The 50,843-nt window shown below is 74.2% G+C and carries 41 protein-coding genes, 1 tRNA gene and 1 pseudogene; 23 read left to right on the plus strand and 20 right to left on the minus strand.

What is annotated here, in order from left to right; genetic code table 11:
- Nucleotides 1-112: 112 nt before the first annotated feature.
- Complete coding sequence (locus AB0E96_RS03680) at nucleotides 113-1,423, minus strand: hypothetical protein (protein WP_359817981.1); 1,311 nt, start codon at nucleotides 1,421-1,423, stop codon at nucleotides 113-115.
- Nucleotides 1,424-2,052: 629 nt separating this feature from the next.
- Between AB0E96_RS03680 and AB0E96_RS03685 the strand changes: the two genes are divergently transcribed.
- Entirely contained in the window at nucleotides 2,053-2,628 is a 576-nt protein-coding gene (locus AB0E96_RS03685; RefSeq protein WP_359817983.1) for a nucleosidase, read from the plus strand.
- Nucleotides 2,629-2,659: 31 nt separating this feature from the next.
- Entirely contained in the window at nucleotides 2,660-3,181 is a 522-nt protein-coding gene (locus AB0E96_RS03690) for a DinB family protein (protein WP_359817985.1), read from the plus strand.
- An 82-nt stretch (nucleotides 3,182-3,263) separates the two neighbouring features.
- Here the strand turns inward: AB0E96_RS03690 and AB0E96_RS03695 are convergent, their stop codons facing one another.
- Nucleotides 3,264-4,196, minus strand: a complete 933-nt coding sequence (locus AB0E96_RS03695; protein ID WP_359818068.1) for a sigma-70 family RNA polymerase sigma factor — start codon at nucleotides 4,194-4,196, stop codon at nucleotides 3,264-3,266.
- Nucleotides 4,197-4,329: 133 nt separating this feature from the next.
- Between AB0E96_RS03695 and AB0E96_RS03700 the strand changes: the two genes are divergently transcribed.
- Complete coding sequence (locus AB0E96_RS03700; protein ID WP_359817986.1) at nucleotides 4,330-5,112, plus strand: NAD(P)H-binding protein; 783 nt, start codon at nucleotides 4,330-4,332, stop codon at nucleotides 5,110-5,112.
- Between the two features lie 41 nt (nucleotides 5,113-5,153).
- Nucleotides 5,154-5,690, plus strand: a complete 537-nt coding sequence (locus AB0E96_RS03705) for a hypothetical protein (protein WP_359817988.1) — start codon at nucleotides 5,154-5,156, stop codon at nucleotides 5,688-5,690.
- Here AB0E96_RS03705 and AB0E96_RS03710 read toward each other — a convergent pair.
- Nucleotides 5,668-6,261 (minus strand): isochorismatase family protein, encoded by a 594-nt coding sequence (locus AB0E96_RS03710; RefSeq protein WP_359817990.1) that lies wholly within the window; start codon nucleotides 6,259-6,261, stop codon nucleotides 5,668-5,670. The genes AB0E96_RS03705 and AB0E96_RS03710 overlap by 23 nt on opposite strands.
- 71 nt (nucleotides 6,262-6,332) lie before the next feature.
- On the opposite strand from AB0E96_RS03710, the gene AB0E96_RS03715 reads away from it, so the two are divergent.
- Nucleotides 6,333-7,334 (plus strand): helix-turn-helix domain-containing protein, encoded by a 1,002-nt coding sequence (locus tag AB0E96_RS03715; protein ID WP_359817992.1) that lies wholly within the window; start codon nucleotides 6,333-6,335, stop codon nucleotides 7,332-7,334.
- 195 nt (nucleotides 7,335-7,529) lie between these two features.
- On the opposite strand, the gene AB0E96_RS03720 is transcribed toward AB0E96_RS03715, so the two are convergent.
- Nucleotides 7,530-9,143 carry an AMP-binding protein gene (locus AB0E96_RS03720; RefSeq protein ID WP_359817993.1) on the minus strand — a complete coding sequence of 538 codons (1,614 nt, stop codon included), beginning with the start codon at nucleotides 9,141-9,143 and terminating at the stop codon, nucleotides 7,530-7,532.
- Between the two features lie 169 nt (nucleotides 9,144-9,312).
- Nucleotides 9,313-9,828 carry a hypothetical protein gene (locus AB0E96_RS03725; protein WP_359817995.1) on the minus strand — a complete coding sequence of 172 codons (516 nt, stop codon included), beginning with the start codon at nucleotides 9,826-9,828 and terminating at the stop codon, nucleotides 9,313-9,315.
- Between the two features lie 134 nt (nucleotides 9,829-9,962).
- Here AB0E96_RS03725 and AB0E96_RS03730 point away from each other — a divergent pair, with 134 nt between their 5' ends.
- Entirely contained in the window at nucleotides 9,963-10,667 is a 705-nt protein-coding gene (locus tag AB0E96_RS03730; protein ID WP_359817997.1) for an alpha/beta hydrolase, read from the plus strand.
- 121 nt (nucleotides 10,668-10,788) lie between these two features.
- Here AB0E96_RS03730 and AB0E96_RS03735 read toward each other — a convergent pair whose 3' ends face one another.
- Nucleotides 10,789-12,012: a pentapeptide repeat-containing protein gene (locus AB0E96_RS03735; protein WP_359817999.1), complete on the minus strand. Its 1,224-nt coding sequence runs from the start codon at nucleotides 12,010-12,012 to the stop codon at nucleotides 10,789-10,791.
- Nucleotides 12,013-12,225: 213 nt separating this feature from the next.
- Here AB0E96_RS03735 and AB0E96_RS03740 point away from each other — a divergent pair, with 213 nt between their 5' ends.
- Nucleotides 12,226-12,396 (plus strand): hypothetical protein, encoded by a 171-nt coding sequence (locus AB0E96_RS03740; protein WP_359818001.1) that lies wholly within the window; start codon nucleotides 12,226-12,228, stop codon nucleotides 12,394-12,396.
- Nucleotides 12,397-12,508: 112 nt separating this feature from the next.
- Here AB0E96_RS03740 and AB0E96_RS03745 read toward each other — a convergent pair whose 3' ends face one another.
- The 4 genes from AB0E96_RS03745 to AB0E96_RS03760 form a co-directional block, all read right to left on the minus strand.
- On the minus strand, nucleotides 12,509-13,372 hold the full coding sequence (locus AB0E96_RS03745) for a ribosome-inactivating family protein (RefSeq protein WP_359818003.1): 864 nt from the start codon (nucleotides 13,370-13,372) through the stop codon (nucleotides 12,509-12,511).
- Between the two features lie 677 nt (nucleotides 13,373-14,049).
- Entirely contained in the window at nucleotides 14,050-14,355 is a 306-nt protein-coding gene (locus AB0E96_RS03750) for a hypothetical protein (protein WP_359818005.1), read from the minus strand.
- Nucleotides 14,356-14,491: 136 nt separating this feature from the next.
- A complete protein-coding gene (locus AB0E96_RS03755) occupies nucleotides 14,492-15,058 on the minus strand; it encodes a hypothetical protein (RefSeq protein WP_359818007.1) in 567 nt (188 codons plus the stop codon).
- A gap of 14 nt (nucleotides 15,059-15,072) precedes the next feature.
- Nucleotides 15,073-15,507, minus strand: a complete 435-nt coding sequence (locus AB0E96_RS03760; RefSeq protein ID WP_359818009.1) for an ATP-binding protein — start codon at nucleotides 15,505-15,507, stop codon at nucleotides 15,073-15,075.
- A 109-nt stretch (nucleotides 15,508-15,616) separates the two neighbouring features.
- Between AB0E96_RS03760 and AB0E96_RS03765 the strand changes: the two genes are divergently transcribed.
- The 5 genes from AB0E96_RS03765 (at nucleotide 15,617) to AB0E96_RS03785 (ending at nucleotide 17,847) form a co-directional block, all read left to right on the plus strand.
- A complete protein-coding gene (locus AB0E96_RS03765) occupies nucleotides 15,617-16,621 on the plus strand; it encodes a helix-turn-helix transcriptional regulator (RefSeq protein WP_359818011.1) in 1,005 nt (334 codons plus the stop codon).
- The gene (locus AB0E96_RS03770; RefSeq protein WP_359818071.1) at nucleotides 16,575-16,721 is read left to right on the plus strand and encodes a DUF397 domain-containing protein; all 147 of its coding nucleotides are present in this window, start codon (nucleotides 16,575-16,577) and stop codon (nucleotides 16,719-16,721) included. Before AB0E96_RS03765 ends, AB0E96_RS03770 begins: the two co-directional genes overlap by 47 nt.
- Nucleotides 16,722-16,945: 224 nt before the next feature.
- A complete protein-coding gene (locus tag AB0E96_RS03775; RefSeq protein WP_359818012.1) occupies nucleotides 16,946-17,365 on the plus strand; it encodes a hypothetical protein in 420 nt (139 codons plus the stop codon).
- A 159-nt stretch (nucleotides 17,366-17,524) separates the two neighbouring features.
- Nucleotides 17,525-17,656, plus strand: coding sequence for a hypothetical protein (locus tag AB0E96_RS03780; protein WP_359818014.1), 132 nt, complete (start codon nucleotides 17,525-17,527; stop codon nucleotides 17,654-17,656).
- Nucleotides 17,657-17,763: 107 nt separating this feature from the next.
- A tRNA-Leu gene (locus AB0E96_RS03785) sits at nucleotides 17,764-17,847 on the plus strand.
- Between the two features lie 92 nt (nucleotides 17,848-17,939).
- Here AB0E96_RS03785 and AB0E96_RS03790 read toward each other — a convergent pair.
- Entirely contained in the window at nucleotides 17,940-21,410 is a 3,471-nt protein-coding gene (locus AB0E96_RS03790) for a hypothetical protein (protein ID WP_359818016.1), read from the minus strand.
- Between the two features lie 392 nt (nucleotides 21,411-21,802).
- Between AB0E96_RS03790 and AB0E96_RS03795 the strand changes: the two genes are divergently transcribed.
- Nucleotides 21,803-22,159 carry a peptidase inhibitor family I36 protein gene (locus AB0E96_RS03795; protein WP_359818019.1) on the plus strand — a complete coding sequence of 119 codons (357 nt, stop codon included), beginning with the start codon at nucleotides 21,803-21,805 and terminating at the stop codon, nucleotides 22,157-22,159.
- Between the two features lie 167 nt (nucleotides 22,160-22,326).
- On the opposite strand, the gene AB0E96_RS03800 is transcribed toward AB0E96_RS03795, so the two are convergent.
- The 3 genes from AB0E96_RS03800 to AB0E96_RS03810 form a co-directional block, all read right to left on the minus strand.
- Entirely contained in the window at nucleotides 22,327-22,596 is a 270-nt protein-coding gene (locus AB0E96_RS03800) for a hypothetical protein (protein WP_359818021.1), read from the minus strand.
- Between the two features lie 275 nt (nucleotides 22,597-22,871).
- Nucleotides 22,872-26,588 (minus strand): endonuclease/exonuclease/phosphatase family protein, encoded by a 3,717-nt coding sequence (locus AB0E96_RS03805; RefSeq protein ID WP_359818024.1) that lies wholly within the window; start codon nucleotides 26,586-26,588, stop codon nucleotides 22,872-22,874.
- A 140-nt stretch (nucleotides 26,589-26,728) separates the two neighbouring features.
- The gene (locus tag AB0E96_RS03810) at nucleotides 26,729-27,178 is read right to left on the minus strand and encodes a peptidase inhibitor family I36 protein (RefSeq protein WP_359818027.1); all 450 of its coding nucleotides are present in this window, start codon (nucleotides 27,176-27,178) and stop codon (nucleotides 26,729-26,731) included.
- Nucleotides 27,179-27,526: 348 nt separating this feature from the next.
- Here AB0E96_RS03810 and AB0E96_RS03815 point away from each other — a divergent pair, with 348 nt between their 5' ends.
- A complete protein-coding gene (locus tag AB0E96_RS03815) occupies nucleotides 27,527-30,382 on the plus strand; it encodes an AAA family ATPase (RefSeq protein WP_359818030.1) in 2,856 nt (951 codons plus the stop codon).
- Nucleotides 30,383-30,694: 312 nt separating this feature from the next.
- Here AB0E96_RS03815 and AB0E96_RS03820 read toward each other — a convergent pair whose 3' ends face one another.
- Nucleotides 30,695-30,961 carry a hypothetical protein gene (locus tag AB0E96_RS03820; RefSeq protein ID WP_359818033.1) on the minus strand — a complete coding sequence of 89 codons (267 nt, stop codon included), beginning with the start codon at nucleotides 30,959-30,961 and terminating at the stop codon, nucleotides 30,695-30,697.
- 173 nt (nucleotides 30,962-31,134) lie between these two features.
- On the opposite strand from AB0E96_RS03820, the gene AB0E96_RS03825 reads away from it, so the two are divergent.
- A complete protein-coding gene (locus AB0E96_RS03825) occupies nucleotides 31,135-32,355 on the plus strand; it encodes a histidine kinase (RefSeq protein WP_359818035.1) in 1,221 nt (406 codons plus the stop codon).
- Complete coding sequence (locus AB0E96_RS03830; protein ID WP_359818037.1) at nucleotides 32,352-33,032, plus strand: response regulator transcription factor; 681 nt, start codon at nucleotides 32,352-32,354, stop codon at nucleotides 33,030-33,032. Before AB0E96_RS03825 ends, AB0E96_RS03830 begins: the two co-directional genes overlap by 4 nt.
- Nucleotides 33,033-33,194: 162 nt before the next feature.
- Here the strand turns inward: AB0E96_RS03830 and AB0E96_RS03835 are convergent, their stop codons facing one another.
- On the minus strand, nucleotides 33,195-34,607 hold the full coding sequence (locus AB0E96_RS03835) for an amidase (protein WP_359818039.1): 1,413 nt from the start codon (nucleotides 34,605-34,607) through the stop codon (nucleotides 33,195-33,197).
- A gap of 142 nt (nucleotides 34,608-34,749) precedes the next feature.
- Here AB0E96_RS03835 and AB0E96_RS03840 point away from each other — a divergent pair, with 142 nt between their 5' ends.
- From AB0E96_RS03840 to AB0E96_RS03865, 6 genes are all read left to right on the plus strand, one after another.
- Nucleotides 34,750-35,379: a TetR/AcrR family transcriptional regulator gene (locus tag AB0E96_RS03840; protein ID WP_359818041.1), complete on the plus strand. Its 630-nt coding sequence runs from the start codon at nucleotides 34,750-34,752 to the stop codon at nucleotides 35,377-35,379.
- Between the two features lie 165 nt (nucleotides 35,380-35,544).
- The gene (gene aroA, locus AB0E96_RS03845; protein WP_359818044.1) at nucleotides 35,545-36,792 is read left to right on the plus strand and encodes a 3-phosphoshikimate 1-carboxyvinyltransferase; all 1,248 of its coding nucleotides are present in this window, start codon (nucleotides 35,545-35,547) and stop codon (nucleotides 36,790-36,792) included.
- A 156-nt stretch (nucleotides 36,793-36,948) separates the two neighbouring features.
- Nucleotides 36,949-37,968 (plus strand): RNA ligase family protein, encoded by a 1,020-nt coding sequence (locus AB0E96_RS03850; protein ID WP_359818046.1) that lies wholly within the window; start codon nucleotides 36,949-36,951, stop codon nucleotides 37,966-37,968.
- A 163-nt stretch (nucleotides 37,969-38,131) separates the two neighbouring features.
- A complete protein-coding gene (locus AB0E96_RS03855) occupies nucleotides 38,132-39,181 on the plus strand; it encodes an alpha/beta hydrolase (RefSeq protein WP_359818049.1) in 1,050 nt (349 codons plus the stop codon).
- Between the two features lie 252 nt (nucleotides 39,182-39,433).
- Nucleotides 39,434-40,345 (plus strand): diiron oxygenase, encoded by a 912-nt coding sequence (locus AB0E96_RS03860; RefSeq protein ID WP_359818052.1) that lies wholly within the window; start codon nucleotides 39,434-39,436, stop codon nucleotides 40,343-40,345.
- A gap of 67 nt (nucleotides 40,346-40,412) precedes the next feature.
- Nucleotides 40,413-42,140: an FAD-dependent oxidoreductase gene (locus AB0E96_RS03865; protein ID WP_359818054.1), complete on the plus strand. Its 1,728-nt coding sequence runs from the start codon at nucleotides 40,413-40,415 to the stop codon at nucleotides 42,138-42,140.
- A 432-nt stretch (nucleotides 42,141-42,572) separates the two neighbouring features.
- On the opposite strand, the gene AB0E96_RS03870 is transcribed toward AB0E96_RS03865, so the two are convergent.
- Nucleotides 42,573-43,595 (minus strand): Rieske 2Fe-2S domain-containing protein, encoded by a 1,023-nt coding sequence (locus tag AB0E96_RS03870; RefSeq protein WP_359818057.1) that lies wholly within the window; start codon nucleotides 43,593-43,595, stop codon nucleotides 42,573-42,575.
- 6 nt (nucleotides 43,596-43,601) lie between these two features.
- Entirely contained in the window at nucleotides 43,602-43,943 is a 342-nt protein-coding gene (locus AB0E96_RS03875) for a hypothetical protein (RefSeq protein ID WP_359818060.1), read from the minus strand.
- A gap of 62 nt (nucleotides 43,944-44,005) precedes the next feature.
- Here AB0E96_RS03875 and AB0E96_RS03880 point away from each other — a divergent pair, with 62 nt between their 5' ends.
- The gene (locus tag AB0E96_RS03880; RefSeq protein ID WP_359818063.1) at nucleotides 44,006-45,163 is read left to right on the plus strand and encodes a hypothetical protein; all 1,158 of its coding nucleotides are present in this window, start codon (nucleotides 44,006-44,008) and stop codon (nucleotides 45,161-45,163) included.
- Here AB0E96_RS03880 and AB0E96_RS03885 read toward each other — a convergent pair whose 3' ends face one another.
- Nucleotides 45,164-49,894: a DNA repair ATPase gene (locus AB0E96_RS03885; RefSeq protein WP_359818065.1), complete on the minus strand. Its 4,731-nt coding sequence runs from the start codon at nucleotides 49,892-49,894 to the stop codon at nucleotides 45,164-45,166.
- A 45-nt stretch (nucleotides 49,895-49,939) separates the two neighbouring features.
- Nucleotides 49,940-50,843: pseudogene (locus AB0E96_RS03890) on the minus strand (flotillin family protein); the annotation flags it as partial.

Raw genomic sequence — 50,843 nt, forward strand, 5'->3', positions numbered from 1 at the left:
GGGCCGCCGCCGGCGAGCACGGCCGCGCCGGCCGCCAGCAGGGCCAGCGCGGCGGCGGGCCTGGTGGTTCTCCGGAAGGTCCTGTTGCGCATCGGTGCGTCTCCCTTGCCCGTTACCGGTACTCGGCCAGTCGTCGGCCCAGGCCGCGCAGCGCGGCGGCCGCGGCCACCAGGCCGGACAGCGCGACGGCGACGGCGGCGGCGCGCAGATCCCAGTCGGTGCCCTTGGCGGCGTTCGTGAGGCTCTTCTGCTCGGCTTCGGCGGCCTTCCCGAGTGCTTCGTCGGTGGCCTTGAAGAAGGCGTCGGCGGTGGTGCCGCCGCCGTCGGCCGTCACGGTCGCCTTCAGCGCGCCCTCGTAGTCGGTGCTGTTGACCTCCAGTGCCCGGGCCGCCTCGTGCTGCCGGAGCCAGGAGCCGTACTGCTCGGTGGCCTTCGCGATGTCGCCGGCGGCGTCGGCGGGGGCGAGCTTGAGGGCCTCGCCGAGGGTGCCGCCGCCCGGCCTGCGGGTGCCGTCCGGGGCTGACCCGTCCAGGTGCGTGATGGTCGCCGTCCACGCGTCGGTGTACTTGGCGGTCGAGCCGCGGGCGACGAAGTGCAGGTTCTCGTTCAGCCGGGCGGTCAGCACGTCCACCCGGGCGGAGTTGAGCGCGCGCAGCGGGGCCGCGCCCTGCTCGAAGCTGCGCTGGAGCGCGAAGGTCGTGCCCAGTCCGGCGGCGGTCAGCCACAGGGTGCCGGCCAGCACGGCGGCGGTGGCGCCCAGCAGCCCGATGTTGAACACCCGATTGGTGCGGCGGAACAGCGTCAGCTGCACCCAGACCAGCGCCGCCAGGGTGACCAGACCCAGGCCGTACGCCGCCCACGGCACCGCCTTGGCCGCGGCGTAGTCGGCGGCGAGTTCCCGGTCCTCGTAGTCGGAGAGCCGGCCTGCGGTCTGCAGCAGCTCCTTCTGCATCTGCTCGGAGGCGTAGCGCAGGTAGGCCCCGCCGAGCGGGATGCCCTGCCGGTTGTCGGCCCGGGCGTTCTCCACCAGGCCCGCGTAGACCGTTAGTTGCTGGCCCAGGAGGGTCAGTGGTTCCTTCGCCCGAGAGGCCGTGCCGGCCAGGGCGGCGGCGCTGGTGATCAGCTCGGCGGTGCGGGCGAGGTCCTGCTCGTACTCCTTGCGGACCGTGGTGGGCTCGTTGCCGGCCAACAGGAAGCCGGTGGTCGCGGTGGTGGCGGCACCGGCCAGTCTGCGGTGGATCTCGGCGGCGTCCCGGCTGAGCGGCTGGCTGTGGGTGACCACCCGCTCGGCGGCCCGTGCCCTGTCCTCCAACTGCCAGGCGGTGAGCCCGCCGAAGGCGATGGTGAGCACCGCGAGCACCACGCCGGCCAGCCTCAGCCGGTTGGGCGGCGTGCGGGTGGCCTGTGCGAGCCGGGCGCGCACGCCGGTGCTGACGGCAGTCGAGAGGCGCGTCGCGGGTGCCTTGCCAGGTCCGGTCGCCGGGGGAGCGCCGCCGGGCCTCGCGAGCGGGGCCGCTCCGGGTGCGGGCGTCGCGACCGGCGCCACCGGTGCGGCCGTCGCCGCCGGTGGGGCCGTCGAGACCAGTGCGCCCGGCGCTCCCTGCGGCCCCGGCCGGTTCGGCCGTGCCGGGTGCGCGGCGCCGGATGCGCCGTTGCCTGCTGGTGTTGCCACCCGCCTCATCCTCCCCTGGGGCCGGACCCGTCCCCGGGGCCCGACCGATGGCAGCAGTATGGCCGTGACTCCCCCCGGCCACACCCGACTTGCGCCGATCTTGAGCATGTCGTGCACGTTCCCCCGGGCGGCCCGTGCCGCCGGTGCGGCTCCGGCCGGCCGTCCCGAGGGGCGGCGAACCGTCCGACGCGGATCGCGCCCCCGGCGGTTCCCCGGCGGGGTCCCGGCGCTTCTCCCGGCGGGTGCCTCGGCGGGTCCCTGGCGGGTGCGTCGGCGGGTCCCCCGGCCGGGCGGAGCGCGGGGGCCGTTCCGGAGCGCGGGGGCCGCCCGCGGGCGGGCGATCCCGGGTGCGGTCCGCCTTCGCTCCGTACGATGGAGGTATGCGCCTGCTTGGAACGATCTCGCCCGACCGCCCGCTGCTCGTCGTCGCCGTGCGCGAGGAGGCCGCCCACCTGGACGGTCGGCTGCCCGTGCTGCTCACCGGGATCGGGAAGGTCAACGCCGCGGTCGCGCTGACCACCGTCCTCGCCCAGGGCGAGAAGCCCTCCGAGGTGATCAACCTCGGCACGGCCGGCGCGCTGCGCCCCGGCTGGGAGGGCACCCACCACGTGGTCCAGGTGATCCAGCACGACCTCGACACCGCCGCCCTGCACGCGCTCACCGGGCGTGAGTACGGTGCGCCGCTGGTGATCGGCAAGGGCGACGGGCCGGTGCTGGCCACCGGGGACCTCTTCGTCTCCGACACGGCCGCCCGCGACCGGCTCGCCGAGCACGCCGACCTGGTGGACATGGAGGGCTACGCCGTCGCCACCGTCGCCCACCGGGCCGGGGTGCCGGTGCGGTTGGTCAAGCACGTCAGCGACGAGGCCGGGGACGGCGCGGGCCACACCTGGAAGGAGGCGGTGGACGGCTGTGCCCGCGAGCTGGCCGACTGGGTGGTCGCCCAGGGCTGGTGACGTCGCGTCACGGTCTGGCTAGGGTGGCGCGGTGACCGACACCGACACCGGGCGGAGCACGCCCTCCGACGTCCGTCCGCCGAGCCTGAACGCGGACGAGCCGACCACTCTGCTGGCCTTCCTCGCCTACCTGCGCGCGGCGGTGATCGCCAAGCTCGACGGGGTCTCCGACGAGGACGCCCGGCGCCCCGGCGTGGCCTCCGGCACCAGCCTGCTGTGGCTGGTGCGGCACCTCGCCGTGGTCGAGGACAACTGGTTCACCTGGGCCTACCGGGGCGTGGGCGAGGCGCCTCGGGAGACGGACGGGGAGTCGCTGGACGGCGCGACGGTGGCCGCGGAGGTGGCCGCCTACCGGGAGGCCATCGGGCGCTCCGACGCGGTGGTCGCGGCCGCCCCGGACCTGGACCGGCCGGGCGAGCGCTCGCTGCGGCCGGACGCCGTCGAGGGGCCGTCGCTGCGCTGGGTGCTGGTCCACATGATCGAGGAGACCGGGCGGCACGCCGGGCACGCGGACATCATCCGCGAACAGCTGGACGGTGCGATCGGACGCTGAGGGCGCAGGGTGCGCCGAGTGCGCCGAGTGCGCCGAGGGCGCCGACGGCGCCCGGGCCGGGTACCCGCCCCGGGCACCCCGGTCAGGCGTTCCGGAAGGCCGTGAGGTCCAGGGCCGCCAGCCGCCGCGGGTCGGTGAGCACGTCGATCGCCGCGATCGCGCCGTCCACTACGGTGAACGCCATGATCGACAGCGCCCGGCCGTTGTCCCCGATGACCACCGCGCCCGCGGTGCCGTTGACCAGCGCCGGCCGGGCGAACGGCGAGAGCGTGCCCCACAGGACGGCCTGGCCGGCGACCGTGCCGGCGCCCGTGTGCACCACGGTGTGCCGGGCCAGCGCCGTTCCGCCGTCCGCGCGCAGCACCACGTCCGGGTCGAGCACGGCGAGGAGCGCGTCCAGGTCGCCGTCGCGGGCGGCGGCGAAGAACGCGTCCACGGCCGCCCGCTGCCGGCCGAGGTCCGGGTCGGGCGCGGGCGCCTGCCCCTGGACCTTGCGTCGGGCCCGGCTGGCCAGTTGACGGGTGGCGGCGGTGGTCTTCTCGATCAGCGGGGCGATCTCGTCGAACGGCACCGCGAACAGGTCGTGCAGCACGAAGGCGACCCGCTCGGCCGGTGACAGCGACTCCATCACCACCATCAGTGCCAGCCCGACCGAGTCCGCGAGCAGCACCTCCTGCTCCGGGTCGACCACGCCCTCGCGCCGCAGCAGCGGGTCCGGGATGCGCGGCGGGCCCGGCTCGCCGTCGGGGCCGGCGGGCTCCAGGGGTTCCTCGCGGCGCTGGGCGCGGGTGCGCAGCAGGTTCAGGCAGACCCGGGAGACCACCGTGGTCAGCCAGCCGCCGAGGTTGTCCACGCCGGCGGTGTCGGTGCGGTCGTAGCGGAGCCAGGCCTCCTGGAGGGCGTCCTCGGCCTCGCTGAGCGAGCCGAGCATCCGGTACGCGACGGCGCGCAGGTGCGGGCGGTGCTCCTCGAAGAGCGCGGCCCGGGCGGCTTTCCCGTCCGCTTTCCCGTCCACCTTCTTCCCGTCCACCTTCTTCTCGTCCACGTGTCACATTCCTTCGTCGCCGGGGGTCGGAGCAGCAGGAGCCACCCAACAACGGCCGTGGCGGGGAGATCAACTCCCCTCCCGGGACGAATCGGAGACGATCATGACGAAGAACCCCGTGCTGGTCACCGGCGGTACCGGAACCCTGGGCCGGCAGGTGGTCCCGCTGCTGCGCGCTGCCGGGCTGCCGGTGCGCGTGCTCAGCCGCCAGGACCGTCCGGCCGCCGACGGTGTGACCTACGCGCGCGGCGATCTGCTCGGGGACCCGGCGACGGCCGCCGGGCAGCTGGACCGGGCGCTGGCGGGGGTGGACACCGTGCTGCACCTGGCCGGCGGCCCCAAGGGCGACGACGTCGCCACCCGGCTGCTGGTGGCCGCGGCGCAGCGGGCCGGGGTGCGGCACCTGGTGTTCATCTCGGTGATCGGCGCGGACCGGCTGCCGCTCGGGTACTTCCGGGCCAAGCACGCCGCCGAGCGGGCGGTGGCCGACTCGGGCTTGCCGTACACGATCCTGCGGGCCGCGCAGTTCCACGACCTGGCGTTCACGGTGGCCGAGAAGATGGCCGGGCTGCCGCTGGTGCCGGCCCCCGGCGGGGTCCGCTGGCAGCCGGTGGACGTCCGGGAGGTCGCCGCCCGGCTGGTGGAGTCGGTGCTCGGCGGGCCGGCCGGGCGGGTGCCCGACCTGGCCGGTCCGGCGGTGTACGAGATGGGCGAGCTGACCCGCGGCTACCTCGCCGCGCGCGGCCGCAGCCGCCGGCACCTGCCGCTCCGGGTGCCGGGAAAGGTCGGCCGGGCGTACCGGGCGGGGGAGAACCTGGCCGCGGCGGGGGCCGAGTACGGGCGGCGGAGCTGGGAGGAGTACCTGGCGGAGCGGCTGACGGCCTGACGGCCTGACGGCTGTCCGCGGCGGTCCGTAAGGTGTCCGCCATGTCGCTCCTCGATGCCATCCGCGCCCACGCCGCCGCAGCCGACTACCTGGTCTGGCCGGGCGAGTTCGACCCGTCCCGCAGCTACGAGCACGTCGAGGAGGTCGTCCTCGCCTCGGGTGCCGCGCTGGAGCCGGTGGCCAAGGACGGCGCGGGCGGCACCTACTTCCTCTGCGGCGAGGGCGGCGAGGAGCGGCCGGTGCTGTACGCCGACTCCGAGGGCGGTGCGGCGCTGCTGGCCGTCGGGCTGCCGGAGCTGGTGCGGCTGCTGCTGGCGGTGCCGTGGTGGCGGGACTGTCCGGGGCTGACGGCGGAGGAGTGCGCGGACGCGGCCGAGGAGTACCTGGAGGACGAGCCGGACCTCCTCGCCGACCGGGACGAGGCGGCCGCGGCGCTCGGCTTCGAGGTGCCCTCCGCCGCCGGGGCCCTGGCGCGGCTGCGGGAGCTCACGCTGGGCCCCGGGGCCTCGTACGTCCTGCTCAACGCCGAGGAGGGGAACGCCTACGAGCCGTTGCTCAGGCCTTCGCGGCTTCGGTGACGGCCCCGGTCGTCACGACCTTGGCGAAGCGCATCGCGTGCAGGGTGGCGGCCGTGGCGCGGGCGAGGTCGGCGGCGGGGATGGTGGCGCCGTCGGGGCCGGCCATGTCGAAGGAGTGCATGGCGTCGGTCGGGAAGATCGCGTCGTAGCCGAGGTTGCCGGCCATCCGGGCGGTGGTCTCGCAGCACACGTTGGTGATGATCCCGGTGACCACCACCTGCCGGGCGCCGCGCTCCTGGAGCCAGGCGTGCAGGTCGGGGGTGCCGTAGAAGGCGCTGTTGACGGACTTGGTGACGTGCAGCGCGGGGGTGAGGCCGGCGACGAAGTCCTTGAGCTCGTGCCCCGGGGTGCCCCCGGCCAGCGGGGTGCCCGGGCCGTCGTGCTGCACGGTGACGATCGGTCGGTCGGTGTCCTGCCAGGCGGCGATCAGTTCGGCCATCCGCTGTTCGGCCTGCGGGTTGTCGCGGGGGCCGAAGGCCTCGGCCTCGAAGCCCTTCTGGACGTCGATGAGCAGCAGGACGGCGTCGCGGTCGAGAACGAGCGGGGCGTCGAAGGCATCGGTGTTCGTCATGCGTCCATGGTGGTCGGCGACACCGGGAAGGTGTGATGGGCGGAGACGCCGCCCATCGATAGATTCCTGCCATGCACACGGTGGGCTGCCTGATCTTCGACGGTGTCCGGGCCTTCGACTACGCGGTGATCGGCGAGGTGTGGACGGACCGGTCCGCCCGGTTCGGCCTGCCCGCCTTCGACCTGCGGGTCTGCGGGCCGGAGGGCGCCCGGGTGCGGTTGGGCGGCGGGCTGGAGCGGGTCCCCGACCACGGGCCGGCGGCGCTGGCCGGCTGCGACCTGGTGGTGGTGCCCGGCATCGAGGACCCGGACGCCCGGCACGCCCCGGAGGTGCTGGGGGCTCTGCGGGCGGTCGCGGCCGCCGGCGTCCCGATCGCCTCGCTCTGCGCGGGCGCCTTCGTCCTCGCCGAGGCCGGCCTGCTGGACGGCCGGGAGGCCACCACCCACTGGGCGCTCGCCGGTGAACTCGCCCGCCGCTTCCCGGCGGTGACGGTCCGGCCGGAGGTGCTCTTCACCGGCGGCGACGGCCTGTGGACCTCGGCCGGCGTCGCGGCGGGCATCGACCTCTGCCTCCACCTGGTCCGCACCGCGCACGGCCAGCAGGCGGCCGCGACCATCGCCCGGGCCATGGTCACCGCGCCCTTCCGGACGGGTGGGCAGAACCAGTTCATCCCCTCCCCGGTGCCGGACGGCGGCGCCGACGACGACCCGCTGGCGCGCCTGCGCGCCGAGGTCCTGGCCTCCCTGGACACCCCCTGGACGGTGCGCCGGATGGCCGCCGCCGCCCTGATGTCGGAACGGACCTTCGCCCGCCGCTTCACCGCCACCACCGGCACCACCCCGGTGCGCTGGCTGCTCGACCAGCGCATCCTCGCCGTCCAGCGGCTCCTGGAGGAGAGCGACCTGCCCGTCGACACCGTCGCCACCCGCTGCGGCTTCGCCTCCGCCGTCTCCCTGCGGCCGGTCTTCACGGCGCGGGTGGGCCTCGCCCCGCGCGAGTACCGCCGTGCCTTCCGGGGGCGGGAGGAGGGCCGGGGGGACACGTCGGCGCGGCCGAACCGGCCCGCGCGGTAGGGGAGTTCCTGCCCGAGGCCGGCAGGGGAGAGGGGTGGCGGCCCTCAGCGCCGCCACCCCCGTTGGCTTCTCGGCACGGGGGCGGGGTTCGTTGAGCCAAACCCCACCTTGGGGTGAAGTCGGACCGGTGGGCGAGGGGCCGGTAGCTGTGGGGGCGGGGCGGCGTCCGGACACCGCCCCGCCCCGGTGGGCCGCTCAGCGCGTGGCGGCCTCGCGCAGGCGCTTCTTGTCGGGCTTGCCGACGGGCGTCAGCGGGATCTCGTCCACGAGGTGCAGCACCTCGGGGGCGAAGATCCGGCCCTTGCGCTCCGTGACGAAGGCGCGGAGCTCCTCCAGTTCCGGCCGCTGCCCCGGCGCGGGGACGACGGCGACGTGGACGTGCTCCGCCTCCTGCTCGTCGCGCACACCGAAGACGGCGCAGCGGGCGACCGCCGGGTGGGTGACGAGGAGGTCCTCCACCTCGGACGGGTAGACGTGCCCGCCGACCACGATGATCAGGTCCTTGACCCGGTCGGCGAGGTAGAGGTAGCCGTCCTCGTCGAAGTAGCCGACGTCCCCCGTGTTCAGCCAGCCGTCGTGCAGGACCGCGGCGGTGAGGTCGGGCCGCTTCCAGTACCCGGCCATGACGGTGGCGGAGCGCATGTGGACCTCGCCCTGCTCGCCGGTCGGCACGGCGGTGCCGTCGAGCGAACGGATCGCCACCTCGATGCCCGGGCCGGGCCGGCCGACCGAGACCTGGCCGCCGCGGCCGATCCGGTCGTGCTCCCGCGGCGGGAGCATGGAGATCAGCTGCGCCTCCGACATCCCGTAGACCCCGTACAGGACGGGCCCGAAGACCTTGAGGGCCTCGCGGATCCGGGTCGGCGAGGCGGCGCTGCCCCCGTACGCGATGTGCCGCAGGCTGGACAGGTCGGTGCGGCCGATCGCCGGGTGGTCGAGCAGCTGGTGGAGCAGCGGCGGCAGCACCCACAGGTCGGTGATGCGTTCGCGCTCGACGGCGGCCAGGACGGCGCCCGGCTCGAAGGAGCGCTGGAGGACGACCGTGCCGCCGCGCTGGAGGGTGACGTCGGCGAAGATCCCGGCGAGGTGGGCGAGCGGGGTGGCGGCGAGCACCCGGGGCGGGCCCTCGGCGGGGTCGCTGCCGACCGGGGCGTCGAAGACGCGACGGTAGGTGCCGTGGAGGCTGAGGATGCCCTTGGGGATGCCGGTGGTGCCGCCGGTGTGGCGGATGCCGAGGTCGTCCTCCGGTCCGATCCGGACGTCCGGGGGTTCGGCGGGGCGGTGGGCGGAGGCGGCGATGACGTCCTCGCCGATCGCGCCGGTGCCGGTGCCGGTGCCGGTGCCGGTGCCGTCCTCCGTCGGGTTCGGGCCCGGGCCGAGGGTGAGGACCGTCGGCACGTCGATCAGCGGGAGCAACGCGGGGGCGTCGGCGTACCGTTCGGCGTCCACGAGCAGCACGGCGGTGTCGACGCTCGCGGTGATCTCGGCCAGGACGGGGGTGCTCATGCCGTCGTACAGGTTCACCACCCGGGCCCCCGCGAGGCCCGCCGCGTAGCGGGCGCTCAGGGCTTCGGGGGTGTTGCCGGTCAGCAGGGTCACGGTGGTGCCGCGGGCGGCGCCCCGGGCGATCAGCTCGTGGGCGAGGCGGTAGGTGGCGGCGGCGAAGTCGCCGGCGGTGATCCCGACGCCGTCGGCGGTGACGATGGCCCGCCGGTCGGGGTCGGATGCGAGGGACCGGAGGATCAGGGCGGGGCCGCTGACGAACTCCGGGTCCTGCATGGCTACTTCTTCCTTGTAGTTTGCAACCATGGCCACAGGCTAACCCCACCCGTGCCAATGTGCCGGGGGTGGACTCCCGGGAAATGGCGTGAACTCTTCGCCGACGGCGCATTTGTGACGGGGCATCAGCGACGGGTCGCCGTCCGCGCCGCCGCCGTTCGGGTGAAACGCGGGCGGCGGTCCGGTGCGGTGGCCCCGCTCAGAACGCCAGCGGGGGCCGGAGGGCGAGGTCGGTGGCGGCGGCCCAGTGCTCGGTGGCGGCGGTGACGATCGCGTAGCCCTGCTGGGAGGGGAGCCGGGGGATCAGGGCGCTGCGGCAGCCGTGGCTGTGGTGGACCTCCACCGGGACGGGGACGCCGTGGAGCAGCACCTCGCCCGGGGTCGGTGGCCCGGCGAGCGGGGCGAGGGCGGTGCGCGGGTCGAGGCGGTCCGCAGTGGCGAGGAAGGTGGAGAGCTGGGACTGCGGGGTGGTGAGGGAGCCCACCCGGTGGCCGGCCGGCACGGGGCGGGAGGTCTGGACGACGGCGACGAGCTCGCCGTCCAGGTGGTAGTTGAGGTCGAGGTGGCAGAGGTAGCCGTCGGAGGACAGCCGCCCCAGCAGGAACAGCCACCCGGGCGGAGCGGCGCGGAGGGTGGCGATCTGCTCGCCCCACTCCTCGGCGGTCTCGCGGTGGGTCGGTATGCGGATGCTGCCCGGGCGGGTGTCGCGGAACAAGGGCTTCCCCCAACGGGTGGTCGATGGCCGGTCGTTGGGATGAGTATGCGGGTGCCGACAGGCGGTTCGGGGGCGGACCGGTCGGTAGGCTCGGGACGATGCGGAAGTGATCCGTTCCGGACGGGGGAGTGATCGTGGCGACGTACGTTCTGATCCATGGCGCGGCTGCCGATTCCTGGTGCTGGGAGCCGCTGGCGGCCGAGTTGCGCGGGCGGGGCCACCAGGTGGTCGCGCCGGACCTGCCGTGCGAGGACGACGCGGCCGGGCTCGTCGAGTACGCGGACGCGGTGGTGGCGGCGGTCCCGTCGCCGGTCGGCGGGCGCGCGGGGCAACTCGTCGTCGTCGCGCACTCGTTCGGCGGCTTCACCGGCCCGCTGGTGTGCGAGCGCCTGCCGGTGGACCTGTTGGTCATGCTCCAGGCCCAGGTGCCGGCGCCCGGGGAGACGCCGGGCGCCTGGTGGGAGAACACCGGCTACGCGCGGGACCGCCGCGAATCCGACCGCGGCAGGGGCGTGGCGGAGGGTGCGGAGGAGGACCCGCGCGCCCTGTTCCTCCACGACACCCCGGCCGCGCTCGTCGAGGAACTCCTCGCGGAGCACCAGCGGCAGCAGTCGGCCACCCCGTTCGGGACGCCCTGGCCACTGGCGGCCTGGCCCCGGGTGCCCACCCGGTTCCTGCTGGCCACCGGCGACCGCTTCTTCCCGCCCGCGTTCCTGCGGCGGCACGTCCAGGAACGGCTGGGCCTGCGCCCGGACGAGATGCCCGGCGACCACCTCCCGATGCTCGGCCACCCGCACGACCTGGCCGAACGCCTGGAGGCCTACCGCGCCGAGCTGTAGCCGGGGCACCCCGGCGCACGGGAGGTCGGCCGGGCCGACCTCCCGTGCGGGTGGGGCGGGGCTTCTCGGCCGGCAGGCCTTCGGGGACCTGCCGACACCCTGAGGGCGGTGCGGGCCCCCGTCAGCCGGGATCGGGTACGACCGTGACGGAGGCGAGCTGGGCGGGTGCCAGCGCCATGTGGCTCAGCGCTCGCTGGGTGAAGCGCGCTCCGGACACGTCGGCATCGGCGAAGGAGTTGCCGTCGAACGTCGCACCGGTGAAGTCCGCGCCGGCGAGGACGGCGTGGTCGAACCGGCAGCGCATCAGGGCGGCCTGACGGAAGTCGGCGCCGCGCAGGTCCGCGTAGCTGAAGTCGGCGTGAGCGGTTTCGCATCCGGTCAGCCGGGTCCGGTGGCCCGAGGCGCCCATCAGGTTCGCTCGCGAGAGAAGGGTGTGGGACAGGTTCGCGTCCGAGAGCCTGGCGTTCATCATGGCCGCGTCGGTGAGGTTGCACCGGGTGAGGTCGGCGTCGGTGAGATTGACGGACTCCAGGTTCGCGCCGGTGAGCGTCGCCTGTGCCAGCCGGGCGTCCTCGAGTTGCGCGTGCTGCAGGGAGCCGTTCGCCAGCAGGCTCCCGCTCAGGTCGGCGCTCCAGAGCCGGGCCCCGTCCCAGACGAGGTTCCGAAGGTCGAGCCGCGACAGGTCGATCCCGTCGGCGAAGTACTCATAGGGCAGGCGGCCCAGGACCAGCGCCGCCACCTGGGCCTCCTCGGGCGGAGCAGGGGCCGAGCCGAGGGGGCCCTCCAGCGGTCGGGCCCTCCGGAGGAAGTCCGCCAGCAGCGAAGGCCACCGGGGGGAGACGGGCACCTCGTCCTGCCGTCGGGTGTGCCACGCCAGCCGTTCCAGGCGGTACAGGGCCGCGATCCGACGATCCGACTCGGGGTGGCGGAGCTCCGCCCCCAGATCCGCGTCCTCCGGGGCCGGCCGGGTCGGCTCCTCCGGAGCTTCTTGGGCCGGGGAGTCCGGTGCGGCCGGGGCCGCGTCCTCGACGGCCAGCCAGAGCCGGTGGAAGCGTTCGACCTCGGCCTCCGGGTCCGGCTTCTGCCGGCCGACGGCGGCTTCGGCGAGGTAGCGCACCACGGACTCCATCCGCGCCCAGGCGGGCACGGCCACACCGCGCAGCAGCTGGCTCACGGTGTCGTGGCTGACCGGGGCCGGCAGGTCCTGGCGCTTCCTGATGCCGTCGGAGATCTCGCGGAGGCTGGGTTTGCCGGCTCCCCGGTGCAGCCCGTGCAGTGCGTCGACCAGGTCCCGGCGCGGCCCGGGCGGGAGGCTCTCGCTGCTGGGTATGGCGATTCTTGCCACGGGCCGCCCCTCGATGCGCTGTCAGATTCCGTCCGGTGCTGTCAGTTCATCATGGACCCAGGGCGGGTCGGTGTCAGGTGAACGCCCTTTTCCGGCAGGCGGCTTCCGGCTTCATCCGGTCCCATCGGCCGGGCGCGGTGCGGCTGCCGGCCGGCTCCAGAGTGGAGTCAGGCCGTGGGACGCGGCCGATTCCCCCGGGAGAGGAGAGGCGAGATGGTCGCCTGGAACGGCAAGCAGGGTCGGGCAGCCGAGGAGGCGCGGCGCGGGCGGTGGCGGGTCGTGCGGCGCACGGTCGTGCTGCACTTCGTCCGGGGCATGGCCGCGGCGGCGGGCGGTGCCACCGTGACCGCGCTGCTCGCCCGGCTGGCCGCCGGGCACGGCTGAGGTGCGGTGCGCCGACGAGCCGGGCGGGCGAGCGGCGGGCGTCCGGCACGATGGGCCGCCCCCGGTCGTCCGCTCCCCCCGCGTCGCCCCCCCGGCCGGGGGACGGGAGCCGTCAGAGCTCGTCGTGGTTCCAGTCCCCGTTGTCGGTGTGGGGGTGGCCCATGGTCATCTGCACGTACCAGCGCAGGCGGTCGAGGTTGTCGACCCGCCCGACCTCGTCGATGTCGACCGCGGTCGCGTTCTGCCCGGCGGAGGCGCGCTGGTAGAACCGCGACAGGGCGTCCCAGGAGTTCTCCAGGTTCTGCTGCGCTTGCGGCAGTTGGCGGACACCCCAGTTGTTCATCGCCGCGCGGAAGGTGCCCTCGACATCGTTGAACCGGGCGGCCTCGGAGAGGGCCTGGATCATCAGGCTCAGCGAGCGCGCGGTGGCCTGGCGGTTGCCCCACGGGTTGCTCTCGGCCGCCAGCTGGACGATGGAGTACCGCAGGTCGATCCAGCTGATGGGCATCGCGCCCCGGTTCCGGCCGGCCGCCTGGCTCAGCGCGTTGTAGTTCGAACCGATGTTCATCGTCTGGACGTTGGGGTTGACCGGCGGCGTCGGGGAGGTGGTCTCCGAGATCCGCGTCTGCAGGGCGTTGCCGATGTCGTTGAACTGGTAGGTGACGCCGTTCTCGTTGGAGAAGCCCCACACGTAGAGGTTGGAGGGGTTGACCCAGATGTCGGTGTGGCGGCGCCGGCCCTGGTCGTCGAGCGCGGTCAGCGAGACCTGGACGAGGCCGACGTCCTCCAGCTGCGTCTCCTGCATGTTGTAGCCCGCCACCGCCGCCCGCAGGCTGGCCATGAAGGTGGAGTAGCGGATGGTCTCGGACTCGCCGGGGCCGCCCTCTGACAGGTCGAACCACACGTGGGACATGTGGCGCCACTCGGTGCGGGCCTCGGCGGTTCCGGCCCCGCCGAGCACGCCGGTGAGTGCCATGCTCAGGCCTACGCCTGCCAGGAGGAGCGAACGGAGCCGTGCGCGGACGGTGGTGTGCCTCTTCATCTTCTTCTCTCTTGGCTGCCGGAGCGGGATGTCTGACGATCCGTCCGGTCCTGTGGGTGGCACCGGGGGTGCCGGGGCGTCTCTGCCGGGCAGCACTGTGCCACGGGGCGTGACTGACCCGGGGTGGGGCGGATGACTTACCCCGGTGACCTACGACGGGGTGGAACGGGCGGCCGGGCGGCAGCGGCGCGGGGGTCCGGGGGGAGACGGGCCCGGGACCCGTGGTAATGCTCAAGTCCCCTGTTGGGCAGCGAAGATGGGCCCATGGAGGGGCCCGGCGCGAGGCGGTCACCCGGGGTGGGTGTCTGGGCCGGCAGGCCAGGGCTGCGCGATCGCCCGGGCGGAAGCGGCCGTCGTCGCCACGCCGCAAGCGTGCAGGCTCGGCACAGCGGAGGGCGCTGACGGGCAAGGGCGGCGAGGCCGTGCGGCCGGGCGGCGCATCACTCGGCCCTGCGCGGGAAGTCGGCGGGGCCGACTTCCCGCGCAGGGCTACGGGTCGTGCCGGCGGCCGCGTCCGACGTCCCGAGGAGGGAGACCCGCCTCCTCGGCGGCGCGAGCCGGGCGCGGTGGCGCTCCGGGGCCGCCGCGCCGGGACGGGGATCGGGGGGCGGTCAGACGGTGAGGTCCTGGCCGATCGCCCGCAGGACGTCGGCGAGCCAGACCAGGTGGTAGCCCAGGGCCCGGTCCTCGTCGGCCGGCAGGTCCCGCAGGTGCTGCCAGGACTCGGTGAGCTGCCCGATCGTCAGGGTCTCCGGGTTCTTCATGACGTCGTACATCTCGTCGGACGGGATCGACCAGAAGTAGTCCTTGTCCAGGACGACGCCACCGCCCGTCGTGGTGCTTTCGACGTGCCGGATCAGCGCGTCGAAGGATCTGCGCAGTTCGTCGAGGGGCACGTGCAGGGGATCACCGGTCATGGGCGCCATCCTGGCGCCTGACGGCACCAAGATCCACAGCTTTGGTGCCCGGCGGCTCGCGCGGGAAGCCGGTGGGGTCGACTTCCTGTGCGACGGCGACGGCGACGGCGACGGCGACGACGGCGGCGGCGAGGCGTCAGGCGGGAATGTTCGCCGCCTGGGTGCGGCAGTGGGTGAGGGCGCGTTTGAGGCGGGCATCGGGGCTGGGGACGGCGGTGAGGAGTTCGCCGGCACTGGTGAGGGCGGTCCAGTAGGCGGTGGGGTCGCCGGTGCGGGGGAGGGGATTGGCGGAGGCGAGGGAGAGGTAGGCGGCGGTGAGGTTGCCGGTGGTGAACCACCGCTGGAGCCCGTGGTGGTGGCCGGGGCGGATGCCGCCCATGGCGTCGATGGCGGTGACCAGGAGGTCGACGACCGCGAGCTCGGCGTCGGTGAGCGACCTGGGGACGTCGAAGACGCCGAGGGCTTCGAGGAGTTCACCGGTGTCGGACTCGGAGTCCGGGCGGGGGTTGGCGAGGAGGGCGTCGTAGCACTCGGCCAGGCGGCGGGTGGTCTCGGCGAGCGGAATGGCGAGGGCGAGGCAGACGGCGCGCGCCACGGGCAGGGGCTGGTGGCCGAGACGGGCGATGAGGGCGTAGGTCGCGGCCGGGGTGGCACCGCGCGAGAGGGTGTGGCGGGCGAGGGTGGTGAGCGACGGCTGGTCCATGACGGGGGCGGCTTTCAGACGGTGACGAGGGCGGGCACGGGCACGGGGGCGACCAGCGCCCAGACGACCTTGCCGATGCCGCCCGGGCGGGAGGCGCTACCCCAACGTTCGGCGAGTTCGTTGACGAGGAAGAGCCCGCGTCCGTGCTCGTCGTCCGGGTTCGGGGTGTGGAGGTAGGGGCGGCCGGTGCCGGCGTCGTGGACTTCGAGGCGCAGGCGCGAGCCGGAGAGGGCGAAGCGGATCTCGATGTGGCGGTCGTCGGGAGCGTCGGAGTGCTGGACTGCGTTGGCGAACAACTCGCCGAGGAGGAGTTCGGCGGTGTCAGAGTAGCGGTCGCCGGCGGGCAGTCCGGAGAGATAGGCCCGGAGCAAGTAGCGGGCCAGCGGCGTGGATTCGGTCCGGGCGTCGAGCCGGGCGACGAACGCGCGGGGACGGTGGGCAGCGAGCATGGGGGAGCACCTCGGGGGGCGGAGGGGGCGTGAAAGAGGGGCGCGCGATGTAACGCTCTGCACGCGATACGTCGCATTCCGGTATCAATCATGGGGTGCTGGAGTTACGGTGGCGACCAAAACGCTGTGTGAGGGCTCGCAACACCTGAGGGAGAAACACGTGGCACATCGGCGCCTTGGGATCGGACCGACGGTGAGCCCGGCGGAGATGTTCGGGGAAGCGCTCCGCTTCGCGCGGGAGCGAGCCGGCTACACGCAGGAGGAACTGGGCAAGCTGATGCACCTCGACCGGACGGTGATCACGAGGTTCGAGGGTGGTAGGCGTCCGGTGGACCGCGAGACGGCGGCGAAGCTCGACGACCTGCTGGCCATGGGGGGCATGCTGGTTCGGCTTTGGGAGCGCGTGGACTGGCAGGCGGACATCGAGAGCCAAGACTGGTTCGAGAAGTTCATGGAGCTGGAGGAAGAGGCTCTGGCGATTCGGGTGCTTCAGTACAACCGGATCAACGGTCTCCTGCAGTGCGAAGAGTACGTTCGCGCGATGATCAGCACCGGAAAAGCGCGCAACGATCCGAAGCGCTACGCCGAGTTGGTCGATACTCGATTGAGTCGGCAGGGTCGCTTCCTGGTTCCTGATGGGCCGACCTTGATGGTGGTTCTTGATGAGAGCGCCATCCGCACGGTGATCGGCGGCCCAGGGGTGATGCGACGGCAGATGGAGCACCTGCTTGCGGTGACTGAGCGCTCGAACATCGTCATCGAGGTAGCTCCATTCGGTCGCCCGATGGCGACGACACCATCGACATCCATGGTGCTGATGTTGATGCCGGACGGGAAGGAATGGGTGTACTCGGAGAGCTTGTATCGAGGGCACTTCAGTGACGCCCCAGCAGTGGTCGAGGAGTCAAGGCGGGACTTTGACGTGGTGCGTACCGGTGTACTCTCGCCGGGAGATACCCGTGCCCTGATCGCCGATGCGATGGAGGAGTACCGTTTTGCAGAACGCCGATCCCATGAAGGCCACTTGGCGCAAGAGCAGCTACAGCGGTGGCGACGGGGCCGAGTGCATCGAGGCGGCCCTTGGTTTCCTCCCCGGCGCCGTCCCGGTGCGTGACTCCAAGGACCCGCAGGGCCCGGCGCTCGTCTTTCCGGCCGTCTCCTGGCAGGCCTTCGTTGCGGCCGTGCGAACCGGGGACTTCCCGGTCGAAGGCTGATTCACCTCCCAACCTCCTCGGGGCGGGGCGCCGACGGGCGCCCCGCCCCGAGTCCTGTTCGGGAGCACTCTTCGTCCCCTCGGAGCCAGCCGGGCGTATACGTAGTATTTCCCGGCGTGCCCGCCCGTCCGCCCTGAACGAGCCCGCTTAGCCTGCGGATCGCAGGTGGCGCCCCCTGTCGATGCAGCACCTCCAGTCAGTCCTCACAGGGAAAGAGCAACGACATGGCATTCAGGAAGACCCTGGGCACGATCGGCACGACGGCGATCCTCGCGTTCGCCGCCGTCGGTGCGGCCTCCCCGGCCGCGAACGCGGCGGAGCCGGTGGTCACCATCTCGGGACAGCAGCTCTCGATTGTGCCGGCGACCGCCGCCGCCACGCCGGCCGACCAGGCCCAGGGCGAGTCGGTCGTCGGCGTGACGGCCACCCCGGGCACCAACAAGCCGCTGAGCCTCAGCTGCGGAAACTACGGCTTCGACGGCCCCTGGTTCTACGAGACCTGTAGTGGCAGCAGCTACCGCGTGTTCGTCGACTGCTCGGACGGCTACCGGTACATCTCCACCTCGTACTACAGCGGCACCCACAGCTTCGCCCTGAAGTGCCCGGCGGGCAACGCCGTGGGCGGCGGCGCCATCGGTAACTGACGCCGCGTGACGGCGTGAGACCGCGCCCCGGCACCCCTCGATCCGGGGGTGCCGGGGCATCCCCTCATGCGTGCGCGCCTATGCGTCGGCGGGGGCGTGTGTCCTCGCACGATAGGCGCGCTCCTTCACGAGTGCGCCGCACGTCTTCATCGAGCACCCGTGGCCGCCACCTCCAGCTCGGGCAGGACCGCCACCCGCACCGTCGGCCTCCACGAGGCGGGCCCGGTGCTGGAGTCCCTGGAGGCGTACGGACCGACCGGCGCCGTCGTCATCGACGAGTTCGGTGCCTGAGGAGCACGGCCTCCGGGTGCCGGGGGAGGAGTGGCTTCCGTCCGTTCGCCCGGGGGTGGTCGGAGGCACCCCTGCGGATGGTCTATAGTTTTCCTCATCACCCAGATGCGCGGGTGGCGGAATAGGCAGACGCGCTGGATTCAGGTTCCAGTGCCCGAAAGGGCGTGGGGGTTCAACTCCCCCCTCGCGCACAGCGAACGGCCGGTCGATCTTCGGATCGACCGGCCGCTTTGTTTTCCGTGGACGGCCGGGGACGCGGCGCGAATCCGTGCGGGGCGCGGGGTCAGTGCTTGTCGTAGTGGCGGCAGAGCATGACGCCGCCGAGGACGGTGAAGAAGGTGTCGACGCCGGCCTTGACCGTCGCGATCACGAAGCCGGAATCGGGCTCCTTGAGCATGATCCGGTTGTTCAGGAGGGCGGTCGCCGGGGAGATCGCCAGCAGGACCCGGGCCGCGGCCTCGTCGCCGTCCTCCGTCGTGCCGTCGACGATCCGTGCCAGCGATCTGTACAGGTCCCAGAAGCAGCCCTTGAGCATCAGGAGGACGGGGACCGGGTCCCCGGCGTCCCTCAGTTTCGTGAGCCACGCCTTCGCCGCGGACCGGTACACCACGGCCAGCACCGCGAACGCCAGCGCGAAGAGGGTGGCGACGAGGGCGATGACCCAGCCCGGTGTCATGCTCTCGGCCAGCACCGTGGTCCCGATGTCGAAGACCACGAGGGTGAACAGCAGGTTGGCGACCTGGACGAGCGGGCCGAGGTAGGGCCAGTCGAGGCCCTGGGCGCTCTCGTAGGCGAGGAGGTCGCCCGCCGCGTAGAAGGCGAACTGGACGGTCTGCAGGATCGCCGCGACCAGCAGCCACGTCTTGTCCGTGGGCGTGAGCGTCTTGGGGACGGCCCCGCGCGCCTGGGCCTGGAGCAGTGCGTTCTTCTTGGGGAAGGGCTCGGCCCCCTTGCCCTTGATCAGCCGGTAGATCAGGGTCACCGGGAGGGCGCCGAGGAAGCAGAGGGCGCCGTTGACGGTCAGGGGCGCGTCCGGTTCGCCGGCCTGTTGGGCGATCCACTTCCAGAGCGTCCCGATGACCGGCACCTCGCGGGGGGCGGTCAGCGCCGTCTTCAGCTTGTCGATGGCCTTGGAGACGAGGTCGACCACCGCGTGGAGCACGGCGTCCCCGAAGTCGAGCGCGGCCAGGGCCAGTTGCTCGAACGATTCGAGCAGTGCGGCGAGGGTCGTGGCCTTGAGGTCCTGGGGCTTGGCGGCGAGGTCCGTGAAGGCTTCGAGCAGCTTCCGCACGCCCGTGACGAACTCCTCGCCGGCCTTCTTCAGGAGGGGGGCGCACGTGTCCCAGGTGGTGTTGTCGACGATGTCCTTGTCGGTGTCCCGCGGCGGGATCGTCATGACCGCCGCCTTGTCCTGGAACCAGTTGAGGTGGGCGTTGCCCCCGTTGAGGTCGGAGAGCTTCGCGTCCCCGACGACGAGGGTCCCCTGCTCGCCCTTCCCGGGCAGGTCGTCGTAGCTGCCGACCGTCTTGTCCCCGAGTTTGGCGCGGGCGTCCTTGAAGCTCTTCCTGACGCTGTCCTTCTGCTTCCGGAGGTAGTCGTCGGCGAGGTTTCCGGCCTCCTTGACGGCGGCCTGGGCCTTGTCGAGCATGGTGAGGACGGAGGACTCGAAGACCTTCTTGGTGTTCCAGATCGCGGGGAAGTCGAACCACGCCGTCAGCCAGCCGACGACGTCGCCGAGCTTCGCGCCGATCATCTTGAAGACGCTGCCGATGAAGCCCAGGATCGCCTGGATCGCGTCCTTCCCCAGGGTCACGAGCTTCTTGATCCCGTCCTTGAACTTGGCCCACAGCTTGGCGAACTTGTCCTTCCAGCTGAAGGTGATGCTCATCTCGGTGATGGCCCCGGTCTGCAGGCCCGCGTGGACGTCCCCGAAGACGATCGGGGACTTCTCCCAGGAGTCGTCCAGGGTCTCCGGCTCCTGGAGTTCCACGTAGTCGACCTGCGGCGTTCCGTCGACCAGGGTCACCGACAGCCGGAAGCCGAAGGAGTTCCTCGACGCGGAACCGGCCTTGGTCTCGGCCATCGCCTTGATCGCGTCGGCCGCCTCCTGGGCCGTCTTCTTGGACTTCGCGGCCTCGGGCGCCAGGGCGTCCTTGCCCGGACGGCCGGCCGGGCCGGGGGCCTTCGCGCCGGCCAGGGTGCCGCCGCCGAAGTCCGGTAGCGGCCCCGCGGGGCTGGTGAGGTTGTACTTCAGGTTCTTCGTGCCGCGCAGGTAGTCCTCGGTGTCCCGGGAGGGGCGCAGCAGGACGTCCTGGAGCCCCTCGACCCTGAGGACGAGGTCGGGAGCGGACAGCCCGGTCGGGGTGACGGCGAGGGTGACCCGGCCGAACAGGTCGGTCTTCAGCGGGGTCGGCCGGTCGGTGACCTCCACGATCTGGCCGTCGACGGCGACCTCGCCCTCGGTGTCGCCCGGGGCTCGGGACAGGGTCACGGGCTGCCCGGCCACGGGCGCGCCGGACCGGTCGAGGACGGTGGCCTCCACCCGGTAGCGGGTGACCTCCTTGACGCCCGCCGCGGGGTCGTGGACGTGCACGCGCCGCCACAGGCCGGTGGTGCTGTCCTGGACGTCGAGCCGCAGCTCGTTCTTCGTCTCGTCGCCGGACTCGGTGCCCGCCTCGACCAGGAAGACGGTCGCGGTCTCCAGTACCGAACCGGGCGTCGCGACGACGGCTACGTCCTTCTGCAGGGGAATCGCCGCCTCCGTGCCCTGGAAGGTCACCCGGCTCTTCCAGCAGATGCGGTCGGCATCGATGAAGAAGACGTTGTGGCCGCCGTCGGTCGCCGGATGGGAGTCCACCCAGCGGGTGCCCTTGTCGTTGAACTGCTGGCCGGACCTCAGCAGGTTGACGTCGGGGTCGAAGACCACGGACCACAGGCCGTCATGGGAGTCGGTCACCAGGAACACCCCGCGCTCGCCCATCGGGAAGCCGCCGACCACGTGCTTCGGCTGGAAGGGGAGCGTGTCGACGGTGACGTCCCGCGGGGTCGCCGGGGTCTGTCGCTGGGCGACCAACGCGCCGTCGACCACGCCCGCTGCTACGACCTCCGAGTCCGACAGCGCGACCATTGTGACGCCGTCGGGAGCGAGCACGCCTGGGGAGTCGAGGTCGTCCCCACGGAATGCGATCCCGGTCCGCGGGCCCCAAGGCCCTCCCTTCCGGGTCCTGTACCTGATCGGATACCCCTTGCTCGTGTACGTCGTGTCGATGGTGTCGAAGAGGTCGGAAAGGGTCGCGGAAGGCGTGGTCCAGGACGTGCCGTCCTCGGACAGCTCGGAGATGAACATCTGGCCGAGGGGGCGATCGCCCGAGGGGCTGGTGTACGTGGTGCAGAATTCGGCGCGCACCTTGCGGGAGCCGTTCTCGGGTGCCACCCACACCGTGAGGTCGTTGAACGCCCAGCCCGGCTGCTTGGCCTGTTCCTGGAGCCACTTCTCGAACGGGCTGGTGACGCTCCAGCCCGTCGGGGTGCCCAGGGCGCGGGCCACGTGCCGGATGTCGGGGACCGGGCCCTTCCGGGGGCAGAACACCAGGGCCTGGTGCCCGTCGGAGTCCGAGCTCGCCTTCTCGCCGGGGTCGTGGAACGCGAGGACCGGCTTGCGCCGGGTGGTGTCCACGACCACCGGCCCGCCCAGGACCACGTCCTGGCTGAGGACTTGGGTGACGTCGACGTGGTCTGCCGTGCGGCTGCGCAACCGTCGGTCGGTAGCGCTGGGCGCCATCATGAGCGACTCCGTTCCGTGGGGGTCGAACCGTCTTGGTTCGTGCACTGCGTACCCGGTCGGTGGGAGCGCCCGCGCGGCTGGCGGTGATGTTCCCGCGAACGGGCCTCCCGTCGTGGATGCCGCCGTTCAGGGATCCGGCCAGGGGCCCGGCCGGGGGTCCGTCCAGGGGTGAACTCCCGGCTCCGGCGCGCCGATCGGGCCCGGTGCCTCCCGGCGCCAGGCCCCTGCCCTGTTCCCCGTGCGGTCCGGTGTGTGTACTTACGACTTTCCCCGGCGCCGTTTATCCGGCCCCTCCGGGGTGGGATCCCCCTTCCGGGCGGTGCGGCCGCTGTCCGCCCGGGAATCGGAAGGGGGTGGCCGCCGTGCCGTGGTCCGTGTCCGGTCGGGCAGCCGTCTCGCTGACCGCCGCCGCGCTCGCGAGCGCGGCCGTGATCCCCGCGACGGGCGCGCCGTCCGTCCCCAGGCAGCTCGGCCGCCCCCGGGGGCACACGGTGTGCGCCTACACCGAGCCGGACTTCCAGGGCCTGCTGGAGCACGTCAGGCAGTCGCGGCCGATGATCGAGCCGCCCGTCGAGAGCGCCGTCAACCACAGCCAAGTGGCATGGTGCTTCTACGAGTTGCCCGCGTACGGCGGCCTGCGCGTCACCGTCGAACCGGGCCGCGGCGCCACCAGCTTCCCGTACCCCGTCCAGTCCGCCCGGCCGGCCGGGGGCGACTGAGCGGGCCCTCAGGGGCTCTCCGTGCCGCGGCCTCTCCCCGCGATCCGCGGGCGTCTTCACGGAAACGGCCGGTCGACCACCAGGTCGACCGGCCGTTGTGTCACTCCGGGAACCGGATCGTGGCGGCCCCGCTCCGGGACCTCACCGCTCCGGGCCTGCGGGGACCGTCACTCGGCGCTCCACGTGGCGCCCGAGCCGGTGAACGAGCCGGTGACGCCCGTGTCGTCGGCGTAGGTCCAGGCGGTGGCGTGCGAAAGACCGTCGGGGCTGACGGAGGACTGGTTGGCGCCGAAGCCGGCGCCGTTCTGGTTGGCGGTGAAGAAGCCCTGGCCGAAGCTCGCGTCCAGGCCCTCGGTGGCCGAGGCCAGGCCGGCGCAGCCGATCACGAGCGGGGTGGTGAGGGCGGCGACGGCCAGGACACGCTTGACAGCACGCATGATGGTTCTCTCCGTGGAGTTCGAGATCAGAAGTGGCGGCACCCGGTCGGTCCCGCCTGAACCAGCCAGCCACGGGCCGCCACCCCCCGCAAGCGATGCCGCCATCCGAACAGACCTCACGGGCTGTCAGACACACCGTGCCGACCTGCGGAAATGACCGATCGGGCGACATCCCGGCAAGGTCGTTCGGGCGGAGCAGGCGCCCCGCCGGACCCGAGGCGGCGGCCGGTCGATCCGAGGACCGGCCGGCCGCCTGGCTCACCGGTGCGGGCGGGTCACCGGCTGGCGACCAGGAACCTCCAGTGGAGCCTGGGCGCGGAGGAACCGGGCCCGCTGAGCACCGCCACGTCCGACGTCGCGTTCCTGGTGAGGTCCAGGTGGTCCGTCGCGGTCGTGTGGTTGGTCAGCAGGGGCCCGTCCGGGCCGTCGGGCGTGGTGCACCACAGGTAGCCGTCGTCGTTGGGCCGGAAGGCGCCCATCGAGACCGTGTCGCCGTTCCGCGGATCCCGCGGGTGGGTCGCGGTCGAGTTGACGTACTGCCCGCCCCTGACCAGGTAGAAGCAGTTGTCGCTGCCGCTGGGCCCCGCGGAGATCGTGCTGAACTGCTGGGTGGAGCTCCCCTGGACGTACGGCGCCAGGAAGACCGGGAAGGGCGCCGACGCCTGGTCGTCGACCGCGAGCGCCGACGAGGAACCGGCGTTCGTCGAGACGATCTGGTTGAGGCCGGCGGCCTCGCGGGGGTCCTGGAAGAACCAGCGTTGGGCGGTCGAGCCGTCCTCGTCGCGGCCCGCCACGGCCTGCCCCGGGCCGAGGGTCGTGAGGAACTGGTGGGTGTAGTAGTTCTGCAGGGTGAAGGTGCCGTCGCCCTGGTAGACCGGTGCCCAGAGCTGGTCGACCGCCGGGCTCCCCCACAGCACCACCCGGGAGTCGCGGCGTCCGCCCTCCTGGCCCAGGTAGCCGCCGGCGAAGGGCGCGTACGGGTGGAACAGGCGGTAGTAGCCGGGGTACTCCGGGTCCGGCGTCAGGCTGAGCACCTGCGACTGGATGGCGGCCCGGTCGATCGGCTGGTCGGTGACCGCGTTGTCGTTCCGGCCGGCCGGACCGGCCACGTTGGTGGTGGCGGCGCTGCGCAGCAGGATCTGGTTCGGTACCGGCGGGGCCGTCACCTGCCCGACCGTCGGCGCGTTCGGCAGGCCGCCGACTTCGTACAGGACGGGATAGTGGTCCGACGAGTCGATGGGGACCCGGAGCGCTCCGGTGACGTTGACCCGCTGGCGGACCGGAGTGGCGGCGTAGTCGAGGATCCTGCGGCCGTTGGGGGCGGCGATCCGGTCCACCGGGTGCGTGGGTTGGGTCTGGGCGTGGATGCGGAACGACCCCAGGACCGCGCCCTGCAGGTTGTCCGGAAGGCGGTTGTAGTCGCCCAGCGCGACCCACGGCAGGCCGCCGGCGGCCGTCATCTGGTCCTGGATGATGGACAGGAGCTGCGGGTCGTCGCTGCCGCGGCCGCCCGAGCTTCCGTGGACCGAGTAGTAGACGACGCCGTCGACGTTGACGCCGAGCGCGGGCCGGGAGTCCCAGCCGTCGGTGATGATGGCCTCGCGGGTGGTGTAGACGCTGTCCCGGTCGACCCTGCTACGGCTGAAGACGGCCAGGTTGACCCGGCCGAACGTCTCGGGGCTGGTGTCCGTGTGCAGCCAGTACAGCCATCCCGTCGTTCGGCTGCCGCTCCCGATCCGGTACTCCCGGACCGGGATCCTGAAGGTGCGGCTGTCGACCCACTGGGTGTTGGGCGTGAGGATCTCCTGGACGAACGTGGCACCGCCGGGCGGCGCTCCGGCCTCCTGCAGGGCGATGACGTCGGCCCGGTTGTTGGCGAACAGCCGGGGCAGATCGTTGGTGTACCGGCTGCCGTTGCCCTCGGGGGTGTTCGCGCCCTGCATGTTCCAGGTGGCCACCCGGCGGCTGTGGTTGTCGCGGGGGACGAGCCCGCCGGTGTCCGCGAGGAAGAGCGACGGGCGGCTGCCCACGTCGACGGGCACCACGCCCTGGCCGGTGTAGTCCAGGGTCTCCCGGCCGGTCCAGTCGGGGATGTTCTGGCCGCCCTGGGCCAGGGGACGGAAGCGGCTCGGGTCGTCGTCGGCGGAGCCGAACTGGTAGGCGGTGCCGGTCCGGCTGCCGTACGGCGCGTACGGCTCGAACGGTCCGCCCGGCGTCGCCTGCTTGACCATCGTGTTGTCGTAGAAGACGTTCTGCGGGCCCGAGGAGCCCGACCACTTGACCGCCTTGGGGCCGGCCGCCCACCAGACCGGGTACCAGGTGCCCTCGTCGATCTCGCCGCCCTCACCGCCGCAGTTGGTCTGGCAGCTGCCCGAGCGGTGCTCGTACGGGACCCGCAGGGTGTTCTGCTCGAAGAGGTTGTCGTGCTCCCAACCGCCGTGCAGGTTCAGGTCCGAGTCGAGGTCGTTGCGGAAGGCGACGTTGCCGCTGGCCGACCACTGGAAGGTGAAGTGGCGCAGGTTGCGGCTGAGGTTGTAGGCGTACAGCGAGTCCCACACGCGGCTGCCGCGCAGGTAGCCGTTGCCGCCCTTGCCCTTGTTCCACGCGCCGTCGAAGCTGTTGCGTTCGATCTGGAGGTTGCGGGCGTCCTCGGTGACGATCGGGTGCGAGCCCGTCATCTCGGCCTTCAGCCCGCGCGCCCAGTCGTTGGCGGCCCACTTGAAGACGATGCCGTGCATCGCGTACTCGGGCGCCATGTTGCCGTAGTTGTGGACGGCCTGGCCGGGGGTGAGGGAGTAGGTGCCGCCGCCGAGCTTCGGCAGGCCGTTCATGTCCTGGGTGAAGGCGAAGTCCTCGAAGCCGACGCCCTGGACCACCTTCAGCGGGGTGACCTTGCTCGCGTACGGCTTGTCCCCCAGCGCGGGGGAGCCGTCCGAGGTGGAGTCGACCGGCAGGTCCCACTCCAGCGGACGGTCCAGTGTGACCGTCTTGGCGGTGCCGTCGAAGCCGGTGACCCGGAACATCTGCTGGCGCATGTGCAGGTTGTCCATCTGGCTGCGGTCGGAGACGCCCTGCTGCTCGTAGAACTTGACGCTGTTGGCCGCGCCCACCCAGACGTAGCCGCCGAGGGAGAACTTCTTCATGTCGGCCTTGGCATCCAGCTGGACGGTGTTCTGGCCCTGGCGGGCCGCGTAGCCCGGGTCGGCGGCCGCCGCCGCCACCTTGATGCCGGAGGCCCAGTGCTGGTTGACGCTGCCCTCGAAGATGTCCTTGCGGTTCGCGGGTGCCGCCGCCCAGTCGTCCTGGTAGCGGTCCGCGATGTCCCGGGTCTGCACCCGGAACAGGCCGCGGCCCGGCCAGATCCAGCCGCCGGTACCGACGTCGCTGCCGCTGCCGGCCTTCATGCTGTCCTGGTCCCAGCGGCCGTTGACCAGGGTGTCGTAGCGGGTGTTCTCGTCGGGCCGGAACACCAGCCGGGTGCCGCCGTCGCCGGAGCCCTGGCCGCGCAGGACCAGGTAGTCGGCGTCGACGTAGACCTGCCGGGAGACGTCGATCCGACCGGCCGGCAGGGAGATCAGCGACAGCCGGTTGAAGTTGGCGTTCGGCGAGCAGACGGCCTTGACGTCGTCGATCGCCTTCTGCAGGCCGGTGGTGTCGTCGACCCCGTCGTTCGCCTTCACGCCGTACTTGGCGGCGAGCACGTCCGGGGTGATCCGGCAGCCGGCGTCGTCGGTGAGGTCGCCGTCACCGGGCAGCGACTGGCCGCCCCGGAAACCGACGCGCGACCAGTCCGGCATGCCGGGGGGCGGAGGGGTGCGGTTGGCGAAGCTCAGGTCGGGGCCCTCGGCGCCGGGGCCGGCCGTCACCGGCGCGGCGGCCGCGGCCGCTTCGAAGGCGGGCGCGGCCGAGGCCGGGGCCGAGGTGAGTGCGGGCAGGGTGAGGGAGAGCAGCAGGCCGGACAGGAGCGCGGCTGCCGGTCGTCGTCGTTTCACGGGACTTCCTCCGTGTCGTCGGATGGCTCCGGCGGTGGGGCGGGAGCGGGGAGGGCGCACGGCGGCGCCCCCGGCCCCTTGACGGGTGCCGGGGGCGGTGGGGCGGGCCACAGGCCGCACCCCGGAACCGGAGCCGCTTGTCACGGGCACCAGAACTGGAGCGAGGAGATCCGGTCGTTGACGTAGTACTTGGAGGTGCCGGTGCCGTAGTCACCCGTCGCGCCCCAGTGCCACGTCTCCGTGTAGTCCAGGTCGGACGGGTGGAGCTCGCCGTAGGGGTCGTCCATGAACTTGACCGAGCACTGCGAGTTGTTGATCCAGGACGACACCTGGTTGTCGGCGATCTCCCCGTTCAGGAAGTGGACCGAGTGGAGCCGCACGATCGCCGCGTTGCCGCCGGCCGGAGGAGGCGTGACGATCGCCTTCGAGCCCGTGCCCCCCTCGTGCTGGTAGAGGCAGAGCGCCCACGCGGGGCAGCCGTCGTAGGGCGGGTTCGCGGCGGCGGCCGGGCTCGCCGCGGAGAGCAGTGCCGCGCCGGCCAGCGCGGTCGCGACGGCGGCGGTCCTGAGTCGGAGTGAGGTGAGGGACACGGGCAACTCGCTTTCCGGGACGGCGTGTTTCGCCGGGGAGTCGGGGAACTGCTTTCCACTCTCTTCGACCGGGGTGCTTCCGCGCATCGGTCATTCGACTGCACGGAGCGGACGGCCGATCGCATCCGTGCAGGTCGGGGCATAAGTCATGCGGCGGACCGGCAGTGTGACCGACGCCGCGGCGAGCGGCCGAAAATGGACCGGAAAGTCCGGAAATTGACGAGCTGTTTACCGTCATAATGGGGAATGGCCGGAGGTGTTCACGACCGTACCGAGGGGATTCCCTCCCGGGAAGTCCGCTTCGGCGTGGGGTGGCGGCAGGAATTGTTCGGGAGGGGAACGACTGTGGTGGGCGGCGGCGGTGGGCCGGTCGGGCCCGGGGTCGGGGGCCTGCCGCTGGTCGGCCGGGACGAGGACGTGAAGGTGCTCCGGGAGCGGCTCGGCCTCGGCGCCGGTGGCGGGGCACTGCTGGTGGCCGGACAGGCCGGCATCGGCAAGAGCGCCGTCCTGGACGCGGTCGCCGCCGCCGCGCTCGGCGACGGCGCCCAGGTGCTCAGGGCCTCGGGCGTGGAGTTCGAGGCCGACTGCGGCTACTCGGGCCTCAACCAGATCCTCTTCCCGCACCTGGGGGCCCTGGAGCACCTCGACGCCGTGCTGCGCGACGCCCTGCGCGTGGTGCTCGGCTTCGACAGCGGCCCGCCGCCCGGGCAGCTCCTCGTCTCCAACGCCGTCCTGCGGCTGCTCCAGACCGTGGCCGGCGGGCAGCCGCTGCTGCTCGTCGTCGACGACCTGCACTGGGTCGACCCGGCCAGCACCGCCGTGCTCGGCTTCGTCGCCCGGCGGGTGACCGGCCTGGGCGTCGGCTTCGTGGCCGCGACGCGCTCCGGCGAGCTGGGCCCCCGGGAGCGCGACGCCTTCCCCACGTACGAACTCCCGCCCCTCGACGACGAGTCGGCGGCCCGGCTGCTCGCCGAGCGGTTCCCCGGCCTCGGGCGCGGAGCGCGCCGAAGGCTGCTCGCCGAAGCGGGCGGCAACCCGCTGGCACTGCTGGAACTGCCGCCCGCCGTACCGCCAGCCGCCTCCGCCGAATGGCCGGCCGTGCCGCCGCTCAGCAGCCGGCTGGAGACACTGTTCGGCACCCGGATCGCCCGGCTGCCCGCCGGCTCCCGGCACCTGCTGCTTCTCGCGGCCCTGGAGGGCACCGGCGACCTGGGTGTGCTCCAGGCGGCCGCCCGCCGCTCCGAGGGCGGGTACGGCCTGGACGACCTCGCCCCGGTGGAGCGCGACCGGCTGGTGGACATCGAGGAGGGCGAACAGAGGCTGAGGTTCCGCCACCCGCTCATCCGCTCGGCCATGGTGCTCCACGCCCTGAGCGGCGAACGGCGCGCCGCGCACGCGGCCCTCGCGCAGGCCCTCGCGGACCAGCCCGAACGCCACGCCTGGCACCTGGGCGAAGCGACCCTGGAACCCGACGAGGAGGTCGCCGCCCTGCTGGAGCACGCCGCCGGCCTCACCCTGCGGCGCGGCGACGCGGCCGGGGCCATGCGGACCCTGGTCCGGGCGGCCGCCCTCTCCCCGGAAGGGCCCCACCGCGGCCGCCGGCTCGCCGAGGCGGCCTACCTGGGAGCCGAGTCCACCGGGGCCCTGTCCAGTGCCCGCCGGCTTCTCGACGACGCCCGGCAGGCCGCCCCGGAAGGTGAGGACTCCCTGCACTCGGCCACCGCGTCGGCCCTGCTCGTGCTCAACGGGGCCGGGGCCGGGGCCAGGGACACGGCCGGCCGGGGCGCGGCGGGTGGGCACGACGACGTGGCCACCGCCCACCGGCTGCTGACCACCGCCATCGAGTCCGCGGCCGGCGCCCACCGGTACCGCTCCGAGGACAAGGCGCTCGTCGACGCCCTGCACGTCCTCGCGGTGATCTGCTTCTTCGGGGCCAGGCCCGAGCTGTGGGACTCCTACCACCGGGCCGTGCGGCGCCTCACCCCCGAGCCGCCGGCCATCCTGACCGTCCTGGGCCGCACCTTCTCCGACCCCGCCCGGACCGGGGCGGCGGCGCACGGCCAACTCGACGCCCTCATCGCATCGATGACCTCGGCCGGGGAGGCCGACCCGGTGCTGGTCACCCGGGTCGGCACCGGCGCCCTCTACCTCGACCGCCTCGGCGAGGTCCGCGACGCGGCCTGGCAGGTGGTGCGGACCGGGCGGGAGGGCGGTCCGGCCCGGCGCTTCCTCTCCTCGCTCATCCACCTGTGCCTGGATGACTACCTCACCGGACGGTGGGACGAGGCGCTCCACCTCGCCGACGAGGGCCTGCGGGCCTGCGAGGACCACGGCTACCGCGCCTTCGCCTGGTACTTCCTCTACGTCAGGTCCATCGTCCTCGGCGCCCGCGGCCGCACCGACGAGAGCCTCGCGACGGCCGGCTGCGTCATCGACTGGGCCGCCCGCCACGGCGCCCCCTGCGCCGCGCACTACGCCCACCAGGCCGCGGCCGTGGCCGCCCTGGGCCGCGGGGACTTCGCGCTCGCCTACCGGCACGCCGAAGCCGTCAGCCCCGCCGGCACCCTGGCCCCGCACGTCCCGCACGCGCTCTGGGCAGCCGCTCACCTCGTCGAGGCCGGCGTCCGCAGCGACCGCCGCGCGGAGGCCGCCGCCCACGTCCGGGCCATGCGGGAGGCCGGCCTCGGCGCCGTGTCCTCCCGGCACGCCATGCTGGTGGAGGCGTCGGACGCCCTGTGCACCGAGGACGACCAGGAGGCCCTGCGGCTGTTCGCACTCGCCCTGGCCACCCCCGGCGGCGAGCGGTGGCGCTTCGACCACGCCCGGGTCCGGCTCGCCCACGGCGAACGGCTGCGCAGGGCCCGGATCGGCGCCGAGGCCAGGGCCCAACTCGGCGCCGCACTCGCTGTGTTCGAGGAGCTCGGGGCCCGGCCGTGGGCCGAGCGGGCGCGGAACGAGCTGAAGTCGGCGGGCTGGAGCCGGCCCCGGCCCGACGCGGCGAACGCCCACGGGCTGAGCGCCCAGAAGCTGGAGGTCGCCCGGCTCGCCGCCTCCGGACTCACCAACAAGCAGATCGCCGAACGGCTGTTCATCTCGCACCGGACGGTCGGGGCGCACCTGTACCAGATCTACGAGAAGCTCGGCATCACCTCCCGGACGATGCTGCGCGACGCGCTCGGGCCGGTGGAGCCGGGGCGGAGCTGATCACGGTCGGCCGAACGGCCGGCCGGTCCTCGGGCCGGCCGCCGCGGCCGTGGGGGGCCGGGCCGAGCAGCAGGGCGGCGGCGGCCGTCGCGACGGCTCCGTGGGAGGTGGGGGAACCAGCCATCCGGAAAGTCCTGTCTCGTCAACGCGATTATGGATCAGGAGGGTTGGTGCTGTGCTGGGCGCGGGTCAATCGGGTTCCGGCTCCGGGAGCCGGTCTCTTCCACCGTCGGTTCGCCGGCAGGGCGATCCGTGAAACGGCCGGATTCCGTCGGCTCCTCCGCGCGCGGCCGTCGGCCCGCGCCGGGGCGGCTACCGGCCCGCGGCCCCCGGGCCGCCGCCACCGCCGGTGCCGCCGCCGGTGCCACCGCGGGGGCCCCGGATGTGCACGGTGAAGGAGGCCAGGCCGGGGGGAGGGACCCAGGCCCCGGAGGCCCGGACGGACACCCGGTAGCGGTGCGGACCGTCGTCCCGCTGCGCGGGTGCGGCCTGGGCGGCCGTCGCGGCCAGCGCGGTGAGGGTGGAGGCGGCGGCGGTGGCCAACAGGCCTTGTCGGAAGAGCTTTTGATTGATCGTCATTCATGCGATCGTCTGGAACTCGGGAGATGTGGAGGCGGCTTCCGGTCGGATTCATGCGAACGAGTGGTCGCGTTCCGGCCGAATACGGGCCGGTCACGGCGGGTGGGAGCGTTCGGAGATCCTCCCTCGATCGGGGGAGGATCAGGGCGGAAGGGCCCCTGATACTGGCGAGCATGATCAAGGGAATGCGATTGCTGCTGCGCAGGTCGACGTACACGGGAGTGCTGTTCGCGGTGCTCGGAGCTCTGGCCGGACTGCCGGTGGCGGTGGTGGCACTCGGGCTGACGCTCGGGCTGGACGGCCGGCCGGAGGCCGCCTGGGTGGGACTGCCGGTGTGGGCCCTGCTGCTCGCGGCGGCCGGGCTGCCGCGGGTCGTGCGCCGGGTGCTCGCGGCGGGTGCTCGGCGGCTGCTGGGTGTCGCGGTGCCCGACCCGGTGAAGGGCGCCGCCACGGAGCGGTGGCGGACACCGCTGTTCGTCGTCGCGCACGTCGCGCTGGGATGGACGGTGCTGATCGGCGGCAGCACGCTGCTGGTGATGGGCGTGGCCCTGCCGGGCAGCTGGGCGGACGGCAAGGCGAGGGTCAGCCTCTTCGGCTGGGGCACCGAGCTGACGGGCGTCTCGGCCTGGATCGTGGCGGCGCTCTGCCTGGCCCTCGCGGCGGTGCTGCTCGCGGCCGTGTCGAGCACACTGCGGTGGCTGGCACCCCGACTGCTCGGCCCCTCGCCCGCCGAACGGCTCGCGATGGCCGCCGAACGGGAGCGGCTGCTGGCCGAACGCAACCGGCTGGCCCACGAACTGCACGACTCGATCGGGCACACCCTGACCGCCGCCACCATCCAGGCGGCCGTCGCGGGCGAGGTGCTGACCGCCGACCCGGTGGCGGCGCGGGCCGCCATGCGCAGCATCGAGGAGTCCACCCGGGCCGCGCTGGAGGACCTCGACTACGTGCTCGGCGTGCTGCGCGAGGAGGAGTCGGGCACCGCGCCGACCCGCACCCTCACCGACCTGCCCGAACTGCTCGACCGGCTGCGGCACGCCGGCGCGGTCGTCGTGCCCCGCACCACCGGGGACCTGGAACTGGTGCAGGGCACGCTCTCCCGGGCCGCCTACCGGATCGTCCAGGAGGGCCTGACCAACGCGCTGCGGCACGGCGCCGGCGGGCCGATCGACCTGCGGGTGGTGGCGGGGCCCGAGGAACTGGAGCTCAGCGTGGTCAACGGGGTGGGCGCCGGAGCGGCCGGCCCGGGCGCGAGCGGCTTCCCGACCTCCGGCCACGGCCTGCCCGGCCTCGCCGAGCGGGTGCGGCTGCTGCACGGCGAGTTCGAGGCCGGGCCGTACGGCGACGGGCAGTGGCGGCTGGCGGTCCGGCTGCCGGTGCGGCGGTCCGCGTGAGCGGCGGCGATCCCGGGGCGCCCGAGGTCACCCTCCTGATCGCCGACGACGACCCCGTCACCCGCAGCGGCCTGGGCACCCTGCTGGGTGCCCAGCCGGGCATCACGGTGGTCGGTACGGCCGCCGACGGCGTCGACGTGGTCGAACGGGTCCGGGCGCTGCGCCCCGACGTGGTGCTGATGGACGTCCGGATGCCGCGCCGCAACGGCATCGAGGCGACCCGCGAACTGCTGAAGGGGGCCGAGCCCCCCAAGGTCGTGGTGATCACCACCTTCGAGAACGACGGCTACGTCACCGCCGCGCTGAGCGCCGGGGCCAGCGGCTTCGTGCTGAAGCGGCGGCCCGTCCCGCAGATCGCCGAGGCGGTGCGGGTGGTGGCGGCCGGGGAGGCGGTGCTGTTCCCCGCCGCGCTGCGCCGGATGGTCGCCGCCAAACCGCTGGACTCGGCCGAGGCGCTGCCCCGCGCGGCGCTCACCGGGCGGGAGGAGGAGGTGCTGCGGCTGATGGCGACCGGGCTGTCCAACCCGGAGATCGCGCAGCTGATCTCGGTGAGCCAGGAGACGGTCAAGACGCACGTCGGCAACGTGCTGGGCAAGCTGGGCGCGCAGAACCGGACGCACGCGGTGGTGATCGCGTACGAGAGCGGGCTGGTGGTGCCGGGGCTGCCGGGGGCGTAGCGGGGGCGGCGGGCCGGCGGGCCGGCGGGGGAACGGGTGGCGGGCGGTGGCGGGCGGCGTTCCCGGCCGGCCCGCTACGGTCGCGGGCCGGCCGGGTGCGCTACGGCCTCGGGGTGCTTCGGGCGCTCGGGGCACTCGGGGCGCTTCGGGCGTTCGTGGCCGTCACGGCCGCGGGTCGATCGGGGCGAGGGTGCCCAGGCGGTCCTCGACGGCCTGGGCGGCGGCCAGGCAGAGGTCCTCCCGGAAGGCGCGGCCGATGAGCTGGACGCCGGTGGGGAGGCCGTCCGGGTCGACACCGGTGGGGACGGCGACGGCCGGGACGCCGACGAAGCTGGTCACCGAGCAGAGCCGCATGGCCGAGGCGACCCGGTCGCGGCCGGCCTGGTCCCGGGACTCCAGGCCGGGTTCCACCGGCGGCTCGGTGAACACCGGGCCCAGCAGCAGCGGGTACGCCTGGAGGAACTCCGTCCAGGTGCGGCGGACGCCCATCCAGACGCTCATCAGCCGGAGCAGACCGGGGGCGTCCGCGGGCGGGGCGATGCGCATCGTCAGGTCGATGAAGCGGTCGCCGCCCTCGCCCAGCAGCTGCCGGACGGCCGGCCAGCTCGGCGCGAACTCGGTGTTGGTGAGGCGGTAGTAGGCGTCGAGCGCCTCGTCCAGCCGCGGGACGTCGGGAACCTCCCGGACGTCGTACCCGGCGTCGCGCAGCGCGTCGGCGGCCTCGGCGATGGCGCGGCGGACGGTGGGGTGGACGCCCCGGCCGCCCGGGTCCGCGACGACGGCGACCCTGACCGGCGCGGCGACGGGCTCCCCGTACAGCGGGACGGGCACGGCGCGCGGGTCGCGCGGGTCGGTGCCCGCCAGCGTCTCGTAGGCGAGCCGCAGGTCGGCGACCGTCCGGGCCAGCGGGCCGTCGGTGACCAGGACCTGCGAGGCCGGTCCGGGGTCGTCCGGGCCGATCAGGCGCTGGTCGGCGGGGAAGCGGCCGGTGGTCGGCTTGAGGGCGGCGACCCCGTTGAAGGAGGCGGGGATGCGGGTCGAGCCGCCGGAGTCGTTGCCGAGCGCGAGCGGGGCCATCCCGGAGGCGACGGCCACGCCGTCCCCGCCGCTGGTGCCGCCGGGGGTGCGGTGCGGGTCCCAGGGGTTGAGGGTGTCGCCGTACAGCTCGCTGCGGGTGTGCATGCCGGCGAGGATCAGGGTCGGCAGGTTGCTGTGGCCGATCGGGATCGCCCCGGCCGCGCGCAGCCGGGCCACCGGGACGGCGTCGTCGGTGGCGACGTGGTCGCGGAAGCGCGGGGTGCCGAAGGTGGTGGGCACACCGGCGACGGGGGTGCACTCCTTCACGGTGAACGGCACGCCCGCGAGCGGTCCGAGCTCCTCGCCCGCGGCCCGGCGGCGGTCGGTGTCCCGGGCGGCCGAGCGGGCGCTGTCGGCGAGGAGCTGGGTGACGGCGTTCAGGCGGGGGTTGACCTCGGCGATGCGGGCCAGGTGGCCGTCCACCACGTCGAGCGCCGAGACCTCCCCGGCACGCACGGCGGCGGCGAGTTCGGTGGCGGTCCTGCTCCACACGGGCATGGCGGTTCTCCTCGGGTCGGTCCGGGGCGTCCGGATCTGCTCGGCTGTTCCGATCCGTTCCGATGCGGTCGCATCGGAACGGATCGAACCCTAGCCCGGGAACCGATACGCTTGCATCGAATAAATCGGAGGGAGACCGGAGATGCCCAAGCAGGTGGACCACGAGGACCGGCGCCGGCGGATCGCCGATGCCGTCTGCCTGCTGGTGGACGAGCACGGACTGGAGGGCGTCACCCTGCGGGACGTCGCCACCCGGGCCGAGGTGTCGATGGGGGCCGTCCAGCGCTGCTTCCGCACCAAGGACGAGATGCTGCTGTTCGCGCTCGCCCACGTCGGCGAGCGGGTCGCCGAGCGGGTGCGGAACCGGCTCGCGGCCGGCCCCGCGCAGTCCGCGGCCGACGAACTCGGCCTGGTGGCGGGCGAGGTGGCGCTGCTGCGCGAGGAGCACCGGGCCGAGGCCAGGATCTGGCTCGCCTTCGTCGCGGGCGCCGCCGTCGACCCGGCGCTGGCGACGACCCTGCGGCGCAGCTACACGGCGCTGGAGGAGCTGCTGGTGCGACTGGTCACCCAGGCCGCCGGCGGCGCCGAGGTCGGCGGACCGGCGCTGGGCGGGCACGCCAGCGGCGGGGCGGTGGTGGCGCGGACCGAGGCCCGCGCCCTGCTCGCGCTCGCCGACGGGCTCACCGCGCACGTGCTGGTCGGGCACCGGACGGTGACGGAGGCGGAGGAGGTCCTGCGCGCCCACCTCGCCGGACTCTGGGCGCGCTGCTGAGCCCGGGGCCGGGCCGGGGCCGGCGCCCGGCCTTCGCCGGGAGTTGTCGCCTCCGTCGCCGTCCAGTCCGTGGAAGGCCCGCCGAAGCGGCCGCACGGTGGGGCAGGATCGGGTCCGACGTCACCGAAAGACACCTGTCGGACACTCGTGTTGGGAGAGCCTGCCGTGACTGCCGTGGAGATCCCGGGGTCCAAGTCCATCACCGCCCGGGCCCTGTTCCTGGCCGCCGCCGCCGAGGGCGTGACCACCCTGCGCCGGCCGCTGTCCTCGGACGACAGCGAGGGCTTCGTGCAGGGGCTGGACACCCTCGGCTACCGGATCGAGCGGACGGCCGGGGAGTGGCGGGTGGAGGGCCGCCCGGCCGGGCCCGCCGTGCCCGAGGCCGAGGTGTACTGCCGGGACGGCGCCACCACCGCGCGCTTCCTGCCCACCCTCGCCGCCGCCGGCCACGGCACCTACCGCTTCGACGCCTCCGCCCAGATGCGCCGCCGCCCCGTCGCCCCGCTCACCCGGGCACTGCGCGAACTGGGCGTGGAGCTGCGGCACGGGGAGACCGAGGGGCACCACCCGCTGACGGTCGTCGCCGACGGCGTCCGCGGCGGTGAACTCACCCTGGACGCCGGGGAGTCCTCGCAGTACCTGACCGCGCTGCTGCTGCTCGGCCCGCTCACCCGGGACGGCCTGCGGATCACCGTCACCCGGCTGGTGTCCGCCCCGTACATCGGCATCACCCTGGCGATGATGCGCGACTTCGGCGTCGAGGTGAAGCGGGAACGGACCCCGGCCGGCGAGGTCTTCGAGGTGCCGTCCGGCGGTTACCGGGCCGCCGACCACCCGATCGAGCCGGACGCCTCCACCGCGAGCTACTTCTTCGCCGCGGCCGCCCTGGCCGGCCGGGAGGTGACCGTCCCCGGCCTCGGCCGGGACGCGCTCCAGGGCGACCTGCGCTTCGTCGACGTGCTGCGGCGGATGGGCGCCCGGGTGGACATCGGCCGCGACCGCACCACCGTGGCCGGCGAGGGCCCGCTCGGCGGGATCACCGTCAACATGCGGGACATCTCCGACACCATGCCCACGCTCGCCGCCATCGCCCCGTTCGCCACCGGGCCGGTGCGGATCGAGGACGTCCACAACACCCGGGTCAAGGAGTGCGACCGGCTGGAGGCCTGCGCCGGCAACCTGCGCGCGATGGGCGTCATGGTGGCCACCGGGGACGACTGGATCGAGATCCGGCCCGGCACCCCGCGCCCGGTCGAGATCGCCACCCACTCCGACCACCGGATCGTGATGTCCTTCGCCGTCACCTCGCTGCGCACGCCCGGCATCACCTTCGACGACCCGGGCTGCGTGCGGAAGACCTTCCCGGGGTTCCACGAGGCCTTCGCCGAACTGCGGGCGGGCTGGGGGGTCTGACCCGGTCACGGGGGGCACCCCGCCACGGGCCGGGCGGGGCTCCCGCCGTGACGGGGCCGGACCTTGGCGGGGTGCCCCGGCGCGTGGCGGGGCGCCGGCCGGCGGCCCGGGAATCCCGGTTGCCAGGCGGCGGGCCCGGCGGCGAGGATGCCGTTCGTGTCCGAGACGGTGTTCGAGACGGGGGCCGGCGGGCCCGAACTGCGGCCCTATCCCAAGATCCCCGGGCGCGGCCGCTCCGGCGGCCCCGGCAGCCGCGAGTGGACGGCGGCGGAGAAGGTGCACGGGGCGCACTTCGCCGTGGTCTGCGAGGGCGGCTCGGTGCGGGCCGCGAAGCGGCGTGAACTGCTGGACGACGAGGGGCTGGACGGCTTCTTCGGGGTGAGCCGGATCTGGCCCGAACTGTCCGTCGCGGCGGCCCGGTTCGCCGCCGCGGTGCGCCCGGATCCCGCCGCCGTGGTGACGGTCTACGGCGAACTGGCCGGCGGCCGCTACCCGCACCCCGAGGTGCCCGCCGTCCCCGGGGTCGACCCGGTCCAGACCGGCGTCTGGTACGCCCCCGGCCTGCGCTGGCTGCCGTTCGACGCCACCGTCGAGACGCCCGAGGGCCGCCGGTGGATCGCCGACCGCACGCTGCGCACCGCCGCACGGGCCGCCGGACTCACCTGCGTGCCCCTGCTCGGACACGGCCCGCTGAACACCCTGCACGACCTGCCGGTGCGCTACCCCACCCGGGTGCCCGCCCTGTTCGGCCTGCCCGAGCTGCCGGACAACCTCGCCGAGGGGTACGTCCTCAAACCGGCCGGCGAGTGGCCCGAGCCGGGCCCGGCCCGCCCGCTGGTGAAGGTGAAGCAGCAGGCCTTCGCCGAGGACGACCGCTACGACGGCGCCCGTCCGTACCTCCCGCCGCCGGAGGGCGCGGCGGGCGTCCCCGCCTGGCTCCTCGTCCAGGCCTCCGCGCTGCTCACTCCCGCCCGTGCCGCGGCCGCCGTCAGCAAGCTCGGCCCGCGCTCGGCCGCGGAGGCGGTGGCGGCGGAGATCGCGGCGGACGTGGCCGAGGAACTCGCCGACGCCCTGGGTGGTTTGGAGCCCGCCACGCTGGCCGCGCTGCGCCTGGCCCTGCGGCCCGGGGCGCACTCCCTGGCCGCCTTCGACGCCCAGGACCGGCGCGGCGCCTGACCGGCGCGGCGGGGCGCGTGCGGCGGAGGCGGGCGGGGTCGAGGGCGGGTGAAGGGGGCGTCGAGGAGGCTTCCGCGTCCGGTGGGAGGGCCCCATCATGGGCTGCCGGCCCCGGCAGAACCGCCCCGACACCGTTCCGGGGTCGCCCTCAGGAGGCAGAGAGATGTCGATCCCACCCCCGGTCCGGATCCAGGCCGCCGTCGTCCGTGCCGCGTACGCCCTGCCGGAGAGGCTGCGGCGGGCCATCGCGGGCAGGCCGGTGGTCCGGGACGGGCAGACGCTCGCGCTGGACGCGCAGTTGATCCTCAAGCTCCAGCGGCTGTCGAAGGCGGCGCTGGTGATGCCGGGCGGGGTCGGGCCGTCGCGGGCCGCGATGGAGGCCGCGCGGCACCTGGTGGGCGGGCCGGTGAACCGTACGGTGGCCGCGCGGAGCGTCGGAATCCCGCAGGAGCACGGCGAGTTGGCCGCGACGCTGTACACCCCGGACGGGCTGGCGGCCGGCTCCGGGCTGCTGGTCTACCTGCACGGCGGGGGCTGGGTGGTCGGCAGCCGGGCCAGCCACGACCACGTCGCCCGGTTCCTCGCCCAGCGGGCGCGGGTGCGGGTGCTGTCGGTGGAGTACCGGCTGGCGCCCGAGCACGTGTTCCCGGCGGCGGCCGAGGACGCGCTGGCCGCGTTCGACCACGCGTACGCCCAGGCGGCCGACCTGGGGGCGGACCCGGAGCGGATCGCGGTCGGCGGGGACAGCGCCGGCGGCAACCTGGCCGCCGTCCTCACCCAGGAGGCCGTCCGGCGGGGCGGCCCGGCGCCGGTCTTCCAGCTGCTGCTGTACCCGGCCACCGACGCCTCGACCCGACGGCCCTCGCGCGGGCTGTTCGCCGACGGGTTCTTCCTGACCGACGCGGGCATGGACTGGTTCGCCGACCGGTACGCGCCCGCGCCCGTCGACCGCGCCGACCGGCGGCTGTCGCCCCTGCTCGCCGAGGACCTGGCCGGCCTGCCGCCCGCGTACATCGGCACCGCGGGCTTCGACCCGCTGCGCGACGAGGGCGAGGCGTACGCCCGGGCCCTGGAGGAGGCCGGGGTCACGGTGCGGCTGAGCCGGCAGCCGGACCTCATCCACGGGTACGTCAGCTACCTCGGCGTCGGGCACCGTTTCCGGGAGGCGACGGCCGAGGCGGCGGAGGCGCTGCGGCAGGCGATCGGCGGGTAGCGGGGGAGCGGGCCAGGCGAGGGGCGGGATCCGGGTGACGGGTCCCGCCCTTCGGCGTACCGGAGGTCGGGCGGGGGCCGGGCGCAGGCTGGGCCGGGGAGGCGGGCGAGGGGGCGCGAGGGGGCGCGAGGGGTACGGTCGCGCGCCGGATCGTTGCCGCGCAGGGGGTTCTCGGCGACCGGCTCTTATTGTACTGTCCGTCTAATAAGCGGGTGAGCGGGAACCCGCAGGAGCAGGCACCTGGAGGCAGCCATGGCTCTCACCCGGCAGACGGGGCAAGGCCACACCGAGGCCGACGACGACGTCTCGAAGCGGCTGCTGGAGTCGGCCGCCACCCTCTCCTTCGACCCCTCGACCGAGATCGACTGGGACGCCCCCCTCCCGGAGGACCAGTACGGCCTCAACCCGGAGTGGAGCACGCTCTACGGCACCCGGCTGTGGGACGAGATGACCGAGCGGCAGCGGGTCACCCTCACCCGGCACGAGGTCTGCTCGATCATGAACACCGGCATCTGGTTCGAGATGATCCTCCAGCAGATGGTGCTGCGCGACCAGTACCTCAGGAACCCCGCCAACGCCGAGTTCCAGTTCGCGCTCACCGAGATCGCCGACGAGTGCCGCCACTCGATCATGTTCGCCCGCGCCTGCGCCAAGATGGGTGTTCCCGCCTACCGGCCGAACAAGGTGATCGCCCAGGCCGGACGCGCCTTCAAGGCCCTCGCCAAGGGCGAACTTGCCTACGGCGGAATCCTGGTGGCCGAAGAGGTGCTCGACGTCATGCAGCGCGACTGGATGCGCGGCGAGAACGTGCTGGAGATCGTCCGCGGCACCTCCCGGATCCACGTGGTCGAGGAGTCCCGGCACATGAAGTTCGCCCGGCAGGAGATCCGCGAGCGGATGCGCCACGCGAGCCCGGCCCGTCGGCGCGCCTCGGCCACCGGCATCGCCGTGGGCGCGTACGTCATCGTCAGCAGCATGGTCCACCCGGGCGTGTACCGGGCCGCCGGGCTCGACGTCCAGCGGGCGCTGGCCGAGGTGCGGGCCAACGAGCACCGCAAGGCGATGATGCGCACCAGCTCCCGGCACCTGATGGCCTTCCTCGCCGAGACCGGGCTGCTCACCGGCCGTTCGGCGGCCGTCTACCGCCGGGTGCACATGCTCTGACGGAACGTCAGGTCACCATCCGCCCGCCCATCGGACCACCGGACACAGCGAGGACCCCACCCCGGCCATGGCCTACGCGATCACCCAGACCTGCTGCAACGACGCCTCCTGCGTCTCCGTCTGCCCGGTCAACTGCATCCACCCGACCCCGGAGGAGCCGGAGTTCGGCACCACCGACATGCTGTACATCGACCCGCGGGCGTGCATCGACTGCGGCGCCTGCGCGGACGCCTGCCCGGTGGACGCGGTGTTCCCGGTCGACCGGCTGCGCGGGCCGGACACCGTCTTCGGCGACCTCAACCGCGACTGGTTCCGCGACCACCCCAGCGACCACGCCTGGGGCGCGCCCGGCTTCCCGCGCAGCCTGCCCGGCGAGCTCGGCACGCTGCGGATCGCCGTCGTCGGCACCGGCCCGTCCGCCGGGTACACCGCCCAGGAACTGCTGCGCAGCACCAGCGCCGAGATCACCATGATCGACCGGCTGCCCGTCACCGGCGGCCTGCTGCGGCACGGCGTCGCGCCCGACCACCAGTCCACCAAGCGGATCGCGGAGAGCTTCGCGAGCGTCTTCCACGACCCCCGGCTGCGGATGCACCTCAACGTGGAGGTCGGCACGGACGTCACCCACCGGGAGCTCGCCGCGCACCACCACGCGGTGGTGTACGCGGTCGGCGCGGCCGCCGACCGCCGGCTCGGCATCCCCGGCGAGGACCTGCCGGGCAGCCTGCCCGCGACCGCCTTCGTCGGCTGGTACAACGCCGACCCGACCGTGCCCGCCGACGCGGTGGACCTCTCGGCGGCCGAGCGGGTGGTGGTGGTCGGCAACGGCAACGTCGCCGTGGACATCGCCCGGATCCTGCTCACCGACCCCGACCGGCTCGCCGCCACCGACATCGCCGACCACGCCCTGGCCGCGCTGCGCCGCAGCCGGGTCCGGGAGGTCGTGCTGCTCGCCCGGCGCGGCCCCGACCAGGCCGCGTGGACCAGGGCGGAGTTCCTGGCGCTGCTCCGACTGCCCGGCGTCGAGGTGGTGGTCGAGGACCACCCGCAGGTGCGGGCGGCGATCGAGGCGGCGGGCGGCGGCACCGGCGGCGAGGCTGCCGAAGCGGGCTCCGCGACCGGCTCCGTGACGGGCCCCTCGACGGGCGCCGGCTCGCGGGCGGCGCTGCTGGCCGGGCTGCCGCTGGTGCCGTACGACGGGGCCGCGGAGCCCGGCCCGGGGCGCCGGATCGTGCTGCGGTTCCTGTCGGCGCCGGTCGAGCTGTCCGGGGAGGGGCGGGTCGAGGCCCTGACGGTCGAACGGACCGCGCCGACGGCGGACGGCCGGGTCGAGGGCACCGGGGTGACGGAGGCGCTGCGGACCGGGCTGGTGGTGCGCTCCATCGGGCACCGGGGCGTGCCGCTGCCCGGGCTGCCGTTCGACGAGCGCGCCGGGACGGTCGCGCACCGGGGCGGGCGGGTCGTCGACCCGGGGACCGGCCGGCCGCTGCCGGGGGCGTACGTGGTGGGCTGGGCCAAGCGCGGGCCCGCCGGCGGGATCGGCGCCAACCGGGCCTGCGCGCGGGAGACCGTGGACGCCCTGCTGGACGACGCCGTCGCCCGTGCGCTGCCCGCCCCGGAGGCGGGCCGCAGGGATTTCGAGCGACTGGTGCGGCACCGGCGGCCGGACGCGGTCGGGCTGCGGGAGCTGCGCGCGGTGGACCGCGCGGAGCGTGAGCGGGGGGCGGCCGAGGGGCGGCCCCGGGTGAAGCTCGCCACCGTCCCCGAGCTGCTGGCGGCGGGGCGCCGGCGGTAGCGGGGAGCGCCGGACGGCGCACGGGAACGTGCGCGGGAAGTCGGGTGGGCCGACTTCCCGCGCACCGGGTGGCCGCGGCGCGGGGGGCGACCCGTGGTGTGCCCGGTTGACGCGGCCGTGTCTCGGTGCGGGTGGGGTGCGTTGGGCGGGTGTGAGTGGTTTTGGGAGGCTGCCGGAACCGGAGCGGCAGCCGGTTGAGGAAACGATCCTGCGCGATGCGCCGGACCGGCCGCCGGAACAGCCGGTGACGCCGGTGCCGCCGGTGCCGCCGGTGATGGCGGAGGCGCCGGTGACTCCAGTGATACCGGTGGTGCCGGTGTTCCCGGAGGCGCCCATCTACGCCGAACTGGTCCGGCGCTGGCGGGCCGAGGGCCGGTCCGTGCCCGGGCAGCCCGATCAGGACCGGGAGCCGCCGCCCGCATCGCCCGGAGCTCAGTCGATGGCGTCCGGCTCCGGCTCCGCGGACACGGACCGGAACCCGGGAGGGGGCTCGGTGTGGATCCCCGGACCGTCCCCGGGATAGAACTGCCGCGCCCAGCGGCGGAACAGCCCGATCGAGCGCTCCCCGGGCACCAGCCGCGGCTGCGCCAGGTACCGCTTGTGGGCCAGCACCGGGCGGTCCTGCTCCAGGATCCGGACCGTGGCCCGCAGCGCCGCCCAGGAGGCCGCCCGGTCGACGGCCCGCGCCGAGCCGACCCCCGGCAACGACACCGCGGCCGTCGCCGCGACCCGGACCCTGGTCCGCCACGGCCCGAGCGGCGTCGGCAGCACCCACATCCACAGGGTGCCGCCCACCTGCGGTAGCTCCACCGCCAGGCGCATCATCCCGAGCCCGACCAGCGTCACCGGCTGCTCCAGGCTCACCGCTCCCAGCCCCGGGAACCGGGTGGTGGTGCGCTGGTGGACGGTGAACAGCGGGCCGGCCACCTCCGGCGGCGCCGTCTCCCGGGTGTCCAGGCCGTGCAGCACCCGGGTGTGCCGGAAGTCGACGCTGTTCTCCAGCACCTCCTGCGGATGGGTGGGATCCACCCCGCTCCACCACGCCAGCGGCCGCACCCCGACGGCCGGCGGCAGCTCCCAGGCGGGCACACCGCCGTCCGGCGCGCACCAGACGAACAGCGCGCCGTCCCGCTCGCACAGCCGGCGCCGGTCCAGCGAGCCCCGGAACCGGACGCCGTCCGGCGAGCCGGTGCAGGAGCCGTCCGGGCCGAAGGCGAAACCGTGGAACGGGCAGACCAGCTCCTCGCCCCGGACCGTCCCGCCCGCCCCGAAGTGCGCGCCCAGATGGGGACAGTGCGGGCCCACCGCGCGCACCGCGCCCCGACGGGTCCGGTACAGCACCACGTCCTCGCCCATCAGCCGGACGGTGCGCACCCGCCCCGGCGGCAGGTCCCTGACGCGGCCGACGCAGAACCAGCCACTCGGGTACGGCAGGGGGGCGGAGCGCTCGTCCACGCGGAGTCACCTCGATGGCTTGACGGCCGTGTGAACGTACCAGGCGACGTGCTCGCGCACGGCGTACATCTCCACCGTGGACGGGAGATTGAGCCACTTGGCCGGATCGCCGAGGCGCCGCACCACCTCCCACGGCAGCCTGAAGCGCGCGTGCACCGCCTCGGAGGCCGGCGTGCAGTACGGCGTCGCGTCCAGCGCCTCCTCGACCTCGAACCCGGCCCCGCCGAGCAGCCGGGGGAGGTCGCCGCCGTGGTGGACCCGGGCGCCGTTCCTCGCCATCGCGTCCAGGAAGGGTCCGAGCACCGCCCGTGCCCGCGCCGGGAGTTCGTCCACCGGGCCGGTGCTCACCGGGCCCAGCGGCACCAGCCGCCCGCCCGCAACCTGACCGCCCGTGCGGCGTTGAACCGGCCATGGACACCAACCACGCCCCGTTCGGCTCCTGGCCGGGAGCCTCATGGGCGGCGGACACCCCGCCCGCCCTCGACCGGCACATCCTCAGGGCACGTCACGCCGCAGTCATCGGCAACCGCTGGATGGCCCTGATCGAGGCGTCCGAGCTGGCGGCGCTGGCCGCCATGCCCGATGCGGCCTCCGTGCTGAAGAGCCGACGCGGCTACCTGCCGGAAAGCCCGGTCAACCAGGCCTTCGCGCGCACCCTCCGGGAACGGCCCGAGGATGTCGGTGCGTTCGGGCCGCCGATCGTACTGGCCTCGCGAAGCCCGCACTGGGAGCCCGACCGGGCCGGCGGTTCGGGGTTGCTCGGCCTCGACGGCGTGCAGTGCTTCGACGGGTTCCAGCGGCTGGTCACGATGGCCCACCTCTTCCGGGAACTGCCGCCGGGGCACCTCGACAGGGCTGTCCTGTGGGTGGTCGTCGTCACCGGCAAGGACATCGACCGGGCTCGTGAGCTGTGTGACGAGTCGGCTCACCACGTCAACCTGCCGGAGCCGCAGGACAATCTCGCGCGCTGCCCCCATCTCCTGCGCGTCCAAGCGGAGTTCCGGCGGGAGGGAGGCTACTTCGATCCCCGGCGGGGCATCGTGTCCGGACCGCACCCGGTCGGATTCACACCCGCGGACGTGTTCCGTTCGCTCGCCGCGCTCTCGACCGCGCGGCGCCCGCAGCTCAGCAACCAGTTGCAGACCCCCGAGGGGCTGAACGCGCTCTGGTCCGACATCACCGGCCCGGCCTACCGCAGCCTGGTCCACGAGGACCTGCACGAGATCAGCGTCCAGCGTGCCGTGGAAGCCCGCCGGGAGACCCAGACGGCGATCGCCAGGATGCTCAAGCGGGACAGCAGGGCGCACTGGAAGCTGCTGGAGTACGCGCCCGAGCTGGTCACGTGGGCGGCCTGCCGGGCGCTGCCGCTGGAGACGCTCCACGACGGAAGCGCGCCCGAGTGGATGGACCTCATCCGGGACGTGCTCCCGCTGGAGACCGAGCGGGTCGCGCACCTGCTGGTCGCGACCTACGCCCGGTTGCGGGGGTCGGACCGCACCTTCAAATCGACCGCGCCCGGCCTGGACCTCTGGTTGCGGCTCGTGGACGCGGTCATGGGCCAGGTGTGATCACTCGGCTCGCCGGGACCGCTTCAGCTCCGCCCAGCGGGCCTCCTGTTCCTCGGTGAGGGTCCCGCGGAGTTCGGCGAGTTTGAGGAGCTGGGCCTCGGCGTCGGCGCCCAGGGGCTGGGCCTCGGCGCGGTAGTGGTCGGTGAGCAGGGCGTCGAGCTCGGGGCGGGTGAGGGCGGGATCGAGGCGCTGGGCGAGCTTGGCCATGTTGCGGTAGGAGCCCTGGAGCAGGAACGGGGGCTCGGTGCGGGTGCGGTCGTCCTGGGCGGCGGAGGCCAGGTAGGCGCGGTTGACGGCCAGGACGGTGGTGCGCAGGTGGAGCAGGCCGGCGAGGACGGCGGTCATCCGCTCGACCTCGGCGGCGGGCCAGGCACCGGCCAGGGTGCCGCCGGGCAGCCCGCCGGCGCGGGCCAGCAGGGTGTCCAGGTCGGTGCGTTCGGCGGTGGCGAGCGGGGCCAGGTGGGGGTTGGCGGGCAGGGCGTTCTCGACGAAGCTGAGGGCGAAGAGGTCCTCGCGCCCGGCGACGGCGTCGCCGAGGTTCCACACGTCGGCGCGGTTGGCGAGCATGTCGGGCAGCCGGAAGAGCCGGCCGGACTCGGTGTACGGGTTGGCGGCCATGACCACGGCGAAGCGCTTGCCGCGCAGGTCCCACTCGCGGGCCTCGCCGTCCCAGACGCCGTCGATCCGGCGCTGGGCGTCGCACAGCGGGATGAAGCGCTGGAGGAACTCGGGCGAGGTGTGCTGGACGTCGTCCAGGTAGAGGAGCACGTTGTCGCCCGCGTGCAGGGCGAAGTTGAGCTTCTCGACCTCCCGCCGGGACGTGGCGTCGGGGGCCTCGGCCGGGTCCAGCGAGGTGACCCGGTGGCCGAGCGCCGGGCCGCTGACGGAGACCAGCAGCAGGCCGAGCCGCTCGGCCAGGTACTCGACCAGGGTGGTCTTGCCGTAGCCGGGCGGGGAGACCAGCAGCAGCAGGCCGCTGCGGTCGACCGGCCCGCCGGCGGCGGCCGTGCCGAGCTGCTTGGCGAGGTTGTCGCCGACCAGCGGGAGGTACACCTGGTCGATCAGCCGGTTGCGGACGAAGCCGTTGAGCGGGGCGGGCCGGTACTGGTCCAGCCGCAGCCGGGCGTGCTCGGCGGCCAGCAGCTCGCCGCGCAGCCGCTGGTAGGCCCGGTAGCCGGGCACCTCGACCCGCTCGAACTCCTCCACCTGGGCGAGCAGTTCGTCCAGGCGGAGGTCGAGTGCGCCGCCGGTGAGCCGCGGGTGGTCGCCGAGCAGCCCGGTGACCCGGGCGCCCACGGACCCCTCGGCGGGCCGGCGAGGCAGGGCCGGGCAGAGCAGCGCGGCGGCGGCCTCGGCGAGGTCGGCCGGATCGGCGTCGGTGGCGGCGGACTCCAGCCAGGCGGCAGCGAGTTGGCGCCGTACGGGCAGGAGTTCCGGCTCCTCGGGCAGAGCGTCCAGTGCCTCGGTGAGGCCGGCCGACTCAGGGGCGGCGCGGAACTTGTCGAGCAGGGCGGCGGCGCCAGCGGAGTGGGCGAAGCTGGGTGCGGCGGCGGCCAGTTCGGCCACCAGGTAGGGCCCGGCGGGCTCCGTGCCCGGAATGAAGTCCGCGACGGCGGAGGAGAGTTCGGCGGCCAGGGCGTCGAGCGCGGCCCGCGCAGGGGTGCTGCCGAAGGCGCCCAGGGCGAGGCCCAGCGAGCGGGCCCGGGTGTGCCAGAGCAGCCGCTGCCGCTCGTCGGCGCCGTGCGCCCAGTACAGCTGGGCGGCGGCCCGGGCGGCCGCCGGGTGGCGCAGCAGCCCGGCCTCGGCGTCGAGCCGGAGCAGGGCGCGCAGCAGCAGCGCGGCGTCGTGGTCGTGCACACCGCGCTGGTAGCCCTCGTCCGGGCGCTGCTCGGCGGCCCGCCGGACGTACTCCAGCAGGTCGGCGTCGGTGGACGGCGCCGCCGCCTCGACGGCCGGCAGCAGGCTCGCCGCGAGGTACTCGGCGCGGTACAGCCGCGGGGTCTCCGAGGGCAGCGGGCGGTCCCAGTACCGCTCGGTGGCGGCGAAGGCCGGGTCGGTGACGGGGGAGCGGTAGTCGGTGCCGGTGAGGGTGAAGGCGGGGCGTCCGCGCCAGGGCACCAGGGCGAGTTCGGGCCGCTGGGTGGTGACGGCGAACAGGTGCCGGCCCAGCCGCAGGGTGCCCGGGCCGTCCCCGGCGAGCTCGGCGCGGTCGCGCAGGGCCCGGTGGGCGCGGCCGCGCGCGGCGCGCAGCCGTCCGGTCAGCTCCGCGGCCCGGACCCGGTCGCCGAGCGCCGTCAACTGACCGGCGAGGTCGCGGAGTTTGACGGCCGTCGGGTCGGCGGCGAGGGCGGCGTCGATCTCGGCGGAGGTGTCGAGGCCGGCCAGCCTGCGGTGCAGGGTGTCGAGGACGCGCTCGGCGGAGGCGGCCAGCCGGTCGGCGCGCCGGGCCCGTTCCTCCAGCAGGTGCTGGCGGCGGGCGGTGAGCGCGTCGTGGATCTCGGTGCGCCGGTCGGTGAGCTGCTCGCCGAGTGCCGGGTCGGCGTCGGCGAAGCGGGTCTCCAGCTGCTCGATCCGCAGCAGCAGCCGGCCGAGCTGCTCGTCGCAGGCCTCGGGGGTGTCGGCGGCGGCGAGCGCGGCGGTGGTGGCCTGGCCGAGCAGGGCGGTCTCGGCGGCGAACTCGGCGGCGGCCTCGCGGGTGCGCAGCTCCCGGCGGCGCACGGTCAGCGCGGAGCGGGCCCGGTTGAGCAGTCCGAGCACGTCGGCGAGCCGGTCGAGGATCGCGGTGCGGGTGGTGGCGTCGGCCAGGTCGAGGGTGCCGACCAGCTCCGAGACGGTCTGCAGGGCCTCGCTCTGGGCGCCGAGTTCGAGGCCCAGCGGCTCGGCCTCGGCGGCGGTGGCGATGGCGGCGCAGCGTTCGGCGAGCTCGCCGGCCCGCTGCCGGTGCGGTTCGAAGGCGGTCGGCTCGGCGAGCCGGCCGACGGCGCGGTCGGCGGCCTCGGCCAGGCCCTCGGCGAGGTGGGCGGCGAGCGCGTCGATCCGCTCCGCGTCGGCGCGCGGGAGGTCGCGCAGCGCCTCGACGCGGCCCTGGGCGCGGCGCAGCCCGGACAGCCGGTCGACCCACTCGGCGGCGTCGGCCAGGGTCTCGCCGCGGGCGGTGCGCAGCAGGCCCTCGACGTGCTCGGCGGCCTCGTCGGTCTGCCGGGCGGCGTGCGCGGTGAGCTGGGCGACGGCCTCGTACTCGGCGACGACCTGCCGGGCGGTGTCGCGGATCTCGGCGAGCGGCGCGGCGAGGTCGCCGAGGCCGCTCTGGCCGAGCCAGTGGTGCCGGTCGGCGGTGCGGGTGCAGGCGGCGAGGACGGCCTGGTGGCCGGCCGGGGTGTCGGCGCCGGCCGCGGCCAGCCGGGCCAGGGCCAGGCAGTCGGCCAGGCCGCGGACCAGGTCGGCGTTGCCGATCCGGGCCAACGGGCCGGTGCCGGAGGGCTGTTCGGCGGCGAAGCGCTCGCTGGTGAACGGGGTCTGCCAGAGCTGGACGGGGTGCAGCCGGGTCGGCCCGTCCTCGGCCGGGCGCAGCGCGATCAGGGTGCCGTCGGCGAGCAGGGCGTAGCCCTGGCAGGCGAGCGGGGCGGCGGCCTCCTGGCGGACGCTGTTGTACGGCTGGAGCAGGGCGCGACCGTCGGTGGTCGAGCGGAACTCGTACAGCACGTCCTCGCCGTTGGGCGACACGACGGTGCGCTCGTACACCAGGCCGTCGACCGGCTGGTCGAAGGTGCGCACGGTGCCGTCCACGAGGTGGAGGCCGCCGGGGAAGGCCACGCCCTGGTCGGCGGGCAGCCGCAGGCAGGCCTGGCCGAGCGCGTCGATCCGGGTGACGGTGCCGGTCGGCAGGTGGACCACCAGGTGCCGCTCGGTCTCCTCCTGGTACGGGCGCACCCGCACCAGGAGCAGGGTGCCGATCCGGGCGTGGGCGATCCGGGCGTCGGCGAGGGTCTGGAGGGCCTCGGCGAGCGGTTCGCGGTGCAGCTCCCGGCCGTCCGGGGTGGTGATGGTCAGCCGGCCGCCGTCGACGCCGACCAGCAGCTCGCCGGCCAGATCGGCGCGGGGCGGGCGGCCGGGGCCGGCGGGCAGTTGGTCGTCCCGGGTGAGCGCGGTCCAGGGCAGCTGCCGGCCGTCGGCGGGGGTGTGGTCGCGCTCGCCGCGCCCGTCCAGGTAGGACGGCCGGGCGTCGTCGGCGGAGCCGCCGTCCAGGCGCCAGCGCAGGACCCGGACGTCGGTGGCGGCCGGGCCGGTGCGGAAGACGGCGAGCAGCCGGCCGTCCACCGGGCGCAGCCGCTCCAGCCGGGCGTCGCGGAAGTAGCGCCGCAGGTCGGCGAGGTCCTGGCGCAGCCGGGGGTCGTCCAGCAGGGTGCCCTCGGCGGGCGCGGGGGAGAGGTCGGGGTGGTGCAGGCCGAGGGCGTCGGCGAAGTCCTCGGCGCCGTCGGAGGGTCCGGCCGGGCGGGTGGCGAGCAGCAGCAGCCCGCCGGCGGCGGTGAGGTCCTGCGGCAGGCAGGCCCGGGCGGTGGTGAGTCGCCCGGTGCCGGTCAGTCGCAGCTCCCCGCCGCCGAACTCGGCGACCCGGCGGGCGTTCAACGCCTGGGCGCGGTCGGCGAGTTCGGCGGCGGCTCGGGCGAGCCGGTCGCGCAGGACCTCGTAGGTGCCGGTGTCGAGCCGGGCGTCGAGGGCGTCCACGGTCACGGTCACGTTCCTCAGTTGACTCGGTGGAATCGGTTGCTCGGTGGGCTACTTGGATCCGTTGGCCGAGGCGAGGCCGCCGGCCAGCGCCCCGATCGGGGTCTCCGCGACGCCCAGCTTCCGGGCCGAGTCCAGCAGTTGGCGCAGCTGCCCGGCCTGGTCGCCGGCCCCCGAGCCGATCAGCTTCATCAGCAGGGCCGACACCGTCAGGTTCTGCACGTCGGCCGTGGAGACCGAGGAGAGCACCCTGGTGAGGTCCTGGGTGAAGTCGGCCCGTCCGTCCAGCCAGGGCCCGGCCAGGGTCTGGGCGGTCTGCGAGTGCTCGACGAAGGCGTCCACGCTCTTGCCGGCCGTCACCGACCGCACCAGCTTGTCGAAGAACACCGAGTCCCCGCCGACGATGTCGATCTTCGCCTTCTCCAGCCCGGCCGCGACCAGCGCCGCCTGGGCCTCGGCGATCTGCCGCTGGGTGTCCAGCCCGGCCAGCCGGACGTCCTTCTCGGCGGCCAGCCGCAGGCGGTACTCCTCGTGCCCGCGCGAGGCCTCGTCCAGCTTGGCCATCGCCGCGGCCTTCTCGGTGAGGCCCTCGGCCTCGGCCTTCAGCTTGCCGCCGATCTCCAGCGCGGCGGCCTTGGCCTTCTCCGTCTGGACGGCGGCCTCGGCGCGGCCGACCTTCTCCACCGCCGCGGCCTCCTGCTCGCGGACCTGGACCCGGGCCAGGCCCTCGGCCGCGGCCTCCGCCCGGATGCCCTCGGCCATCCGGATCTTGGCGGCCGCGTCCAGCTCGGCGGCCTGCTGCCGGGCCTCGGCCATGACCAGCGCCTCGCGGGCCTTGTGCGCGGCGGCCTGCTCGGCGGCCTCGGCGGCCTTGATGTCCTTGACGAGCTTCTCCTGCGCCTCGGCCTCGGCCTGGATCACGACGGCCTTGCGGACGCGCTCGGCCTCCTCGGTG

This window comes from Kitasatospora sp. NPDC036755 (assembly GCF_040636595.1).
In the GTDB taxonomy this organism is placed as follows: Bacteria; Actinomycetota; Actinomycetes; order Streptomycetales; family Streptomycetaceae; genus Kitasatospora.

What these genes read in the sequence shown, in the direction of transcription:
- AB0E96_RS03865 (WP_359818054.1), top strand. Translation starts at nt 40,413, where the DNA reads ATGGCCTACGCGATCACCCAGACCTGCTGCAACGACGCCTCCTGCGTC.
- AB0E96_RS03760 (WP_359818009.1), bottom strand. Translation starts at nt 15,507, where the DNA reads ATGCTCGCTGCCCACCGTCCCCGCGCGTTCGTCGCCCGGCTCGACGCC.
- AB0E96_RS03715 (WP_359817992.1), top strand. Translation starts at nt 6,333, where the DNA reads ATGCACACGGTGGGCTGCCTGATCTTCGACGGTGTCCGGGCCTTCGAC.
- AB0E96_RS03825 (WP_359818035.1), top strand. Translation starts at nt 31,135, where the DNA reads ATGATCAAGGGAATGCGATTGCTGCTGCGCAGGTCGACGTACACGGGA.
- AB0E96_RS03740 (WP_359818001.1), top strand. Translation starts at nt 12,226, where the DNA reads ATGGTCGCCTGGAACGGCAAGCAGGGTCGGGCAGCCGAGGAGGCGCGG.
- AB0E96_RS03720 (WP_359817993.1), bottom strand. Translation starts at nt 9,143, where the DNA reads ATGGTTGCAAACTACAAGGAAGAAGTAGCCATGCAGGACCCGGAGTTC.
- AB0E96_RS03755 (WP_359818007.1), bottom strand. Translation starts at nt 15,058, where the DNA reads ATGGACCAGCCGTCGCTCACCACCCTCGCCCGCCACACCCTCTCGCGC.
- AB0E96_RS03750 (WP_359818005.1), bottom strand. Translation starts at nt 14,355, where the DNA reads ATGACCGGTGATCCCCTGCACGTGCCCCTCGACGAACTGCGCAGATCC.
- AB0E96_RS03710 (WP_359817990.1), bottom strand. Translation starts at nt 6,261, where the DNA reads ATGACGAACACCGATGCCTTCGACGCCCCGCTCGTTCTCGACCGCGAC.
- AB0E96_RS03705 (WP_359817988.1), top strand. Translation starts at nt 5,154, where the DNA reads ATGTCGCTCCTCGATGCCATCCGCGCCCACGCCGCCGCAGCCGACTAC.
- AB0E96_RS03745 (WP_359818003.1), bottom strand. Translation starts at nt 13,372, where the DNA reads ATGGCACTCACCGGCGTGCTCGGCGGGGCCGGAACCGCCGAGGCCCGC.
- AB0E96_RS03820 (WP_359818033.1), bottom strand. Translation starts at nt 30,961, where the DNA reads ATGACGATCAATCAAAAGCTCTTCCGACAAGGCCTGTTGGCCACCGCC.
- AB0E96_RS03775 (WP_359818012.1), top strand. Translation starts at nt 16,946, where the DNA reads ATGGCATTCAGGAAGACCCTGGGCACGATCGGCACGACGGCGATCCTC.
- AB0E96_RS03800 (WP_359818021.1), bottom strand. Translation starts at nt 22,596, where the DNA reads ATGCGTGCTGTCAAGCGTGTCCTGGCCGTCGCCGCCCTCACCACCCCG.
- AB0E96_RS03700 (WP_359817986.1), top strand. Translation starts at nt 4,330, where the DNA reads ATGACGAAGAACCCCGTGCTGGTCACCGGCGGTACCGGAACCCTGGGC.
- AB0E96_RS03880 (WP_359818063.1), top strand. Translation starts at nt 44,006, where the DNA reads ATGGACACCAACCACGCCCCGTTCGGCTCCTGGCCGGGAGCCTCATGG.
- AB0E96_RS03840 (WP_359818041.1), top strand. Translation starts at nt 34,750, where the DNA reads ATGCCCAAGCAGGTGGACCACGAGGACCGGCGCCGGCGGATCGCCGAT.
- AB0E96_RS03860 (WP_359818052.1), top strand. Translation starts at nt 39,434, where the DNA reads ATGGCTCTCACCCGGCAGACGGGGCAAGGCCACACCGAGGCCGACGAC.
- AB0E96_RS03855 (WP_359818049.1), top strand. Translation starts at nt 38,132, where the DNA reads ATGTCGATCCCACCCCCGGTCCGGATCCAGGCCGCCGTCGTCCGTGCC.
- AB0E96_RS03685 (WP_359817983.1), top strand. Translation starts at nt 2,053, where the DNA reads ATGCGCCTGCTTGGAACGATCTCGCCCGACCGCCCGCTGCTCGTCGTC.
- AB0E96_RS03835 (WP_359818039.1), bottom strand. Translation starts at nt 34,607, where the DNA reads ATGCCCGTGTGGAGCAGGACCGCCACCGAACTCGCCGCCGCCGTGCGT.